61 protein-coding genes (2 of these 61 cut by a window edge) are annotated in these 57,044 nt (G+C 50.6%); 15 read left to right on the forward strand and 46 right to left on the reverse strand.

Features of this window, described 5'->3' with window-relative positions; genetic code table 11:
- The 4 genes from J2Z70_RS03835 to J2Z70_RS03850 all read right to left on the reverse strand — a co-directional run.
- A protein-coding gene (locus tag J2Z70_RS03835) for a hypothetical protein (RefSeq protein ID WP_209869592.1) crosses the window boundary here: on the reverse strand, positions 1-195 show its 5' portion. Its footprint begins 114 nt before the window's first position; the window shows 195 of its 309 coding nt (coding positions 1-195); its start codon is at positions 193-195; its stop codon lies beyond the left edge, outside the window.
- A 148-nt stretch (positions 196-343) separates the two neighbouring features.
- A complete protein-coding gene (locus J2Z70_RS03840) occupies positions 344-667 on the reverse strand; it encodes a hypothetical protein (protein WP_209869595.1) in 324 nt (107 codons plus the stop codon).
- A gap of 85 nt (positions 668-752) precedes the next feature.
- Positions 753-1,241 carry an NUDIX hydrolase gene (locus J2Z70_RS03845; RefSeq protein ID WP_209869598.1) on the reverse strand — a complete coding sequence of 163 codons (489 nt, stop codon included), beginning with the start codon at positions 1,239-1,241 and terminating at the stop codon, positions 753-755.
- Positions 1,242-1,474: 233 nt separating this feature from the next.
- Positions 1,475-1,957 (reverse strand): copper amine oxidase N-terminal domain-containing protein, encoded by a 483-nt coding sequence (locus tag J2Z70_RS03850; protein ID WP_209869601.1) that lies wholly within the window; start codon positions 1,955-1,957, stop codon positions 1,475-1,477.
- A 145-nt stretch (positions 1,958-2,102) separates the two neighbouring features.
- Here J2Z70_RS03850 and J2Z70_RS03855 point away from each other — a divergent pair, with 145 nt between their 5' ends.
- The gene (locus J2Z70_RS03855) at positions 2,103-3,074 is read left to right on the forward strand and encodes a helix-turn-helix transcriptional regulator (protein ID WP_209869604.1); all 972 of its coding nucleotides are present in this window, start codon (positions 2,103-2,105) and stop codon (positions 3,072-3,074) included.
- Positions 3,075-3,095: 21 nt separating this feature from the next.
- Here J2Z70_RS03855 and J2Z70_RS03860 read toward each other — a convergent pair whose 3' ends face one another.
- Both J2Z70_RS03860 and J2Z70_RS03865 read right to left on the reverse strand, forming a co-directional pair.
- Complete coding sequence (locus tag J2Z70_RS03860) at positions 3,096-3,416, reverse strand: hypothetical protein (protein WP_209869607.1); 321 nt, start codon at positions 3,414-3,416, stop codon at positions 3,096-3,098.
- Between the two features lie 250 nt (positions 3,417-3,666).
- The gene (locus J2Z70_RS03865; RefSeq protein WP_209869610.1) at positions 3,667-4,584 is read right to left on the reverse strand and encodes a hypothetical protein; all 918 of its coding nucleotides are present in this window, start codon (positions 4,582-4,584) and stop codon (positions 3,667-3,669) included.
- Positions 4,585-4,723: 139 nt separating this feature from the next.
- Here J2Z70_RS03865 and J2Z70_RS03870 point away from each other — a divergent pair, with 139 nt between their 5' ends.
- Positions 4,724-5,254 (forward strand): GNAT family N-acetyltransferase, encoded by a 531-nt coding sequence (locus tag J2Z70_RS03870; RefSeq protein WP_209869614.1) that lies wholly within the window; start codon positions 4,724-4,726, stop codon positions 5,252-5,254.
- A 4-nt stretch (positions 5,255-5,258) separates the two neighbouring features.
- Here the strand turns inward: J2Z70_RS03870 and J2Z70_RS03875 are convergent, their stop codons facing one another.
- The gene (locus J2Z70_RS03875; protein ID WP_209869617.1) at positions 5,259-6,848 is read right to left on the reverse strand and encodes a PucR family transcriptional regulator; all 1,590 of its coding nucleotides are present in this window, start codon (positions 6,846-6,848) and stop codon (positions 5,259-5,261) included.
- 132 nt (positions 6,849-6,980) lie between these two features.
- On the opposite strand from J2Z70_RS03875, the gene J2Z70_RS03880 reads away from it, so the two are divergent.
- Both J2Z70_RS03880 and J2Z70_RS03885 read left to right on the forward strand, forming a co-directional pair.
- Complete coding sequence (locus J2Z70_RS03880) at positions 6,981-7,766, forward strand: acetoacetate decarboxylase family protein (RefSeq protein ID WP_083685789.1); 786 nt, start codon at positions 6,981-6,983, stop codon at positions 7,764-7,766.
- 13 nt (positions 7,767-7,779) lie between these two features.
- Positions 7,780-8,544, forward strand: coding sequence for an SDR family NAD(P)-dependent oxidoreductase (locus J2Z70_RS03885; protein ID WP_209869619.1), 765 nt, complete (start codon positions 7,780-7,782; stop codon positions 8,542-8,544).
- Between the two features lie 147 nt (positions 8,545-8,691).
- Here the strand turns inward: J2Z70_RS03885 and J2Z70_RS03890 are convergent, their stop codons facing one another.
- A complete protein-coding gene (locus J2Z70_RS03890; protein WP_209869621.1) occupies positions 8,692-9,309 on the reverse strand; it encodes an HAD family hydrolase in 618 nt (205 codons plus the stop codon).
- Positions 9,310-9,832: 523 nt separating this feature from the next.
- Here J2Z70_RS03890 and J2Z70_RS03895 point away from each other — a divergent pair.
- Positions 9,833-10,966 (forward strand): amidase domain-containing protein, encoded by a 1,134-nt coding sequence (locus J2Z70_RS03895; protein ID WP_209869624.1) that lies wholly within the window; start codon positions 9,833-9,835, stop codon positions 10,964-10,966.
- A 52-nt stretch (positions 10,967-11,018) separates the two neighbouring features.
- Here the strand turns inward: J2Z70_RS03895 and J2Z70_RS03900 are convergent, their stop codons facing one another.
- The 5 genes from J2Z70_RS03900 to J2Z70_RS03920 all read right to left on the reverse strand — a co-directional run bounded on the left by J2Z70_RS03900 (position 11,019) and on the right by J2Z70_RS03920 (position 14,006).
- Complete coding sequence (locus J2Z70_RS03900; protein WP_209869627.1) at positions 11,019-11,399, reverse strand: hypothetical protein; 381 nt, start codon at positions 11,397-11,399, stop codon at positions 11,019-11,021.
- A 403-nt stretch (positions 11,400-11,802) separates the two neighbouring features.
- Positions 11,803-12,417: a class I SAM-dependent methyltransferase gene (locus J2Z70_RS03905; protein ID WP_209869629.1), complete on the reverse strand. Its 615-nt coding sequence runs from the start codon at positions 12,415-12,417 to the stop codon at positions 11,803-11,805.
- A gap of 21 nt (positions 12,418-12,438) precedes the next feature.
- Positions 12,439-13,050, reverse strand: coding sequence for a pyridoxamine 5'-phosphate oxidase family protein (locus J2Z70_RS03910; protein ID WP_425355095.1), 612 nt, complete (start codon positions 13,048-13,050; stop codon positions 12,439-12,441).
- Positions 13,051-13,113: 63 nt separating this feature from the next.
- On the reverse strand, positions 13,114-13,506 hold the full coding sequence (locus tag J2Z70_RS03915; RefSeq protein WP_209869630.1) for a VOC family protein: 393 nt from the start codon (positions 13,504-13,506) through the stop codon (positions 13,114-13,116).
- Positions 13,507-13,541: 35 nt separating this feature from the next.
- The gene (locus tag J2Z70_RS03920; RefSeq protein WP_209869633.1) at positions 13,542-14,006 is read right to left on the reverse strand and encodes a hypothetical protein; all 465 of its coding nucleotides are present in this window, start codon (positions 14,004-14,006) and stop codon (positions 13,542-13,544) included.
- 213 nt (positions 14,007-14,219) lie between these two features.
- On the opposite strand from J2Z70_RS03920, the gene J2Z70_RS03925 reads away from it, so the two are divergent.
- Positions 14,220-14,591, forward strand: coding sequence for an iron chaperone (locus J2Z70_RS03925; RefSeq protein ID WP_209869636.1), 372 nt, complete (start codon positions 14,220-14,222; stop codon positions 14,589-14,591).
- 67 nt (positions 14,592-14,658) lie between these two features.
- On the opposite strand, the gene J2Z70_RS03930 is transcribed toward J2Z70_RS03925, so the two are convergent.
- From J2Z70_RS03930 to J2Z70_RS03945, 4 genes are all read right to left on the reverse strand, one after another.
- A complete protein-coding gene (locus J2Z70_RS03930) occupies positions 14,659-15,156 on the reverse strand; it encodes a YcxB family protein (protein ID WP_173132894.1) in 498 nt (165 codons plus the stop codon).
- Between the two features lie 74 nt (positions 15,157-15,230).
- Positions 15,231-16,154, reverse strand: coding sequence for a DUF7638 domain-containing protein (locus J2Z70_RS03935; RefSeq protein WP_209869639.1), 924 nt, complete (start codon positions 16,152-16,154; stop codon positions 15,231-15,233).
- Between the two features lie 16 nt (positions 16,155-16,170).
- The gene (locus tag J2Z70_RS03940; protein ID WP_342592989.1) at positions 16,171-17,349 is read right to left on the reverse strand and encodes a PTS transporter subunit EIIC; all 1,179 of its coding nucleotides are present in this window, start codon (positions 17,347-17,349) and stop codon (positions 16,171-16,173) included.
- 63 nt (positions 17,350-17,412) lie between these two features.
- Positions 17,413-18,969, reverse strand: coding sequence for an ABC-F family ATP-binding cassette domain-containing protein (locus J2Z70_RS03945; protein WP_036733209.1), 1,557 nt, complete (start codon positions 18,967-18,969; stop codon positions 17,413-17,415).
- A 907-nt stretch (positions 18,970-19,876) separates the two neighbouring features.
- Between J2Z70_RS03945 and J2Z70_RS03950 the strand changes: the two genes are divergently transcribed.
- The 5 genes from J2Z70_RS03950 (at position 19,877) to J2Z70_RS03970 (ending at position 23,092) form a co-directional block, all read left to right on the forward strand.
- Positions 19,877-20,515: a hypothetical protein gene (locus J2Z70_RS03950; RefSeq protein ID WP_209869642.1), complete on the forward strand. Its 639-nt coding sequence runs from the start codon at positions 19,877-19,879 to the stop codon at positions 20,513-20,515.
- 187 nt (positions 20,516-20,702) lie between these two features.
- Positions 20,703-21,488 (forward strand): hypothetical protein, encoded by a 786-nt coding sequence (locus tag J2Z70_RS03955; protein WP_209869644.1) that lies wholly within the window; start codon positions 20,703-20,705, stop codon positions 21,486-21,488.
- A gap of 31 nt (positions 21,489-21,519) precedes the next feature.
- Complete coding sequence (locus J2Z70_RS03960) at positions 21,520-21,942, forward strand: hypothetical protein (RefSeq protein WP_209869647.1); 423 nt, start codon at positions 21,520-21,522, stop codon at positions 21,940-21,942.
- 20 nt (positions 21,943-21,962) lie between these two features.
- Positions 21,963-22,481: a hypothetical protein gene (locus J2Z70_RS03965; protein WP_209869650.1), complete on the forward strand. Its 519-nt coding sequence runs from the start codon at positions 21,963-21,965 to the stop codon at positions 22,479-22,481.
- Between the two features lie 86 nt (positions 22,482-22,567).
- Positions 22,568-23,092, forward strand: a complete 525-nt coding sequence (locus J2Z70_RS03970; protein WP_209870200.1) for a GNAT family N-acetyltransferase — start codon at positions 22,568-22,570, stop codon at positions 23,090-23,092.
- A gap of 92 nt (positions 23,093-23,184) precedes the next feature.
- Here the strand turns inward: J2Z70_RS03970 and J2Z70_RS03975 are convergent, their stop codons facing one another.
- The 6 genes from J2Z70_RS03975 to J2Z70_RS04000 all read right to left on the reverse strand — a co-directional run bounded on the left by J2Z70_RS03975 (position 23,185) and on the right by J2Z70_RS04000 (position 28,183).
- Positions 23,185-23,997: an ABC transporter permease gene (locus J2Z70_RS03975; RefSeq protein WP_036733200.1), complete on the reverse strand. Its 813-nt coding sequence runs from the start codon at positions 23,995-23,997 to the stop codon at positions 23,185-23,187.
- Entirely contained in the window at positions 23,994-25,016 is a 1,023-nt protein-coding gene (locus tag J2Z70_RS03980; protein ID WP_209869653.1) for an ATP-binding cassette domain-containing protein, read from the reverse strand. Before J2Z70_RS03980 ends, J2Z70_RS03975 begins: the two co-directional genes overlap by 4 nt.
- A 181-nt stretch (positions 25,017-25,197) precedes the next feature.
- Positions 25,198-25,629 (reverse strand): hypothetical protein, encoded by a 432-nt coding sequence (locus J2Z70_RS03985; protein ID WP_209869655.1) that lies wholly within the window; start codon positions 25,627-25,629, stop codon positions 25,198-25,200.
- A gap of 152 nt (positions 25,630-25,781) precedes the next feature.
- Positions 25,782-26,354 (reverse strand): GNAT family N-acetyltransferase, encoded by a 573-nt coding sequence (locus J2Z70_RS03990; protein WP_209869658.1) that lies wholly within the window; start codon positions 26,352-26,354, stop codon positions 25,782-25,784.
- Positions 26,355-26,573: 219 nt separating this feature from the next.
- Positions 26,574-27,194 carry an immunity protein Imm33 domain-containing protein gene (locus J2Z70_RS03995; RefSeq protein WP_076081697.1) on the reverse strand — a complete coding sequence of 207 codons (621 nt, stop codon included), beginning with the start codon at positions 27,192-27,194 and terminating at the stop codon, positions 26,574-26,576.
- A gap of 107 nt (positions 27,195-27,301) precedes the next feature.
- On the reverse strand, positions 27,302-28,183 hold the full coding sequence (locus tag J2Z70_RS04000) for an AraC family transcriptional regulator (protein ID WP_209869661.1): 882 nt from the start codon (positions 28,181-28,183) through the stop codon (positions 27,302-27,304).
- 191 nt (positions 28,184-28,374) lie between these two features.
- Between J2Z70_RS04000 and J2Z70_RS04005 the strand changes: the two genes are divergently transcribed.
- Positions 28,375-28,908 (forward strand): CDP-alcohol phosphatidyltransferase family protein, encoded by a 534-nt coding sequence (locus J2Z70_RS04005; protein WP_036733195.1) that lies wholly within the window; start codon positions 28,375-28,377, stop codon positions 28,906-28,908.
- Here J2Z70_RS04005 and J2Z70_RS04010 read toward each other — a convergent pair whose 3' ends face one another.
- The 7 genes from J2Z70_RS04010 to J2Z70_RS04040 form a co-directional block, all read right to left on the reverse strand.
- On the reverse strand, positions 28,909-29,460 hold the full coding sequence (locus J2Z70_RS04010) for a DNA topology modulation protein (protein ID WP_245367969.1): 552 nt from the start codon (positions 29,458-29,460) through the stop codon (positions 28,909-28,911). It lies immediately after the preceding gene.
- The gene (locus J2Z70_RS04015; RefSeq protein ID WP_209869664.1) at positions 29,460-30,203 is read right to left on the reverse strand and encodes an N-acetylmuramoyl-L-alanine amidase family protein; all 744 of its coding nucleotides are present in this window, start codon (positions 30,201-30,203) and stop codon (positions 29,460-29,462) included. The genes J2Z70_RS04010 and J2Z70_RS04015 overlap by 1 nt, the downstream gene beginning before the upstream one ends.
- Positions 30,204-30,281: 78 nt before the next feature.
- Positions 30,282-30,638, reverse strand: coding sequence for a DMT family transporter (locus J2Z70_RS04020; RefSeq protein WP_036733189.1), 357 nt, complete (start codon positions 30,636-30,638; stop codon positions 30,282-30,284).
- 2 nt (positions 30,639-30,640) lie between these two features.
- Positions 30,641-30,964, reverse strand: a complete 324-nt coding sequence (locus J2Z70_RS04025) for a DMT family transporter (protein ID WP_036733186.1) — start codon at positions 30,962-30,964, stop codon at positions 30,641-30,643.
- Positions 30,965-30,977: 13 nt separating this feature from the next.
- Positions 30,978-31,511: a TetR/AcrR family transcriptional regulator gene (locus J2Z70_RS04030; protein WP_342592986.1), complete on the reverse strand. Its 534-nt coding sequence runs from the start codon at positions 31,509-31,511 to the stop codon at positions 30,978-30,980.
- 131 nt (positions 31,512-31,642) lie between these two features.
- Positions 31,643-32,779, reverse strand: coding sequence for an SGNH/GDSL hydrolase family protein (locus tag J2Z70_RS04035; protein ID WP_209869669.1), 1,137 nt, complete (start codon positions 32,777-32,779; stop codon positions 31,643-31,645).
- Positions 32,776-33,030 (reverse strand): hypothetical protein, encoded by a 255-nt coding sequence (locus J2Z70_RS04040; RefSeq protein WP_036733179.1) that lies wholly within the window; start codon positions 33,028-33,030, stop codon positions 32,776-32,778. The genes J2Z70_RS04035 and J2Z70_RS04040 overlap by 4 nt, the downstream gene beginning before the upstream one ends.
- A gap of 181 nt (positions 33,031-33,211) precedes the next feature.
- Between J2Z70_RS04040 and J2Z70_RS04045 the strand changes: the two genes are divergently transcribed.
- On the forward strand, positions 33,212-35,092 hold the full coding sequence (locus J2Z70_RS04045) for an LTA synthase family protein (RefSeq protein ID WP_209869674.1): 1,881 nt from the start codon (positions 33,212-33,214) through the stop codon (positions 35,090-35,092).
- 88 nt (positions 35,093-35,180) lie between these two features.
- On the opposite strand, the gene J2Z70_RS04050 is transcribed toward J2Z70_RS04045, so the two are convergent.
- Positions 35,181-36,056 (reverse strand): alpha/beta fold hydrolase, encoded by an 876-nt coding sequence (locus tag J2Z70_RS04050; RefSeq protein WP_209869676.1) that lies wholly within the window; start codon positions 36,054-36,056, stop codon positions 35,181-35,183.
- A gap of 100 nt (positions 36,057-36,156) precedes the next feature.
- Positions 36,157-36,531, reverse strand: a complete 375-nt coding sequence (locus J2Z70_RS04055; RefSeq protein WP_036733172.1) for a MerR family transcriptional regulator — start codon at positions 36,529-36,531, stop codon at positions 36,157-36,159.
- A gap of 137 nt (positions 36,532-36,668) precedes the next feature.
- On the opposite strand from J2Z70_RS04055, the gene J2Z70_RS04060 reads away from it, so the two are divergent.
- Together J2Z70_RS04060 and J2Z70_RS04065 are read left to right on the forward strand one after the other, a co-directional pair.
- Positions 36,669-37,610: an SDR family oxidoreductase gene (locus tag J2Z70_RS04060; protein WP_209869679.1), complete on the forward strand. Its 942-nt coding sequence runs from the start codon at positions 36,669-36,671 to the stop codon at positions 37,608-37,610.
- An 88-nt stretch (positions 37,611-37,698) separates the two neighbouring features.
- Positions 37,699-38,496, forward strand: coding sequence for a lipase family protein (locus J2Z70_RS04065; RefSeq protein WP_209869681.1), 798 nt, complete (start codon positions 37,699-37,701; stop codon positions 38,494-38,496).
- Here J2Z70_RS04065 and J2Z70_RS04070 read toward each other — a convergent pair.
- The 14 genes from J2Z70_RS04070 to J2Z70_RS04135 all read right to left on the reverse strand — a co-directional run.
- Entirely contained in the window at positions 38,493-39,755 is a 1,263-nt protein-coding gene (locus J2Z70_RS04070) for an extracellular solute-binding protein (RefSeq protein WP_209869684.1), read from the reverse strand. The two genes, J2Z70_RS04065 and J2Z70_RS04070, sit on opposite strands and share 4 nt — an antisense overlap.
- 250 nt (positions 39,756-40,005) lie before the next feature.
- Positions 40,006-41,667: a response regulator gene (locus tag J2Z70_RS04075; RefSeq protein ID WP_209869688.1), complete on the reverse strand. Its 1,662-nt coding sequence runs from the start codon at positions 41,665-41,667 to the stop codon at positions 40,006-40,008.
- A 1-nt stretch (position 41,668) separates the two neighbouring features.
- Entirely contained in the window at positions 41,669-43,465 is a 1,797-nt protein-coding gene (locus tag J2Z70_RS04080) for a cache domain-containing sensor histidine kinase (RefSeq protein WP_209869690.1), read from the reverse strand.
- A gap of 104 nt (positions 43,466-43,569) precedes the next feature.
- Positions 43,570-44,382, reverse strand: coding sequence for a carbohydrate ABC transporter permease (locus J2Z70_RS04085; RefSeq protein WP_209869692.1), 813 nt, complete (start codon positions 44,380-44,382; stop codon positions 43,570-43,572).
- A 15-nt stretch (positions 44,383-44,397) separates the two neighbouring features.
- On the reverse strand, positions 44,398-45,321 hold the full coding sequence (locus J2Z70_RS04090) for a carbohydrate ABC transporter permease (RefSeq protein WP_209869696.1): 924 nt from the start codon (positions 45,319-45,321) through the stop codon (positions 44,398-44,400).
- A 93-nt stretch (positions 45,322-45,414) separates the two neighbouring features.
- Positions 45,415-46,719, reverse strand: coding sequence for an ABC transporter substrate-binding protein (locus J2Z70_RS04095; RefSeq protein WP_245367970.1), 1,305 nt, complete (start codon positions 46,717-46,719; stop codon positions 45,415-45,417).
- Positions 46,720-46,990: 271 nt separating this feature from the next.
- Positions 46,991-48,634 carry a 3-keto-alpha-glucoside-1,2-lyase-like domain-containing protein gene (locus tag J2Z70_RS04100; protein ID WP_209869702.1) on the reverse strand — a complete coding sequence of 548 codons (1,644 nt, stop codon included), beginning with the start codon at positions 48,632-48,634 and terminating at the stop codon, positions 46,991-46,993.
- Between the two features lie 139 nt (positions 48,635-48,773).
- Entirely contained in the window at positions 48,774-50,543 is a 1,770-nt protein-coding gene (locus tag J2Z70_RS04105; RefSeq protein WP_209869705.1) for a glycoside hydrolase family 2 protein, read from the reverse strand.
- 168 nt (positions 50,544-50,711) lie between these two features.
- Complete coding sequence (locus J2Z70_RS04110) at positions 50,712-51,650, reverse strand: ArsR/SmtB family transcription factor (RefSeq protein WP_209869708.1); 939 nt, start codon at positions 51,648-51,650, stop codon at positions 50,712-50,714.
- Positions 51,651-51,670: 20 nt separating this feature from the next.
- The gene (locus J2Z70_RS04115; protein WP_076081711.1) at positions 51,671-52,396 is read right to left on the reverse strand and encodes an MOSC domain-containing protein; all 726 of its coding nucleotides are present in this window, start codon (positions 52,394-52,396) and stop codon (positions 51,671-51,673) included.
- A 168-nt stretch (positions 52,397-52,564) separates the two neighbouring features.
- Positions 52,565-54,508: an ABC transporter permease gene (locus J2Z70_RS04120; RefSeq protein ID WP_209869711.1), complete on the reverse strand. Its 1,944-nt coding sequence runs from the start codon at positions 54,506-54,508 to the stop codon at positions 52,565-52,567.
- Entirely contained in the window at positions 54,505-55,260 is a 756-nt protein-coding gene (locus J2Z70_RS04125) for an ABC transporter ATP-binding protein (protein ID WP_036733135.1), read from the reverse strand. The genes J2Z70_RS04120 and J2Z70_RS04125 overlap by 4 nt, the downstream gene beginning before the upstream one ends.
- Before the next feature lie 98 nt (positions 55,261-55,358).
- Positions 55,359-56,363 carry a sensor histidine kinase gene (locus J2Z70_RS04130; protein WP_209869714.1) on the reverse strand — a complete coding sequence of 335 codons (1,005 nt, stop codon included), beginning with the start codon at positions 56,361-56,363 and terminating at the stop codon, positions 55,359-55,361.
- Positions 56,360-57,044 carry the 3' portion of a response regulator transcription factor gene (locus tag J2Z70_RS04135; protein ID WP_036733129.1) on the reverse strand. It continues 5 nt past the right edge of the window, so 685 of the gene's 690 nt are visible here — the last part of the coding sequence; the start codon falls outside the window, past its right edge — the gene reads right to left on this strand; the stop codon is at positions 56,360-56,362. Before J2Z70_RS04135 ends, J2Z70_RS04130 begins: the two co-directional genes overlap by 4 nt.

Consider the following 57,044-nt stretch of genomic DNA (forward strand, 5'->3'; position numbering starts at 1 on the left):
GCAGGTATAAAAAAGAGACCACACTATTTCTTTAGAAACCAATTCTTCTTTATGAATCGATTCCTTGTAGGCATCCAATGTTGTATGAAGATGTAGAATCAAGTCATAATCAATTAAAGCATTCCCATCCCCACCTCCGTTTCCCCTTAACTTCACAGAAAGGTCTATACATATTTTCTTTAGTTCCTTCTCCAAGTTAGAATTCACATAATACCTCCATTCTCAATTTTTTATATCCTCTTCCATTGACTGCAACTATACTACCATTTAGTTAAAAAAGAACAGCTGATCACGTTTACTGACCGGCTGCCCTATCATGTCTGAGCTAAAGTTTTCCGGTAGCTCAACAATCCATCCATGTATTTCTTAACAGCCGAATGAATATTTCAGGTTTACTTGGGTCAAATACCTCTATCCCGTCGTCTTCTATAATCTGACTTTTAATCAAATCGTCAATGAGCCGATTGGTTACATCACGGTAGTCGTCCACTACATGTTCCTCTTCAATAAAACTAATTTGATCGCCTATATTACTCAAAAGATACCAGGTCGTCATGGCTGCTGTTACGGGGTTTCCGGTTAACTCCCTGGCTTTGCTCACTGGGAGGTGTGCAAAGCTTATTATTTCTCCTTTGCTTTTATTCACTAAAACGTATCCTTGTCCCATTCAGTATTTCTCCTCATTCTTTTAGTTCGCTAAACTAACGTTTCCCGTTAATGCAAAGATTTTTAGAACACAAGCCTTCGTATAACTAAACGCGCCTTTGAAGCTTGACATTACATTCTGACGTTGACGCAGTGAAGTACTCCATATAATTCACTGAGCCGTTAAAGTTCAAATAAGCTTCATAGCGCAAGCGGATTGCGGGTAAAGTAATCAAATCCAGAACATTTTCCTTTGGAACCCACCTACACTCGCTCGTTTCATCAGAAGTAGCCAACTCTCCACCCACAGCTTTACAGACGAAATCAAACATGACCTTCGTAGGAACATCAGTCACACCGTCATGCCACTTATGGATCGCTGTATTCGAAACAATACTTACTAAATGGCTAACAGTGGCGTCTATTCCACTTTCCTCTTTGATTTCACGAATCACACCATTAATCAGGTTTTCTCCAACTTCAGTTATCCCACCAGGATACACCCAACCATCGTCATGAGCTTTTACTAATAGGACATTTCCATTTCCATCTTCTACAATTCCGCCTGCCGATACAATATGTGTCGGAAACTCCATTTCACGGCCTCCAAATACGGTAAAGTTGTATCTTTATTCTACTTTTTTCCTGTACTTTCCTTCTTGTGTGAATTTATTTACTTAAAGGTACTTACAAAGCGATTAAACTAACCTGCCCGTTAGCTTAATGAAGTATTGACAGTCTAATACTTTATTTTCTCAGTCTACAACTTTATTATCTTTTTACATTTTTATCCTATTCCTTCGATAGCATAGTTATATTCTTGCGTTCCTCATTCTCCGACAAAATTGGGATAACTGATGAACGCTTCACGTTTATTGGCATTCCAGTCCATTGTGCCGCCAATGGCATCATTAACGAACCGCAAAGGTATGTATAGCTGCATATTCACTTGCTGGAAGGCAGCGGAATAGGTGATCTGCTTCCCGTTCACAGTGGCAATCCGGCTGCCGATCTTCATGCTGCCTGTCGTGAACAGGTTGTTAATGGTGATCATCCTTGTATGTTCATCATAACTAATTGTAGCCCCGCTGACATATAGCTTGTCCAGTGAGAGCATCACGGTACCATTCATCAGTGTGGCTCCCCCTGCGGAGGTATTGATCGGCGAGTTATTCAGATAGATATGAATAGCGGGTAATTGGGCAGATTGGGTGGAACCGGAAGCTGCGGCAGCCGGGGCCGGGGAATGAGCAACACCCGTGACCAGAACGCTAAGACCAATAATCTGCATGATTTTTTTAAAAGTGATCATAATGTGCCCCTCCTCTCTCAGAAAATACCATATTCCACATCATAGCATAAAGCGGATGGAACAGCAGAATATTACATGGTAGACTGAGAAAAAAATGCCCGCATTCATCAGTCGGATGAAAAGCGGACTTGGGAGAGAGCTTCAAATGGCAAAATGGGATAATATGCTGGCTATGCTATGGATGCTGCGGTCCGGCAAAAAACTCACTGCCGCACAGATTGCGGACAGTCTGGAGATCAGCGTCCGTACCGTGTACCGGTATATCGACGCGCTTGGCGCCAGCGGCGTCCCGGTGGTTGCGGAATCCGGGCATGACGGCGGAGTCCATATTCTGGAGAGCTTCAGTGAGACGCCCCTGTTCTTCAACGCGCTAGAGCTGAAGGCACTGGTAGATGCTTATAAATTCGCGGTAGGCGCAGGTTATCCTTATGCGAAGGAGCTGGAGAGCGCCCTCAAGAAGGTGGAGAATGGATTGCAGGAAGAACAGCGCCATGACTTGTCGCTGCTAACCAGCGGCCTCGATGTCATTGCCCCGTCCCGTCCGCCGTCTGTCGTCCCTTTGCTGCGGGAGCTGGAGCTGGCTGTGAAGGACGGGCGGACCGTACACCTCACCTACCATAAGGTGAATTCTGCGCAGGCCGATGAACGTGATGCCGATCCGTATGGACTGGCTTATGACCGCAGCGAATGGTATGTCGTCGCGTTCTGCCACCAGTCGAGGGCAATGCGGACCTTCCGTGTTGACCGCATTGCCGCGCTTAAGCTGACGGATGCCTGCTTCGAGCGGCCGGAGCAGTTCTCGGTGTCTGACTATTTCCGCAGCCAAGCGGAAGAGGAGCGGCAAGAAGACGGACCCCTTGCGGTTATCCGCATCGAAGGGGAGCCTGATACGCTGAACAAGCTGTGCAGCAATTGGCATCTGCGTCACTATTTGACGGAACGGAACGACCGGGAGGCGCGGTTCCTGCTCGATGTTCCGTCCATGAACAAGTACCTGCCCAAGTATCTGTTAAGCTTCGGTACTTCCATTCGTATTCTGGAGCCGGTGGAGCTGAAGCTTCTGGTTCAAGACAGAGCCCGTGAGATCAGCAGACATTACATGGACGATGCCGATTGAACTTCACTGACAAGCGGTTGCTTAGACCTTAAGCAATATAATGATCTCGGTAAGCAGCACCAGCCCGGCAGCCGATACCCCCAGCGAATTAATAATCGTCAGCGCATCCGGGTAGCTCTCTTTGCGGAACTGGGAGCACAGGGAGACCGTCCATAATACGCTGAAAAACAGTCCGGCAGACCCGCAGCCGTGCTCGTTCAGAACCTGTCTTCTCCTCCGGAAGAATCTGCCGAGTCCGGCAAAGGTAAACGCCATATAAATAATAAGCTCAGCCGTTGAAATGGCGATGACCTCGCCTGCCGAAAATAGATGCATCAATGCGTACTGAATGCTAAAACCCATAATCACAAGCATGTTAAAGGAAACCTTGTTCACTCTCAAGACTTCTTCCCCCTTCTGCGTAAACATGTAACACAGGCATGGATAACGCTTACATTATAATTGTAATCGTTTTCCTTTTCTGTGATTAATGACGCTTCGGGCCTATAGGAAGATATGCTTTGCGGGTCTTTGCGCCCGGGTTCTGCACACCAAGAAACCGGGCTGCTTCGGCCACAGCCCGGTCTCTTCTACAAGATGTAAGTGGTCTTGACTACATCGCTTCCAGATAATCAATGACAGCCTGAGTTTTCTTATCGCCATTCTGCTCTACAAGCAGCAGGAAATCATCCAGTTGGGTCAGCAGGCTACTGGCCTCGATCTGCTCAGGCCCTGCTTCGGACAGGGTATTCTCATACGCGATTGCCGCTTTTAGAAGAATGACCTGGGTCTTCTTGTCGAACAGCGGTGTGTTGGGGGCTCCGTTAAACACAATCTGCTTGGAAGCTTCAAAGGCTTCCTTCATGGCGGCAGCACGGTTAGAGGTCTTATACGTCTGCACAAAGGCTTCATACTGCACCGCCCGTTCCACGACCTGGTACCAGTCCACCTGTAAAGTTCTGTTGATCACAGTGGGTTGCTCCGACTCTGCGGCCATCAGGTCAATATATACCTGGAGATCTTTGCTGAGGTACGGTTTGAATACCTTAAAGCTCTTGTATTGAATGACCGGAACAAACCCGCCGCCGCCCCTCTCCAGCTTATAGTTCATGGCCGTCAAATCTTGCAGTACAATGCGTGACTCGGACCGCTTCACCTTGGAGCGTGCCAACGCCATGGTCATGCCGGGGGTGTATATATTTTTGATATCCAATTGAACGAAAGGCGCGTTCATACGTTTGGTTGCCGTAGGCAGGTAAGCCTTCAGTGCATTCTCCAGATGCAGCACAGCCAGATTCGCTTCGAGCTGCGTCATCTGGCCGATCCGGTTAACCAGCGTAGCTTGGGCCAGGCCAAGGGACGAAGGCTTTTGCAACCTCTGTTCGAATAAAGCGAAAGCTGTTGTAGGCTTCACCGCCGCTGCCTCGATCTTCTGCGGGAAAGCGCTAAGAACGGTAATTCCGGTGCTAGTCAATAACAGTGCGGAGGCAAGCGCGGCTGCCAGGTTTTTGGTTAATCTCTTCGGCTTCATAGGCACACCCCTTCAATAAATAGACGTAGTGCTTGTATTTTACCATACATTAACAACCGGGTTCACGGTTATAGACAACCCGATTATATGATCGCATAATAATAGTATGAAATATTGCCCATGAATAGGAGAATCATCAATGAACTTATCCGAACCTTTTACAACGGGCCGTCTGCATTTCCGTCTGCTGAATCAGAACGACACCGATGCCGTCTACAAGCAATTCTCGGACCCGGACATGTGCAGATACTTCAGTGAGCCGCCCTGCGATTATAGTGAAGCCATAGAAATCATTGAACATTACGCCCAGCCTGAAGGCAAAGGCCATCACCGCTATGGGATGTTTGACCGGGAGACCGGTTCCTTCATTGGCACCTGCGGATATCATTATTGGGACGCTGAGCGGAAGCAGGTAGAGATCGGTTATGACATCTGGAAGGACTATTGGGGGCAAGGTTATATGTCGGAGGCCCTGCCCGTACTTCTCGACACGTGCTTCACACAGCTTGATGTGGACTCTATCTATATCCTGACTCATCCGCATAACGCTGCTTCGATGGCAACTGTCCGAAAGTTTGGGTTTGAGGTGTGTGCGCCTTGCAGGGAAGTGGAGGAAGAGCCTCAGGTGTGTATGAAGCTAATGCGGGAGAACGCAGCTGCTGCCAAATAACAAATCAAGAGCAACAAGGGCTCCCTCCCCCATTGAGCTTTTCCAGATAATCTGTCATTTGATAGGACATATATAGCCTCAGGACCTGATCGATCTGGCGCAAATCAAGCTGAATCAGTTCGTCGATCTGGCGTAAGCGGTACCGCAGGGTGTTGCGGTGGACGAATAGTTCGTCGGCGGTTTTTTGCAGCTGCTGGTTGTTCTTCAAATAGCAATAGAGGGTATGATACAAGTCGGCATGATGCTTCTCATCGAATACACGCAGGACCGTAAGCGCCGGATGGGTGACATCCCGGGAATCATGCTGCGCATGCGGGGACAACAGATCATACAGCTGCACATCAGCATACAAGATGCGCGGTTCCGCAGGCCAGACGATCCGCCCGATCTCCAGCGCCTTGAGCGCCTGCAGATAATATTTGCGGCAGTCTGTAAGGTCGGTGAATTCCCGGCTGATCCCCAGACGGATCTGATGGCTGACGAGAAATTCCCGCAAGCTTGGATCATACTCTCTTGACCTGGACGATGCAGTATCACCCTCACTGACCCCCACCATATACTCATGGTAAAAGATCAGCCGCTCCTCCCCGAAATGCAAGTGCAGCTGATCCCTTAAATAACCAGTCTGTTTGCCGGAAGCAGAGGCATCGTACCCCGCAAGCTGCAGCACCAGAATAGACAATCTGCCCTTAGGCAGATGCACTCCGCTCCGCAGGCTCTCCTGAATTAGTTGTGAACCGTTCTCCCCATTCTCCAGCAATTCATAGATCAGCTCTTCATATTCCGCCTGGCTTGAATTCCTGTAAAAGCTGTTCTTAGCCAGCTCCGCCGCCACCAGCCCGGCCGTAAAACCCGCCAGCTCATGATCCCTCCGCTCAATCGGGCGTGTGTCGCCCAGCACAATCACATTCCCGACAGGCTTGCTGCCGATCCTAATCCTGGCGACCAGCTTGGTCACCTGGCTTCCGCTGCATTCCACTTCATAAGCCTCCAGCGACTCTATGCCGGTCTGCACACTCTTCAGTTGGTGGACGGCAGCTATGAAATCATAGGAACAGTAGCCTTTGTGCAGATTATCGCTCCAGATAGGATCGGTAACCCCGCTACAATCCGAAGAAGCCAGAACCTTGTAGCTTACATCGATGATAATTACCGGATTGCCCATCAGCTCCGCCGCCGCACAGACGATTGCATCCAGTCCTTTGCCGGCAACACAGGCCTCAAGCATTCTGCCCTTGGCCTGCTCCCGTTCAGCCTCTTCCAGAAACAGCTCCCGGGTCTGATTATAGAGCTCGAATACATCTTCCCCTGCCCCGAATTCCATACGGTTCTGTCTGCTATACATCTGCGGATGCTGGCCTGAAGCTGGCTCCACAGTATCATTAATCAGCATCAGGCTGGCCTGCTCCAACCCTTCTGCGTGATCCGGTAATCCGGACCGGTAGCCTACATAGATAAATTCAGGGGCAAAATGCGTCAGGCTCTTCGTAATCAGCATCGTATCTGAATATGCTGTCGTTATTGCTTTGTTCCACTGGATATGTAGGGCTTGCTTACTAAATTGTCTGCTAATCTGTTCAAAGGTTACATTCATCGCTCTCCCCCCATGATTATTATAGTGCGCTGTGCACAAGATTCCCATTTATTTTTATATTTTCCATATATATAATCACTGGAATAGTCATGTTACATTATTCGTGACCCTATAACACAGGAGGAGATTCAGATGAGCAGCTTCGTAAAAGATGTGAATGAGATTACCAAAAGAATCAATACACCTACGACCTTCTATAATGCAGAGACACTAACCGTCTATTGGGAGACTTCGCCCGAAGTGATCCGCAGCATTCTGCCCGCCCCGCTTACGCCGGGTCCAAGACCGCTTGTGCACGCTTTTGTTGCTAACTATCCCCGAACCAGCTTCTGCGAGCCTTACCGTGAAGCCGCGGTCTTCGTCCTGGCAGCCTACAACGGGCAACCGGGCACCTACTGCCTGTCCATGCCGATCAGCGATGATATCGCTATGGGCCTGGGGCGTGAGATTTATGGCTTCCCGAAGAAGATGGCCGACATCAGTCTCCAGAAGGAGGATCACCATATAGCAGGCAGCGTATCCCGGCGGGGTACAGAATTCTTCCATGTAGAGGCTGCGCTGAGCGGGAAAATGAATGCTGCAGACGGTGAGAGTATCATCTCCGCACATTACGGTAACGGCCTGCCTGTCTTCAACATGAAGTATTCCAAGTCACCGGATGGCCGCGGATTCGATCTTGGACCGCTGCTGATCCGGCAGACAGCCTCGATGGATATCAGTGTGCGCACGGCGGCAGAAGTAGAGATTCACCTGCATGACTCTCCGCATGACCCCTGGGCCGAGCTGGAAGTCGTCCGTATGCTGGGCGGCATCTACACGGTCAGCAATACCGTCCTTGAACGCGGTGAGGTCCTGACGGCTGTAGATCCTGAACAGTTCCTTCCCTACTCCAACTTGCGCTGGGATTGGTGGAATTAATGGAGGTGCGCCGGTGAGAAATCCATTTGATTTGAGCGGAAAAGTGACGGTGGTGACGGGCGCAGCCGGGGGAATAGGGGGGGAATTGGCTCAAGCTCTGGCCAGGCAAGGGGCGGATGTTGCCATGTTGGATGTAAGAGTGGACGAGCTGGAACCGGCGCGGCAACAGATTGAAGCCCAGGGCTGCCGGGCGCTTCCGCTCCAATGTGACGTAACCCGAGGCACGGAGATTGAAGCGGCGGTAGCAAGCATTCTGGAGCATTTCGGACGGATAGATATCCTGGTGAATAATGCCGGAGTTGCATCCACAGGCTCTGTCGAGGAACTGGCGGAAGCGGAATGGGACCGGGTGATGGATACCAATGTGAAGAGTATTTATCTCATGTCCAAAGCTGTGATCCCGGCCATGAAGGAGCGCAAGGCGGGCCGCATTATCAACCTTGCTTCCATCTGCGGTGTGAAGGGCAGCAAGCTGGCCGCCCTGCATGCCTATAATGCCTCCAAAGGCGCAGTCGTGAATCTGACCCGCGGCATGGGCGCGACCCTCGCTCCTTACGGAATCACGGTGAATGCGATCGGACCCAGCCTGTTCCCCAGCCGGATGACCCGCGCTCTCTACCAGGACCAATTTCTGGAGCAGTATAATACGCTATGCCCCATGGGCCGGCCCGGCAACCCCGATGAATTGAACGGTGCTGTCCTCTACTTCGCCTCGGATGCTTCCAGCTACACGACAGGCCAGACGCTGTATGTGGACGGGGGCTGGACAGCCGTCTGAGCCAACCGTACCCCTGGTACGCTATCCCCTGCGTATCCGCCGCATTATCGCCGGAATTGAATAAGGAGTTGTCTTCAAAGCCATGAAATGGCTGTAAGACAACTCCAGCTTTTGCAGGAAGAGATCCACCTTTATCCAAGGGCCGCTTCAGAACAATTCCAGCAGCCCGTCCAGCCGGTCGATCACATAATCATAACTGCTCACTTCGCCGAATCCATAACTCGCGTACACAAAAGGAATCCCCGCGAACCCTGCCGCCTTCCTATCCCCTTCGATATCGCCCACATAGACAGGACTCATCAGATGATTGCGGTCCATGACCAGCCTGATGTTCTCTCCCTTAGATAGTCCGGTTCTCCCCGGATTCTCGTAGTCTGTGAAATACTTCTGCAATTGATGATATTCATAAAAAGCCTCGATGTACCCCGCCTGGCAGTTGCTTACGATGAACAGCTTGTATTTAGCCGATAATGCCTGAAGCACCTCTTCTACCCGAGCATACAACCTTCCGCCTTGCTGCGACAGAACAAGACACTCCATATCACAACATTCATCCATAATCTTCTGCCGAGTATCCTCATCTGCATCAGGAAACAGCCTTCGGCCAACCTCCGGCACCGGCAGCCCCATAATGCCTTGTAAATTGTCTATCGTTACCTCTTTGGCTGCTCCCTTATAGCTGCTAATCACTTGATTCCATCCACCCACTACGGTCTCCGTCGGGTCCCATAACGTACCGTCCAGATCAAAAATAATACTATCCATTTCGCATTCCCCTCACATTTTACTCAGACTTAATAAAGCTCAGAATACTATCAATTGTACTCCGATCAAGTCCCGATAACCAAGCAATGGTATCATGCTCTTCTCTTGTAATGCCCAGAGCTACTATTTTCACCGATATACTTTAAATCCAACGCACTACACTTCCTTTCGCATAATTTAGACTTCATCAAATTCCCTCATTAATTTGTAAAAAATGTTCTTCTTAGACCAAGTCTATTCATAAATTCTACAGCCGAAAAATCGTTACTCTTCCAGCTCTCATAATTGGTATCCAGGATCTTCTTTGTCCAAAAGTAAGAGTGTTCAAGTTTATTTGCGGCCGCCTCAGGTGCTTCCCTTTTTTCCTTGCTTCAGCGATACCTTCAGCCTGCACCTGCTTAGGACGAATATCTCAAAAAAATATTGTTTAAAAATAATTTAAAATTCTAAGGAACCTTTTCCCTTTTTTGGCGTTTATAACTATGAACGGCATTACAAAATATGACAATGGGAGAGTGGCAAATTGAACTTCAAGAAGACTTGGTTGATTGTCGGAACGTTCGCTCTAGGCTTCAGCTTAATGGGAAGTGCTGTTTCCGCAGAGACTAATTCAGAGGAGAATGCTGATATTCAAATTAAAGCTAGTGATATCCAGTTTTATAATGTGCTTCCTGGAAAGTCAGCAGAGGTGAAGGAAAAAGCTCTTATTGAACACAAAGATGCTATCAACTTGGTTGAAAACCAGTTGAATAAAGATGGTATCGCTATCAAAACAGACTTAGACAATGTGGAATATCAAAAATATGTACTCTCGTTAGGAACTTCTTTTGAATTATTCTCTGCAGAGGACATGAAAAAGATAGTTGAATATGTAAAATTTATTGATTGGTATGAAAACTATGAACTTAATGTACAATTGAAAACATATCAAAATAAGCTTAAAAACAACATAACACTCTCCAATGCAGAACTTACTAAATTAAATGGTCTTTTACCGATTCCTTCAGATGCTCCTTCTACTGCTCCATCTACAGCCAATAACGAAACAACAACTAGTAGCGAAACAAACTTTAATTCTTTCGCAACAGACGAGGTTAGTCCACTAGCCGTTTCCGCAAACGGATATGACAACATAGCAGCCCGTGACTATGCTTATAGTTGGTGGAACAAAAGAAATCCCACGTATTCAACATATTATGCTGAAAAAGCAGGCTGTAATGTAGCGAATTCATCTTGTTGGTCGCAATGGAATGATTGCACTAACTTTGTATCCCAAGCGATTTATGCAGGAGGGATGAAATTTAGAACAGGTTCCCACGTAACTGCTGATGATGCTTGGAGGTTCGGACCTCTTATGCCTACTCACACGTGGGGAGGAGCGCAAAACTTCTATAAACATTGGAGTCAAAGAGCTGGCGTTGCATCAAGTGTGACCGCTCTACAAACAGGTGATGCCGTAAATGCGGACTTTGGAGCTGATGGACATGTCGATCACACTGCTATAATCACAAAAAATACAGGCAACAACAATAATAATAAATTTTTAACCCAACACACAACTGACAAAAAGGAAACTAGCACACTCCAAGATTGGTTTAGCGCTGGCTATACAGTATATGGATACGAAATGGACAAAGCTAGTAACACTGGTAACTAAGCACAACTTAAAACAACGCCCCCTTTAAAAAATAGGGGCGTTGTTTTCTTGTCTAGTCCTCAAGGTTCGCAATTCCAGCATTTAAACTATATATAATATAAAAATGATTCCATTGCTGCATAGTGACTATTTCTTCCCTACCGTCTTTCTTAAAAAAATAACCCGATCCCTCCTGTTGAGTATATCCCCACCCTTCTCGTTCCATGCGTGACTTTAACAGTTCCTGTGGATCACCCTCTTCTTTCGTGAGGTAGCGCTCTCGGCCAGGCATATCGCTATCTATCCGAATAACAGATTTACCGGTTGATTCTAAACGATACATGTATTTCACATTATTATATCCAACGTTATTGACGTATAATGCTCCTAACACGACTAAAAGGACAATAGCCCCAATAAAGCTAAATAAAATGATCTTCCATTTCTTCTTCATCCGTTCCCCTTCCCCCTTAAAAAATTGTTTTCATCTTATTTATAAACGGAAGCGGGCATCACTTAGTTACCAAAAAATTCGATTTGTGCAGAAAGAACGTTCCAGTCTACATTGGGGTCAAAAAGAAACCCTGAACGCTCCAAAGCCAGTTTAAAAGCGTCTGAGTTGAAATTTAGCGGCTCATCAGTGTATTTCTGTTTGACCTCCAGCAACGTCCATTTTCCCGGGAAATCAATAATTCCGTTGATAGCTTGAACAGCAATAGACGTATCATAAGTAACGCGAACTTCATGATATTGTTCTGTATGTTCTATGGAGCTGCGCCCGGCCCGAACCTCAAATATCTTACGAATGCCTACGGTCTTGCCCTCTTATCCAGGTATATGATCTCTTACCCTTCAGATCATAGTTGTTGTTCCTCAGGCCCCGCCCAGATCAAATGCACCATATTCAGCGAATAGCTCTCCACTCTAGTGATCTGCATCCCCGACTCCCGGACCAGTCCGAGAATATCCCGGGTCTGATGGCATCCATAGATGCGGTACAGGAGCGGATTCAGCGCCCGTTGCAGTGTAGTGACCAAGAGGTTAGAACCAATTCCATGCTCCAGGAGGAGGATGGTGCCGTCCGGCTTACACCAGCGGTTCAGCTTCACCAGCAGGTTCAGCGGGTTCTTATAGCTGCATAAGGACAGCGTGGAGACAATCGTATCGAACGAATGCGCGGCAAAGCTCATGTCTTCGATATCTGCACATATACAATCGGCTTCCAGGCGGTACTGTCCGGCGGCCCGTCTGGCCTTCTCAACCATGGCTCCGCTGAAGTCCACAGCCGTGATCTTGACGCCTTTAGGATAGAACGGGAAGTTCGCCCCGGCTCCGACGGCAAGCTCCAGCACCTCACCCTTCGCAGAACCGATTAGCTTCTGGCGCCATCGCCGCTGCTTCGGATCATCTCTTTTACGGTCATAATCCGTGGCCTGCCTGTCAAAAATCCGTATCAGCCTCTCTGTATCCATCCCCGTTATTCACTCCCCTACTTAATACAGCCGCTTCTCGTAGCTCTCCTCAATACCTCGCCGCACCACTTCCTCCGTGAACTCCGCTGCATTCACATGAGCGGCGATGATGGCCGGAGCAGACGGGAGCAAGGCTTCAGCAGGCCAGGTGCCGGAGTCCCAGACCTGCGATCTTTTGAAGGCCTTGGCACAATGCATATAACATTCCTCCACCTTCACCCCGATTCCCAGCGCAGGCCGCTTGCCTCGGGCTCGCATCCGATCCAGGATAGGCTCATCCTTAATGATATAGGCTTGCCCGTTAACCCGCAGGGTCTCTTCAAGCCCCGGGATAATAAAAATCAGACCGATATGCGGATTAGCCAGGATATTCAGCAAAGAGTCCAATCTGCGGTTCCCCGGACGTTCAGGAATGACCAGATGCCCTTCATCCAGCACCAGCACCGAACCGGGCGCATCCCCGCGCGGAGAGACATCGCATGAGCCGTGTTCATCTGCCGTAGACAGGAATAATAAAGGGGACATCGCTATATAATCACGGCAGTGATGATCCAGCTGGTGGATCGATTTGCGCTTCACCACTTCACTTGGATAGCCCAGAAGCTCTCTGAGCTCATTTTCCGACGTTAGCATTTCATGAAAAGGTTTATTCATCCCGCATCCCCGCTTCTGATTATTATATGGACCCCACTCCGCCTAACGCCAGACCTGCATCCGTTCATCCAGAGTGGAGGTATGCAGCTCCAGCTGAATTCTATCCGGGTCCAGGAAATTCACCGACCAGCCGGTTCCCCGCTGAACAGGTCCTCTGACGATCTCAACGTGATGCTTCTGCAAGATGCCGACAGCTTCATTGAAATCATCCTCTGCGATATAAAAAGCTACATGATCCATCCCGGCGTATTCGCCTAAAGGCTCCTTGGTAACCGTTCGTTCAAGCAGACAGATCCAAGCGCTGCCCCACTCCAAATAGGCATCTATTCGGCCACGATGTCTAACGTTCATCCCCAGAATACCCTGATAGAATTCCAATGAAGCCTGAAGATCGCGTACCTGGAGTGTGATGTGACTGAATCCGGAGACTTTCATTGATTAGTTCCTCCTATTCTCCATCCCTTAGTTAACTACAGCCATCTCACAAACTTCTTATGTACCACTTCGATCTGGTGCCGCTCCGCCCATTCCGTTAGCAACTTTATCCCTTGATCTTCCTGCTCGGGGAATCGAAAACAGTATTTATAAGTAACCAGCAGATTGGCTCTGGGCTTTACTGCGATCACGGGCAGCAAGTAGCCTTTGATGAAAATACACTTAATAGTAGAGGCTTCAATCTCCACATTCTTGATCTGCAGGGCTTCCGGCTTAATCTCTATGTTAAACGCCCTGCTAAAGGTAAACAAACGATATACCATAATCCCTGCAACGGCTATTGCAATTCCGATGACGAGATAGGTCACAATCTGCTCCAACAGAGTCGTCTTATCGACCCGAAGGAAAAAGCTTATCCAGAATAACATCAGGGCAATCACGCTTATAGTCGCTGGCAATTCAGCAGGACGTATGCCCTTGAACACGATCCTCTTCTCCATCCCTATCCCCCTTCTCATTGATTCTGAAGAACAACAAGCTCCTTCTATCATACAGGGAAATGCTGGAATGAGGAAGGGAGCCCTACTCCTTCACCATTCAACACCTCCCATTGTGATGGTTAATCCAATTTATTCATTAAAATTTTTGACTATCCTGCGGCTACAAGATATTATGGAGGGCATTAGGGCTGACATAGATCAGGAGGACGAACCATGGATGTGTTTGCAGAGTATCTGGCGAAGATCGATAATCCGGTCCATCAGGCAACGGTGGAGGAAGTACTCGCCTGGGTGTTGCAGGAGTTCCCGCAGCTCGAACCGAGAATTGGCTGGAACCAGCCGATGTTCACCGATCACGGAACATACATTATCGGCTTCAGTGTAGCCAAAGGGCATATGGCTGTTGCCCCGGAAAAAGCAGGCATGGATCATTTCGAGGAAGTCCTGAAGCAAGGCGGAATAGATCACACCAAGCTGCTGATCCGCATGAAATGGACGAATCCGGTGGATTACGGCCTGCTGAGACAGTTAATCGAGTACAATATTGCCGACAAGGCAGATTGCACAAGCTTTTGGCGGGTGTAGCTGCGGCTAATCATCCGCTCCCGGATACAGAAAAGGACATGCGCGGGTAGCATGTCCTTCTTTTTTGTCACCAAATCACGCCACTGACAATCTTGCGGTGATCTGACACATACGCTCTGAATTTATGCTCCTGTGCGGCATCCTCGAACGATTGCTTCGCAACGAACCAATACTCCTGTGGCCCATGGAACAGCAGATAGTAGCTCTGGTTCTCCCATACCCGGGTGAAAGAGCCCCAGGTCATGACGGACGCGTCCTTCTCCGGACTGAAATTGATCCCCTCTGCATCGAAAAGATATTCAAATTCCTTATTGTACCTTGTATCTGCCGACAATATCTTCGGTAAAAGCAAGGTGCGCATCACGATTGACATTCCCATGGTCAGAACCAGCGTAATCGATATGCCGAGCAAAATGACCGACTGGTTCTGAGTATACAGAATCATGCACACCGCTATAAATACCGCTTGAACGCCAATCGATAGTATAGATTTCCACGAGTGGAAATATAATGCCCGCGCCACCTTGGAAATATGCCGTCCATAATGAAAGCTGATTGTCTCCATCCTGCCACCCTCTATCTCTTCACTTCATCACTTATAGTAGTATAGCATCCAACGCGTAGAAAATCCTGCCCCGTTCACACTTCGCGTGTCTCTTCGGGATGATACAGGATTCGCTGGTAATCCCAATCCTTCGTATCCATATCGCCCAGATACATCCGTTCATGCTCCGGCACAAGCTCATATTTGATTCGGAGCTGCTCCCGGTAGTATTCACCCGGATTCTCCAGATAAGCATAATAGGCAGCCCGGCACGCTTCATGCGCCGTTTGCTCGCCGTTCAGCTGCTTGTGGAGGTTATGCAGCTCTTTGAGCTTCTCCTGTGCATCGGCAGAGTATAGGGCTTCGCCTAATGTAACCTCGCCCAATTGCAGAATATGTACCTTTACAGGAGTATCCATTGTCGTGAAGAAGGTCTTATCTGCAACAAGCGCGTCCAGCTCCTCCAGCGTATATTCTGCGTCAGCAGGCAGGTTATAGACCGCTACCTTTCCGTCCTTGTATATCACAACATCGACCAGGTATACTGCGCCGCTATTCTTCATGAACAGATGGACACTTTTGCCCTCCGTCGTCTGGTAGAACATTTCGCTGTTGACATAGAATTCCGTAGAGGAAGGTGAATGCGCAATCCGGCGCGCTTCACTCTCCTCCTGCTCCCGGTCCGAAATCTCATAGATATTCGTATGGTCCGGGTTCAGCAGGCTCACTGTTTCCTGAATATGCTGGTAATAGCTTGCAGCGTTGTAAGTCCACTTTGCCGACTCTACCGTATACGCACCCAGTCCATGAATGGACAGCTGCTTCCCGGAGGGGACGGCCGGCGTTAACCAGCCTGAATTTATTTTGCCGGATAAGCCCTTAAGATCGGTAAGCTCCCAGCAGTTGACCATGCCGTCTTCGTACACATCTACATTAATATAGAAGTAACTTCCTCCGTTATGGATGATTCCGGGAATGGAAGTCCCTTCCACCGTCTTGGTTCTTCTAATCGCTCTCAAGTGTAATCCCCCTTAGCTAGGATTTGGCAATTGGTTCGACGACTGGCTCCGGTCCAAGCTTCACGCACAGCGTTGCAATCAGGGCAATCAGGAACCCGGTGGTACATGCGATCAGGAAGCCGCCGAACCCGTCCCCCAGATAAGCAGGCAGCGTAGCCAGTCCCGGAAAAGCGAATGAAATCGCAGATGAGCCGAACATCCCGACCATCCCGCCGCCAATCGAGCCTGCACAGCAGACAATAATCATCGGCTTACGCAGCGGCAGATTGACCCCGAACATTGCAGGCTCCGTCACACCAAACAAGGCCGATATCGATGCCGACAGGCTTAAGGTGCGGAACTGCTTGTCTTTGGCTTTGATGAATACTGCCAGCGCTGCTCCCGCTTGGGCAAAGGCAGCAGGACCCATCAGCGCGAGGATCGTGTCTGATCCACCCGTGCTGATGTTGTTGATCGCCAGCGGCACCAGACTCCAGTGCAGGCCGAAGATGACCATCGGCTGAATGATCGCCCCCAGCACCATTCCGGCGCCGACTGAACTGAGATTATACACTGTACGGTACCCGTCTGCCAGGGCGTCACCGGCCAGCGCCCCCATCGGTCCGAATACCAGCAGCGTCACCGACGATACCACGATCACGGAGATCAGCGGAGTGAAGAAGCCGCGGATGACCTCAGGTAGTATTTTGACACAGAATCGCTCGACATAGACCAGCAGACCTACCGCCAGGATGATAGGAATAGCGCTTGCAGGATAATTCACCGGCTTGATGCTCATGCCCATAAACTCAATGACTTCGTTGTTCGCAAATAGTGTAGTCAGACTGGGATATAGCATAACCCCGCCTATAACGACCGCCGTAAAAGGATTGGCCCCAAATTTACGGGCTGCCGTAAACGCCAGCAGCAGCGGAAGGTAATGGAACAGGCTGTCCGCCATGGCATTCAGCACCGTATAGGTGCCTTCGGTCTTGCTGATGAGCTCCAGCGCAACCGCACCTGCGAGCAGACCCTTCATGATTCCTGCCGCGCTCAATATATTAACTATGGGAAGAAAAATACCAGAAATGCCGTCAATAATGATATTGACCAGACTGCGTTTGGATGGCTTCACGACTGTCTCCTCATTCACAACGTTCATATGATCCCCCTGCATTCTTACTCCACTGTAATACGAATGACCCGTAAGAGTCACTTTTTGCAAAGTGCCCCTCCTACGGGTCAAGCTCAATACCGGCGATATTGCCGGTTCGGTTCTCTAGAAGACTTTGGTCGTCCATGATTCGCAATTCCAGGTATCGGTCACGATATCACGGTAGAATTCAGGCTCATGGGAGATCAGCAGAATGCTGCCTTTATAGGCTTTGAGCGCACGCTGCAGCTCTTCCTTTGCATCGACATCGAGATGGTTGGTAGGCTCATCCAGTACCAGCAGATTGCTCTCCCGGTTAATCAGCTTGCACAAGCGTACTTTGGCCTTCTCGCCGCCGCTCAGGACAGCAATTTTACTCTCAATATGCTTGGTGGTCAGGCCGCACTTCGCCAGTGCAGCACGAATCTCGAATTGTGAGTAGGACGGGAATTCGTTCCAGATCTCCTCGATACAGGTGTTGTAATTCGATTCCTTCATTTCCTGCTCGAAATACCCGATCTCCAGCAGATCGCCAAGCCGGGCTGTGCCCGAGATAGGCTGGATCTGGCCGAGAATGCTGCGCAGCAGCGTGGTTTTACCGATCCCGTTCGCACCGACGAGGGCAATCTTCTGACCCCGCTCCATGCTCAGGTCCAGCGGACGCGACAATGGGGAATCATACCCGATCACCAGATCCTTGGTCTCAAAAACCATTTTGCCGGAGGTTCGCCCCTGCTTGAAGTTGAACTGCGGCTTCGGCTTCTCCTTGGCAATCTCAATGACCTCCATCTTATCCAGCTTCTTCTGCCGGGACATCGCCATGTTGCGGGTAGCTACGCTAGCCTTGTTGCGGGCTACGAAGTCCTTCAGATCGGCAATCTCCTGCTGCTGGCGCTTGAACGCGGATTCCAGCTGCGACTTCTTCGCTTCATACACCTGCTGGAAATACTCATAATCGCCGACGTAACGCGACAGCGACTGGTTCTCCATATGGTAGATCAGGTTGATCACGCTATTCAGGAACGGAATGTCATGGGAGATCAGAATGAAGGCATTCTCATAATCCAGCAGATAACGCTTCAGCCAGTTGATATGCTGTTCATCCAGATAGTTCGTAGGCTCATCGAGCAGCAGAATGTCGGGCTTCTCCAGCAGCAGCTTTGCCAGCAGCACCTTGGTCCGCTGACCGCCGCTGAGATCGTTAACATCCTTGTCCAGACCGATGTCGGTCAGACCGAGTCCACGCGCGGTTTCATCGATTTTGGCATCAATCATATAGAAGTCCTGGCTGGTCAGCATGTCCTGAATCGTTCCGACATCCTCCAGCAGCTGCTCCAGCTCCTCAGGGGTCACATCCCCCATCTTGCCGTACATGTCGTTCATCTCTTGTTCCATATCGAACAGATATTGGAAGGCCCCGCGCAGCACATCCCGGATGGATTGCCCCTGCTGAAGCACCGCATGCTGATCCAGATAACCGGCGCGCATCCGCTTCGCCCATTCCACCTTGCCTTCGTCCGGCTGCAGCTTACCGGTAATGATGTTCATGAAGGTCGATTTCCCCTCACCATTGGCGCCGATCAGGCCGATATGCTCGCCCTTCAGCAGACGGAAGGAGACATCCGTGAAGATGGCCCGGTCGCCGAAGCCGTGACTAAGCTTTTCTACATTTAATATGCTCATGAAGTTACACCTTTTCCTTTATTCTATATTCTCGTCATATTATAAAGGCTAACGCGCCACAACTCCAGAAGGTTTCTGAAAAAAGCGGAAAAATACTTACGTAGAGTCCTGTCCGTCAGAGATATTTCATAGTCAATAAAATCGTACACCATCGTGATCTATCCAGACATTTTTTTGCACTGCGTTTTTACGGAAGCCGTGTTTCTTATAGACATGCCATGCTCTGACATTTTTTAGATTGGTGTCAAGTACGATCTTGTGAAGTCCCTTTATTAATAAATAGCGAAGCGGCATCCCAAAAACTGTACTCCTTTATTCAGTTGAATTAACCCGCAAATCTTGATACCAATCTCCGCCACATCTTCTGAAACTGGAACTGCATTAGCACCATCGATTTGCAGAATTAGCCCCCTAATACGGTCAGGAAATTTATGCTCAGAAGATTTGAGTCAATTACAATATTGACTAAAACGATAGCATTCCCTTCATATGGTCAGATACATACAAAAGTTAATTTATCATGAACCGATACGAAACTCAGGATAATTGTGCTAGGTAATTTGGAAGATTATTTTCAACTTATTAGATAATAACTCATAATTCTACCACTCCTACTTAATAGTAATTACATAGCTATAATCAGTCCAATTATTTATACATTAGATGTAATCATATTTAAATGGTAACGAAAAACAAAAATACTTTTATAGTTATACTTTTATTATTGATTGACATCTATAGTATAATAATGGTATTTTTATTGATGTAAGGTGTTTATATTTTCTATATTATTATTTATATTACCATTTATTCCGAAAGTAGGTGGTTTGTTGCCTTAATTGGTTTTAAATTAAACGTTAGTCCTGTCCACAAAAAATTGATACAAAAAGAAAGGGTGCACTTGATAATGAAAAATTCAATAAAAAGAGGAAAAGCTCCAGTTACTAAAAAAGTCTTATCGGTATTCATGGCATGTTCTTTATGTTTCGGATTAAGTTCTACAGCCCTTGCTTCATCAGAATTTAAAGAGACTATTACAATTAACGAAGATGGCGCAGTAGAAACATTTATCGGTAATTATGCAACCAAAAGTATTAATACATCTGATATAGAAAACACTCTTACAAATGACTTCAGTGTAGACAAGATTTCTCCTCAAGCTACATATTCTATCTCTAATATTAGTCAGCCAAGCAGATGGAATTTATTTTCACCTGTCTCAAGTTATGTAGCTTATCCTCTCTCCGTTTCAGCAGCACAAGGAATTACAACAACTGTTAACGCCTCTGTTACGGGCGGTGGAGGAGTAGATATAAAATTTTTGAAGGCTAACATTGCAGCAACCATCGGTGCAAGTGTGGCATTTACAACAACTCAAACCATTAGTTATCCCAATTCTACTCCAGGTACCAAAGGAAGAATCGTCTTAAGATATTCGCAAAATCAATATACGTATACTATCACTAAGTTAGGTGTAAAATATCCAGGTAGCGCTTTCACTCAAGCATACGATGAGTACTATGCTTTACAAACCGTATCACTTTAATTAAATTTGTTACAATTAGTAGAATTAAGTAAGGAATTAAAAATGAGAGTGAATACTTAATATTCACTCTCATTTTGTATTACTACTAGAAGGGTTGCGAAAGTATATGAGGAAGTCTGCAATTATTTTACTTATATTCTTTATCACATTGATATCAGGATGTGAGAATAACAACACAGATATACTAATGAAAAAGTTAGATTTTAACCAAGCTATCGGAGTATATACTATTGATCTAGAGCATTCAAAGGACATTAATCCTTCAATTTTATTGGTTGGGGAAACAAATAAATTGAAAAAAGATGAGCTTAACGAATTAAATGATCAAAATACTTCAATAACCTTATTAAACGGAAAAAAAGAATCTATAAAATTCAATGCAGAAAATATAAAATGGCAAATTTATGATCCCAAATTGTTAGAAGAAGGGTTTTCTGTAAGACTAATCTTTAGCAATATATTAGATTTAAAAGAATCGTTACTTGATAATCTTGCTATTGAACACGAAGATAATAAAAAAATAAAAAAGAATATCAGTCCCATTTACTTACAATTTTATTCTGGTAAGCAAAACGGTCTCTCTATAATGGAATCGCCATTTGCACCCAAAAACAAAATAGAAATAGGAAAGAAATACTCTTACGCATATAAAATTCTAGATTCTAATAAAATTATAACTAATGATATTCGGTCAGAAATTATTTATCCTGATGAAGCAAGAGAATTTATTGAGATTATTAGTGTTAATATTAGTCGTGATGAATACTCAGAGGATCAAATTAAAGAAGAATTTAAAGATAGTGTAGATGAAAAAAAATTAGAAAATATTGCAGTCTACGAAGTTCTATGTACATATATTATTAAGAAACGAGAACATATTGTTTTCCAACCAGAAATCAAGCTCTTTTTTGATCAAAAAGAACAGAGTTTAGCCCCTTTTGAACCAATTGTTTTTTCTAATTTTAAGGAGTAATCAAAATAAAATAAAATTGGAGGAGATAAATATGTCATTTATTAAAAAATTTTCTATAGTTTTAGTATCTTTAACATTGTTTTCAGGGTGCGATGGTAAAAACTCTGATTCACCGAATAATAAAACTTTAAATGATGAAGAGTATAATTTGACAATTACTAATAACAGTCCATTATTTTTGAAAAGTGTAGTTGTGACTGTAGATGAAAAAGACGACACACACATCAATTCTCAAATTGATAGTAATATCAAGTTTGGTGAAGTCGCAAAGTTCAGGATCAAAAACGGAAATCACAGTTTCAAAATTACACTCAATCCCAAAAAGAACTACTCTGTAAGTAAAGAGGTTAGTGAAAAATTCGAACAAGGCAAAGTAATTAACTATCAAGTAGAAATCGATAGAAATGAAGTCACTATTAATAAACAAACGGACAAGGGGACATCTGGAGAGTAACCCTAGTTAGCGGGGGTAAGATGAGAGGAATTAAGGGAATAGGAATTAGTGCCGTTAAATACGCACTCCTAAATTTCATGCTGGTCATAACCAACTTATTATTATATGCTTCAGGACCGGATGGGGGCGGAACCGGGGACCGTGAGGAAGGGCTGATGTTCTATCAGATGTACTTCATCTGCCTGCTTGCGGGATTTGTCATCTATGGAGTATGGTCCGTTACAGCAGGCAGATTTGAGAAAAAGACAAGAGGTCTAACTGCTATTCCTGTGTTATTATCCTCCGTTTGTATCACCAGTGTATTAATTTATGCTAACCGCAGGTACAAGAACCTGTATGATGGCGAGTTTGTGAATGACGGAGGGTCCAAGGTCCTGGCACTCTACGCAGATACTTCCCTGTACCTCGTATACTTCCTTCTGCTCTTCGCTGTTTGCGTCAGCGTGCTTGGAATTGTTAAGCGGAACAAATTATCTATACTGGGGCTTTTGCTGAATCTATCGCTGCTAGTACTCTTAAGCCTAATACAATTTGTATAAAACAATACTCTCCATTCTCGCGGAAATCATGGCATGCTACGATGAAGCTACGCTCATTTGGAATCATGGAGGTGTAGAGATTGTATATGCAACAAGGTAACTTGGTCATCCGGGATGCAGCTGTGGCTGACGCTCCACTGTTATGCAACTGGTGGAACGATGGAGAAGTCATGGCACATGCCGGATTTCCTAAGGGCTTAGGAATTACTGAACAAGAGGTGTTAACCCAATTGCAGACCGGGAGAGACTCTGAACGGAAAGGCCGTCTGATTCTTGAAATCGATGGTGCTCCCGCAGGTGAAATGAGCTACAGTGCGGTTTCTGGACATGTGGCGGAGATGGGGATTAAAATCTGTAATTTCAATCAACAAAACAAAGGGGCAGGCACAGAATGTTTAGGTATGCTGGTCCGTTATTTGTTTGAAACACAGGGGTTTCACAAGATCATACTGGATACGAATCTTAAAAACACCAGAGCGCAGCATGTGTATGAGAAACTCGGCTTCCGAAAAATAGCGGTGCGAAAGAATGCCTGGGCAGATCAGCATGGGGAATTACAGACTTTTGTTGACTATGAGCTATCCCTAACGGAATGGACTCAAAATTCCTGAACGTGACTGGTCACATTGTGTTCAGTTTTTCGCATACAAAAAAACGCCAACCGATGCATCCCTGCATTCGTTGACGTCTTACTGAACCAGACTTACGTCCGGCGCATATACGCACGCACGGTAATCGGAGCGAAGACCGCTACAATCACAGCGGCTCCGATCAGGGAGTAGACCAGATCACTGCCTACCGTTCCATGGTTCACCAGTTCACGGACAGCAGTGACCAGATGAGAGATCGGATTGTTATTCACGAACCACTGAAGCCATTTCGGCATCGTATCAACCGGCACGAAGGCATTCGAGAGGAAGGTTAGCGGGAATAACACGATCATTGAGATCCCCTGAACACTGGATGCTGTGCGGGCGATCACACCGAAAAAGGCAAAGATCCAGCTGATGGCCCAGGAGCATCCGATGACCAGAACCGCCGCCAGGGCAACCCCGCCGATGCCGCCTTCCGGCCGCAAGCCCATAATGTAGCCCATTACGAAGGTGAGTACCGTAGCAATCGTGTAGCGTATAGTATCTGCTAACAGTGCCCCTGCGAGAGGGGCAATCCGGGCAATCGGCAGCGATTTGAAGCGGTCGAACACCCCTTTTTCCATATCCTCCCGTAGCTGGACACCGGTAACGACGGAGGTCGTGATTACGGTCTGTACCAAGATTCCTGGAATAATTACCGGCAGATAACTTGCCACATCCCCGGCAATCGCCCCGCCGAAAATATATGTGAACATCAAAGTGAAAATAATCGGCTGAAACGTGACGTCAAACAATTGCTCCGGTGTACGCCGGATCTTGAGCAGTCCTCTGTAAGCCATCGTAAAGGAATTACGTACCACTTGGCCGAAGCTGGTATGGTTTTTCAAATTACGGTCTACACCCGGCTTAATTAAAGTACTCATGCTAATACTCCCTCCTTCTTCTGTGTACTATCCGGGACAAGCCCCGCATCTTCCTTGACGCCATGACCGGTTAGGGTCAGGAATACTTCATCCAGCGTTGGCTTCTGCACACTCATCTCAAGCAGCGGTATACTTGCTTCACGAAGTGCGATCAGCAGATCGGTTACCCGGTCCACGTTCCCCATCGGTGCGATAATTTTGGCTGCTTCTGCCGACAGGTTAGAGCGTACCTGAAGCACCTGCTCCACAATCTGCCGCGCCTTCAGCAACTGCTGCGGATGGACCACCTTCAGGTGAAGCGAGGAGCTGCCAACCGAGCTCTTGAGTTCATCAACGGTTCCCTCTGCGACCACCTTACCGGTATCAATCACGGCAATTCGGTCCGCCAGCTGATCCGCTTCTTCAAGATATTGGGTCGTCAGCAGGACCGTTGATCCCGTATTCACCAGCTTGCGGATCGTCTCCCACATCTGATTGCGCGTCCGGGGATCAAGCCCCGTTGTCGGCTCATCCAGGAAAATGAGCGGAGGCTGCGCAATCAGACTGGCCGCCAGATCCAGACGCCGGCGCATCCCGCCGGAGAAATTCTTCAAGGGGCGCTTGGCGGCTTCCGTCAAGCCGAATTCCTCCAGCAGGTCAGAGGCCTTGCTGCGAGACTCCGCACGCCCCAGGCCATGCAGCCTGGAGAAGATGATCAGATTCTCAGTCGCGCTAAGCGACTCATCCACTGACGCATATTGACCCGTCACTCCGATTAACTGACGCACGATCTGCGGTTCTTTTGCCACATCATGTCCGAAGATACGCGCCGAACCTGCGTCAGGCCGAAGTAGGGTCGCCAGCATGCGAATTACGGTTGTCTTCCCGGCACCATTGGGACCCAGCACCCCATAGATCATTCCTGTGCCTACTTTGAGATCTACACCATCCACGGCACGGTTGCTCCCGTAGATTTTGACCAATCCTTGCGCCTCAATGGCATAGCTGCCGCCCTGCCCTGCTGATTGTGTCTGCTTCATGCTTTATTCCTCCTTGAATGCTGAATCTATAAGGATAGTAACCGACATATTTAAACTGAATTTAAACCTCCTTCTACTCTGTCCGGTTGCTGTTTCCCTATCCCATTAAACCAAAAATCCGATCCTTTGGGATCGGACTTGCGGAGTACGCTTGCAGTCGTACCTTTATATGCAGTTCTCCTTAGTCATAGCCGCCTTCCGCTTCGGGCAATGCCTGGTACTCTTCTTTACCCGCTACGATGTCCGCGATGAAGTTCCGCAGCTCCAGCAGCTTTTCTGCATCTTCCGTAAGCTCACAATTCTCGCCGGACCAGGACCAATTCCGTGTGAACCCGTTTACGGTGATCCTCCAGCTGTCTTCCTGGTAAGGGACCACCGCGCAGCCCTGCTTGAGGGACACAAGCTCCAGCTTCCCCATGATTCGGATGCCTCTCATCCGCTCATAGATGCTGCGCATTTCATCTTCGGTCAAATTAATATCCGCTGTGGCTGTTCCGTTCATGATCAGATCTTTTACCACGGTATCCTGATACGTATTGATCTCATTCTTGGTGACCTCTCCATACCCGTACCGGACGAGAAAATCGAAATCAGCAGGCATGTCTTCAGGCATCTCTCCCAATACCTCCGGCCGCTCAGGGGTAAGTTGTGTCTCCTTATTCGTGTTACAGCCAGCTATGAGCAGTACGACCAGCAGTAAGTAATATATGTGCTTCAGGTCGGTCCCCTCCACAAGTGAATTTTACAAAAGTACAGCATCCAATCTTAGGTATTATAGTTGTAGGCGGCTAAATATTTCGCAATGACTTCCTTACTCTCATGCCACCACAGAATAGGAACTTCGCCAACCTTCACCAGACCTAACTTAACGGCCAGATGATTGGAGCCAGTATTGCCGGTATCACAATCCCAATATATTGTTAGCTGCCGCTGACGGCTAAGCGCTATGAATTCTTGACACAGTCTGAACGCCAACCCTTGATTACGGTATTCCTTGTGCGTGATGATATCCGGTTCAATATAGCCGCCACCCACATAAAAAGTATTACAAGCGCTTACAAATCCGCTCTCATTCAAATAACAATAACCAAATGCCCTGTCCAGATAGGTCTCAGCCGAAGTCCACAGTAATCGGTAACTATCGTCCATCTCCTGAATGTAGCGTCCAAACAACTGCTCATCGATGCTAGTTAAAACAAATTCTCCAGAATCCTCCTGAATGTCAGCAGGAGCTTTAGCGTTACTGTTCATCTTATAATGTGTTCTACTGAGCTCCACTGTGTTGTCTTTCAAAGGTTCTTTCAGCACCGCAAGCCATTGACTGGAGGAGAAGTACAAATCATAGAAATTCGCGTGATTGGCCGGATTGGCATGAATTCTCCTTCACTATGCGCTAAAAGATGCTTGATTCTACTATACTCACTAGGCTGTAATTCAATCATTCTATTCCTTCCTCTCAGTTAATTACCTGTTATGTATATCTGCCCTTCTGCCCTTCTCCTAGTAAAAAAGGCCGGGGCCACAGTCACCTGTGTCCGCCAGCCTAGTATATCATGCTTACCGCCAATTCTTCACTTCTACCCACGCGGCACCCGGTCCGCTCCGTTCAAACGCTGTACCCACAGCTCCTTTAAAAGGCTCCAGCAAGCTCGGGTCCCGGTCGATCAGATCATACACATTCATGATGGCCGTATTCTTCGGGTCGCTCAGATAAGCGTTATCTTCTTCTCCGGTGAACAGCCGCCAGCCGCTGTCCTCCTCACGGGTAGGGGCCTCCCGGTACATCCAGCGCACACCGTTGCCTGGCGTCAGGCATTGCCTGGTGACCATACCCGCCTTCTCCCCGGCTTCGACCCATGCCGGATCTCCTTCTCTAAGAATCGTCTGGGCGATATGTCTGGGCTCGAACTCCACCGGATCTCCGAGCTGGAGCGACTGGATAACCCCCGGTGTATTGGTCAACAGCCCCGTGTACCGCCCGGTAACCGGATCTCTCCCGGTGATCTCCACCCACATCCGTTCAGCCCGTGGCTGCCCTTCAGCCGGTTGGGTCAACATGAAGTGCAGCCGCACCATTCTCCCCGTACCCTGTGTCTCCCGTTCCTGTCTTGCAGGAATAAAGAACGACTCAGGATGTAGCCTGCTCGTCTCTTCCACATCTTCCAAAGTCCACTCCATGAAGTATGCCTCCTAGTTAGTTATACTAGACTACCATTACCCAATTGTAGGAGGCACTATTCATTCTGACTGGAAGCCCTGTCCGCTCTGGCTGAATACCTGCACCGTTAACGGCGCACTGCTTCCCGCACCGGAATCCATATTTCACTTTTAAAAGTTGGTGAGTGGGTATCCTTGCTTTCGTTCCACAGAAGCTCCGGCCCTTCGACCTGCTCGTAATTGGAAGAGGGGAACCATTCGGAGTAGATCCGGCCCCAGACATTCTGGAGCGTGTCCGGAAAGGGACCCACCACTTCGAACACGGCCCATGCAGACGCTGGAACCTCCAGCTTGGCGTAGGACGGCGGGCATTCCTGCGTGGTAGCCACTCCGATATAATGATCCAGCTCCCCCCGTTCCTCCATCCGGCCTTCGGAGAAATTCAACGACGAGCTGATTAGCCCTGACGGAACCATATCCGACAGCCCCTTCAGCTCCCCTATCATCTCCATGCTCAGACTCTGCCACATGGCGGCGATCTCCGGGTTCACCCCGCTGAACTGGATAGCTACCCTTTTCTTGAGTCCAACGATCCGAAAAGCCTCTTTCTCCTCAATGCGGTAATTCATTTCACTGCCTCCTCTAATGGTTAACTGAAAAGTCATTCGAGGAAAGGCCTTCAGGGGTGTCCCTGCCGATCTTGCTTCTGAAGGCGTTACGCCATGAAGCTGCTGAAAGGCTTTTGTGAATGCATCCGGCGAAGTGTACCCGTACTCCAGGGCAACATCAATAATCCGGTGCTGGCTTCCCTGCAGCTTGAAGGCAGCCAGCGTAAGACGTCTGCGGCGGATATATTCCGAGAGCGGGATACCGGCCAGGAAGGAGAACATCCGTGTAAAATGATACTCCGAGCATAACGCGAAGCCCGCAGCCACTTTTATATCGATCTCGTCGTCCAAGTGCTCTTCAATGTAGAAGAGTGCAGCATTCATATCTTCCAGCAGGTTCATCGTGTCCCTCCCTTTCCTCCCCATCAGAGTAACAGCTACGCAGGGAATGCATCCGACAGTTCCTGCACCATATTAACGGGTACTTTCTTATTCAAGACAATCGGCAAATTTAGAGGCATAATGAAGCATAGAATATATACGAATAAGCTAGACAGGAAATCCCCATTACACGGTTAAAAAGGGAGGTTGCCATGAAGCTTGTCCCCAACTGCATCACGCTCAGCCGAATCGGGCTGGCTCTTCTGCTGCTGTACCTGGCGCCGCTGGGCACGGGCTTCACTTTAGTCTACCTCCTGTGCGGAATTACCGATATGCTGGATGGCCCTATTGCCCGAATGACTGGTACGGTTAGCAGCTTCGGTGCCAAGCTCGATTCCGTGGCCGATATGACGCTGGCAGGCACTGCACTCTATACCTTATATCCGTTCCTTGGTCTGACCCTCGGCCTCATCCTGTGGATCGCGCTGATTGCCGTCATCCGGGGAGCCTCCATCCTGACCGCTCTGCGCAAATTCAGCACCTACGGCAGCATTCATACCTACGGCAACAAGCTGGCCGGACTGCTGCTATTCCTTACACCTTTGCTGCTTCCCTATGTGAATCAGGCAATCTGGACAATAGTTGTATGCTTAGTAGCCACTCTATCAGCAATCGAGGAACTGATCCTGCTTCTGATCTCAAGTGAGCTGCAGTTGGACCTTAAGGGACTGTATGTGCGGCGCTGATTAGCATTCTGCAAAGCGATGAAGCAACTCCTTGACCTGCCGCCTTGTATTTACGATCAGCACTTGCTGGTGAGCTCCGGTCTGCTTGAGTCTCTCCAGGGTGACAGCACGGCTTCGTGCCTTATAGTTCCAGACCCATTTCACAAATGCCCAATCGAGCTTCTCCGGGCAGCCTTCGTTCATATCCGGTCTAGTCTGGTTATGGTACATAAGACGACGCTTCACAATCCGGTACATACACAATATCCGGGGTAAATCCAGAAAAATAATGACATCCGCACGCTTAATCCTTAGCTCCATGGTCCTTGAATAATTACCATCTATAATCCATTGCTCCTGGTCGGTGTATTGCCGCACCAGTTCGTCCCACTCTTCTTTTGGCTTAGGAACCCAGTCCGGGTTCCAGAAATGGGCATCCAGATGTACGACCGGCAGATGAAGAAGGCCGCCAAGCTGACGGGCCAGGGTAGACTTGCCTGATCCTCCTGATCCGAGAATTAAGATCCGGTTCATAAGCTTCTCCTTGTGCATTTTGACATCGTGGTGATCCATCACTCCAGCCCTAAATACTCTCTTATCCCATCTACAACAGCGGAGGCCACGCTCTCCTGGAATCCGGAGGTCCACATCTTCGCCTCGTCACCGGGATTCGTTAAATAGCCCAGTTCCAGCAGCACCGACGGCATTACCGTATCGCGCAGAACGAAGTAATTCCCTTTCTTCACGCCGCGGTCTTTGAGACCGGTAGCTTGAATGACATGCTTATGTATAGTCTCGGCCCAAGCCAAGGATTCTTCATGATAATAAAAGGTTTCCGTACCCGATGCTGATGCCTCCTCATAGGTATTGCCATGAATGGAGATGAACAGGTCTGCGGCCAGGTTGTTGGCGAACTGGGGCCGGAACAGCTCTTGTGAGGAGATAAAAGCATCCCCGGTCCGGGTAAGCAGAATCTCAAGCTGCGGGTCCTGCTCCACCCGGGCTGCGATTTGCTCTGACAGGCTAAGATTGAAATCCTTCTCCAGGCGTCCACTGACGGAGACTGCCCCGGGATCTTCACCGCCGTGACCCGGATCTACCACAACCTTATAGACCTTGCCCAGGTAGGGCTGGCTGCTGCTCTGCGGTTGATCCGATCTGGCAGCATGCACATGGAGCGCTGCATCCTCAGCCGGACCTGCACTTAGGCTGGTATCGGCAATCCTCCCGCCAGAACCGCTGCCGGTGCCATTGCTACATGCCGCCAGCAGTAATAGGCTGAGCCATATGGCGGCTATCAGGTACATTTTCCTCATTCCGGTTGCTCCTTCTCGCTCACTTCCTGCACGTTGCCTACTTCCATTTCAGCATACCGGAGGCTTGATAAGCAAGACCTAATTCTCCGTAGCTTCAGGGGCGTTTTCCCCGCCAGCCTTATCCGGTGAATTCAGCAGCACCAGACCCCCGATAATAATCAGCAGACTAATGCCGGTGAGCAGATTGAACGGATCATTCCAGATCAGAATGCCGATCAGTGCTGTCAGCGCTGTCCCCACGCCAGACCAGATGGCATAAGCCAGGCTCAGAGGTATGGTGCGAAGACTGATTGATAAGCAGTAAAAAGCCAGGCCCATTCCAAGCACTACTCCGATCGACGGCAGCACACTGCTGAATCCATCGGAGAGCTTAAGCATAGTCGTACCGAAGATTTCTGAAATAATAGCGATGCTTAGCGCTAAGTAACCTCTCATCTCTACACCCCCGTTGACAGCTTCAGCAGAACCACACCGCCAATGATGAGGATTAAGCCTGCTATTTTTCGCACATTCAGACGTTCCTTATAGACCAGCACGCCAACCAATGCGGTTAACGCCGTTCCCACGCCAGACCAGATGGCATAAGCTGTCCCGAGAGGGATTTCTTTCAGCGCCAGTGACAGATTGAAGAACGCCAGGCCCATGCCAGCGACCACCGCAATGGAGGGAAGGAGCTTTTTGAACCCGTTGGATGCCTTAAGCATAGAGCTGCCGAAGACCTCACTCACAATGGCTAAGGATAGTAAAACATAAGCATTCAATGGGACTACCTCCTTAATGGATCATTTCATTTAATTTCCGGATGACCTTATCACGCATATCATCACTGATCTCGCCGATCCCGAATACCTCCGATAACCACAGGCCGTCTACAGCCAGCCGGACAATGGAGCCAATTACCGGGTCCAGCCCGTCATTCTCGATGTTCTCTTGCCAGACGGTATAATGCTTCCTTAATTCATCCAGCAATTCACCGTTTGTAAAAAGCGCTGCGTTAAGCGCAACATTCATGTCCTGCCCATCCTTATCAGCTTCAACGGTAGACTGCAAATAAGCACGGCTCCACTTCCCTTGCTCCCGTGTATCCTGGGCCGCCCTCTTCTGGACATCCGCAACAAAATCATTAGTGATGCCTGAGACCATACTGTAGATTAATGCGTCTTTATTCGGAAAATGGTGCAGCAGACCGCCCTTGCTCACTCCTGCTTCAGCAGCCACCGCTTCAAGTGTAAGCTTCTCAATTCCGCTATTCTTAACAATCGTTGAAGCTGCAGCCAGAATCAGACTGCGTTTGGAATTACTGTTCACCATCATCACCTCGTCATTTACTATACCGTCCAGACGGTTTGTTTGTCAAATAGATGAATTGCAGCTCAAAGCGCTCATCAGCTGATGAGCGCTCCTGCAACTTATACTGTTCAATGGATATGCCGTTACAGTTAAGACCCTAACAAAAGTCCCCGGATATAGCCGCTTAACTCCCTTGCAGTCTGCTCGTGCGCCGGCAGGCCCGGATGGGTCCGCGCTCCCATCGTTTCATTCGTCACATTCGGCAGCTGGAACACCGACACGTTCTTATCGCCCGTAGACCTCATGTATCCATCCACCGAACGGTAGATCGCCGGCATCAGGGAGAGGCCCAGCATTCCATACACCCAGAGAAGATGCGCCTCGGGGTTATAGCCTCTCAGCTTCGCCAGGAACCTCGTGACCGCAGCCTCGAAGGCGGCCAGATCCTCCTGATGATAGCTTCCGTCTTCATTCAGCCGCTGCTTATAGATTCGTCCGGTACTCTCATCAAGCCATTCGGGGGAGTTGAACGCGCCGTCATCATTGGTGCCCAGGTTGACTACCACCACATCCGGCTGCCAGGCCGTAAAATCATTCATCTTATGCGCACCAAGCGCTTCATTACGGGGACCGGTCAGCAGACCGCAGACCTGCTCATAGATGTCAGGAATATTGCCCCCCGGGTTATTATCCCAACTGGAGAGCACGCCCCATCCGCTCTGTGAGATCACCCGGAATTCAGCCTGCACGGATTCGGCAGTGATCGCTGTATAGTTATGAACGCCGCTGAACCAGGCGGGAATCCAGTCCTCTTCACTCTTGGCACCAATGACGCCCTCACCTGAGGTGATACTGTCACCGATGAACTCCAGCCGGTACGGCTTCGCTTCAACAGGCAGGAAGCTGCCGTCTGTGCGGACCGCATGGAACTGAAGATAGGCGCCGGGGTCGCCGCTCATCGCCTGGACCTCTTTTACAATCCGGATATTCTTCACAGTCTCAGGGTTCATCCCTCTGAATACGCAGATCCAGTGCCTTCCGGCATTCACCATCTGTCTGCTGACAGGAACGGAGTTGATCAGCACACTGATCCAGGATTCGTGATGATCGTAACCGGACTCTACTTCAAGCCACAGCTCGGAGGCCCGGAGGTTCACTTCTATCGCACTGCCCGTCCAGAATAACGTCAGGGGGTTAAGCGCTCCGGTCGTTCTGCCATGAATCTTCAGATGCTTGATGTCTGTCAAAGGCTGTACCTGTAACTGCAAATGGGAATTGCTGCTCATTCTGAACCCTCCTGTTTGCTGGCAATTGAGAAGCTGCGGACCTTCATCCACTTCCCGCCTACCCATTCGTCAACGGTGCCTTTCCGCGTTCTGACACAGAACTTATGCGAGGTACCGCGGTCAAAGCCCGTTGCTTCATATAACAGGTCCTCGCCCTGCTGTCCCTTGAAATACACCTGCTTCAGGCCGAGTCTGTTCAATAGTTCCTGCTTCACACTGTCTGTATATTGGCGCGAGAATTCTTTGGTCATTATTGTTCCTCCTGCTTCGTTTATCAACGGTTCAACTTCCCGGATGCTTCTTAGAGAATAACGTATATGCGGCGAACTTTCACCTTTATTTTTCACCAAACTGCCCTTAAATACCGGTTGATTTTGAACTCGGCCCTGTAATAGAATTAATGGATTATATAGAAAAGGATGCGCATACGCAATGCCTTACAAGGAATCACGTTCGCTTCGAAAAAGGTCGATTCTGTTCTTCTCGCTGATCATGCTGGTGAAGAGTTATTTCGCCTGGTATTACTTATTCGAGGACGGTCCAACCTGGACCACCTGGCTGAAGGAAATCCCGTTCGTGCTGCTGCTGTTCTGCCTCATCGAATGGTTCGCCACCAAGCACAAGGTCGCCATCTATCTGATCGTCAATCTGCTCATTACTGTACTGTTCTTCTCTCTCATCGTCTATCATAATCATTTTGGTATGATTGCTACGTCTCAGGTCTTCGGACAGGTCAAACAGGTAGGCGCCGTCAAAAAAAGTATATTCGCCGTCGTGCATCCGCAATATATGCTTATCTTCGTAGACATCATTATTATCAGCCTGATCATGCTCAGACGCAAAAAAGCGCTCGCCTGGAAGCATTCCATGTCCCGGCCCAGCAACCGCAAGGCAGTGGCTATCCTGTTCTGCATCTCGCTTACGCTGTGCATGATGAATATCTTCCCCAATAAAGCCAGTATGAATGAGAATGTCAAGGCAGAGCAAATGGGCATTCTCAATTATGAAGCCTACGCCCTGCTGCGTGAACCCGCAGAGGAGCCTATGGACCCTGCGCAAATCTCCCAGGCTGGCATCGACATGACAAAGGGCATTCAGCAGAAGGCTAATCCGGTCTTGTTCGGGGCTGCCAAGGGTAAGAATCTGATCATCCTGCAGATGGAGTCGCTCCAGAACTTCCTGATCAATCTGTCCGTGGACGGAACCGAAATTACACCGAACCTGAATAAGCTGGCCGGCGGGAGCTACTATTTCCCCCGGTTCTTTCAGCAGGTAGGCCAGGGCAATACCTCGGATGCCGAATTCATCGTCAACACTTCCTTTTATGTGCCGCCGGACGGTCCGGCCACAGATAAGTATGCTCCGAAGGAGCTGCCGAGTCTGCCGAAGCTGCTGGAGGCACAGGGGTACGATACCGCGACTTTTCATACTAATAATGTAGAGTTCTGGAACCGCGGGGAGCTGTATAAAGCGCTGGGCTTCAATCAATATTACGACAAAACCTACTTCGGTGAAGAGGATGCCGTCTTCTACGGCTCCTCGGATGAAGTTCTCTACCGAAAGACCTCTGCGGAGCTTGCGCGGATGGATCAGCGTGAACAGCCCTTCTATGCCCATGTCATCTCGATGTCGTCGCATAATCCGTTCTCGATCCCGGAGAGCAAATACAAGATGACCTTGCCGGAACGGTACGAAGGGACGCTGGTCGGTGACTATATCCGGGCTGAGAACTATGCGGATTATGCGCTGGGCCAATTTCTTGATGAGCTTAAGAGCAGCGGTGTGTGGGATAACAGCATAGTGGTCCTTTACGGCGATCACCGGGGTCTTCCTATATTCTCGCTAAAAGAGGCCGACAAGGTCCTGCTGGAGGAGATTCTGGACCATGAATATAATGAGCGCGATCTGATTAATATACCGCTGATCATCTCAGCCACAGGCATTACCACACCGGCACTGAAGGAGCAGTTAGGCGGCCAGGTGGATATTTTGCCGACCGTTGCCAATCTGCTCGGGGTTCCGCTGGACTATCATATCCACTTCGGACAGGATCTGCTTAACCAGACCGCGTATAACCTGCTGCCGCAGCGCTATTATCTGCCTACGGGTTCATTCGTTAATAATGAAGAGCTGTTCCTGTCAGGCAGCGGGTTCGAGGACGGCCAGCATTACACCCTGTCCGGTGACGGCACGGATCTGCTTCAATCGACAGAAGATGAGTTCACCCGGGCGCTGGAGCTGCTCCGCATGTCCGACAGCTATGTGACTCAGCTGCCTGACCGGGTAGTTGAAGATCCGCCGGAGGGCGAATAAGAACTGAAAATAGGCACCATCCTGCACACAGCAAAGCCCGGTTCGGAGTCCTGTCTCTGAACCGGGCTTCTTTATATGCTTGGTAGGGTTAGAACTGCTTGTCCAGAAAATCCCGCACAGCCTGACCCGCCTGAAGCGGAAGCTGCATCCAGACATACGCATGAAGCGAATCCGGGATCCGCGCAATTTCATAGCTGTCCAGCAGCTCTGCGAAGGCATTCAGACTGCTGCGGACCCGTTCATCGTTCCATTCCGCTTCGCTGGGCAGGAATAGGACCGGGCATTGTATTGTCTGATAATAGTGTTCAAAAGACAGCTCCCAATACTTCACTATGTATTCGATTCTGACACGGTTCGGATAACAATAGATATACTTGCCGTCTGGATGCTGCTCCAGGCTATGCGTATAGAACGCACAGAAATATTCATTCCACAGGCCCTCCGCAGTCAGCTCAGCCCGCTGCTGGGCTACATACGATTCAACGCTGTCAAAGTACGGTTCCTTCCATTCCTCCAGTTCTGCCCGAAGCTGCACTTTCCTCTGCTCCACCGCTTCCGCCGTGCCGTCAAATATACCATATTCGCCAAATTCGTTATTCAGCGCACCTTCACACACTAGGGACGCTACAAGCTCAGGATGAGCTGCTGCCAGACTGACCGCTACCTGCGCCCCCATGGAGCTTCCTACTACGTGGCACTTGTCCACCTGCAAATGCCTCAGTAACTGATACATATCCTCTGCCATCTCGTCAATATGATAGCCAGTCTCCGGCTTGTCCGACCGGCCATGCCCCCGGAGATCCGGTGCAAGGATGCTGTAGTCCTGCACCAGTTGCGGGAGAACTCCATCCCACATATGCAGGTTTCCGCCGCTGAAATGAAGCAACAGGATGACAGGCTTGTCTTCTAAAGAATACTTAGCGTTAATGCTTATCTCCCCAAGCAGGATACGTTCCTCGACCATTTCGATTGCTCCTTTGATTCCAACACACACTTTCGTTGCGTCATATTCTGAATTACATACATTGGTTAATCGGTTAGAGATAACTCTAACTGTCCAGCCCCTAAATCTCCCGCAGCAAGTCCATATTATGGGTCTCGTACATAGCCACCTTCAGATCAATAATATTCAGACTTTTCTTCAGTTCCTCCATCTGCCGCAGCACTTCCTTCCGGTGTGCAATCATCATCCCGCGCCGCGTTTCCCTGGTGCTGTCGCCTTCTATTACCAGATCAATATACCTTTTGATCTCTTTAATGGGCATACCGGTGTTTTTCAGGCAGCAGATGACTTTAACCATAAGCAGATCCCCCTCCGAGAAGGTCCGGTTCCCCGCCTCATTGCGTCCGACAAAGGGCATCAGCCCTTCCTTATCATAAAAGCGGAGCGTATGTGCTGTTACCTCACAAATCGCCGCTACCTCATTAATACTGTACATCAGCTTTTCACCTCACCATGGGTTTTTGAAAGTGGCTTGACTTCGATAAATCTCTAAGTATTAGCATGGAGTATAACAAACGGCGGGTCAACTATGTATTAATGCACCTGGCGGACAAACAAAGGAGAGAACATAAAATGGACAAATTCCCCACATGGACAGCTGCCCAGATTCCTTCCCAGCAGGGGCGTTCGGCCGTTGTTACTGGTACAGGCGGACTCGGCTACGAAACCGCGCTTGAACTGGCACGGCACGGGGCAGAGGTTATCCTGGCGGGCCGGAATGCAGCGAAGGGAGCTGAAGCGGTTAAAAGGATCTCCGCAAGCGTTCCTTCAGCCAACATACGTTTTGAGGTGCTGGATCTTGCCAGTCTGGCTTCTGTGCAGGCATTCGGCACAAGAATGAATACTCAGTGGCGCAGTCTTGATCTCCTGATTAACAATGCTGGCGTCATGACTCCACCTGTACGCCAAGTCACCGCAGACGGGTTCGAGCTGCAATTCGGTACGAATTATCTTGGACACTTCGCGCTCACTGCGTACCTGATGCCCTTGCTGCGCCAAGCAAAGGAGCCCCGGGTGGTCAGTCTAAGCAGTATTGCCCACCGGAGTGGCTCCATTCATTTTGACGACCTGCAATTTGAACGCCGTTATCATGCCGGGCAGTCTTACGCCCAATCCAAAATAGCGATGATTATGTTCGCTCTTGAGTTGCAGCGCCGCAGTGACCTGGGCGGATGGAACCTGCTGAGCATACCGGTTCACCCGGGGATATCACGTACGGACCTGCTGCTGAATGGGGCAGGACCAAACAGCGCTCCCGGCATTCTCCGCAGACTGCTTGGGCCAATCTTGTTCCAGCCGGCGGCCCAAGGCGCACTTCCTGCACTGTTTGCCGCCACATCACCGGAGGCCAAGGCGGGAGTCTATTACGGTCCCGGCAGACTCTCAGAAACCAGAGGCTTGCCTAAGCCCGGCAAGATGGCTCCGCAAGCACTGGACCGGGCTGCCGCATCCAGGCTGTGGGAGGTCTCACGGCAGCTGACACAGGTAGATTTCGAGGCCATTGTGAGTGGCTGACGTTTCTCTTAAGCCGGGTCTCGTTGCCCGCTAGGCACCAATCCCGCCTTCCCATCATACACAGATATAAAGAAAGGCGGGATGCAGAATGAGTACCATGACAGGTGAGGCGGAATGGGCGATTTTTCTGGCGGCTGTCTGCGGACAGACCTATACCCAGTTTGCCAATGCGGAGGGTGCGTTCGTGGTACCGGCGGACTTCTCGGCCGTGCATAGCTTCCAGGCGAAATCAATGGGGAATGTGTGGGAGCTGTTCGGCTTCATTCTGGAATCACCGCAGGAGATCATTATTGCCTGGCGCGGAAGCATCTCCACCAATGACTGGCTCTCGAACATGAATGCCGCGCAAAAGAAATTTAAATACATCCAGGAGCCCTGCATGACCCATCGGGGGTTCACCGATATCTATGCATCCGCTCGGAATGCCATTCTCTCCGTGCTTGGCACTCTGTCTCCGGAGAAGACGCTATATGTAACAGGCCATAGCCTTGGCGGGGCACTGGCTACTCTATGTGCGCTGGATGTTGCTGCCAACTCCGCTTTCACCACCCCCCGGCTGTATACTTACGGGTCTCCGCGTGTAGGCGACCCGGATTTTGCCAACGCCTTCAGCCGGTATGTGCGCAGCAGCTACCGCTATGCCAATCTTTTTGACGTCACTACGTATGTTCCGCCAACCGTCTACAAGCTGCCTAAGCAGAAGACCAAATACTATTACACCCATGTCCAGACCCTTAAGTCCCTATCCTTCCAGAATGGCAGTCCTGAGCTGAATCATGTCATCCGTAGTTATTTCGCTGTGCTGAGGAAGACACGGCCCGACTTCACCACAGCTCTGTGCACCGCGAACCCTGGTTTTTGTCCGGTCCCGGAGCTGATCACCTAGTTCGCCAGAATCTGATTCAGACTCTCCTCCAGCCGCTTAAGTCCCGCTTCGGGCTGTATCCGGTTGCGCACGATATGCTGCAGTTCCTCGGACATTGCAGTGAACAGAGCCGCATATTTATCCGTCTGCGGGGCGAATTTGACCTGATCTTTTGCTTGAATAAACCGCTCCCGGTAAGGCAGCTCCCGGTACATCCGGCTCTGCTCAACAGTAGAGTTCGCCGGAACATGCCCCGCCTCGCCCCAGATCATTCCTCCCACCTCCGAGAAGTATTTCATGAAGTCCAGGGCACCTGCCTGCCTCTCCACGGTGGTATAGGCCGGAATCACCAGGGTGTGGGAGCTTCCCCAATGGTCTGCGCTGCCGAAGATCGGCGGGAGAGGTATAATCCCGATATCCAGCGCCTTATTGTCCAGATGGTGGCCTGCTTCCCATACTCCGCCGAACCATAGGCCTGCCTGCCCTTTGTCAAAAGAATCCCAAGGTGTATTATCGCTCAAATCGCTTAATCCCTCGTCAAACAGCCGCTGATAGAAGCTCAGCACCTCTACGGACTTTTCATTATAGATGGCTGCCCGCTTGCCGTCCCGGCTGAGCAGCTCTCCACCCGCCTGATAATACAGATCGAGGAAGGATTCCTGGAAATAAGGGGTGTTCACCGCCATAGGCTGTACACCCGGTACCCTGGCTGCAATCTGCCGCAGCAGGCGGATGAATCCCTCCGGTGTAGTCTCTTCCAGCAGCGGTGTTCCGTCAGCAGATAATATACCGGCCTTGGCCAGGATTGCTTTGTTATAGTAGAGCATATGGAAATGGGTATCCAGAGGCACTGCATAGTATTGCCCGGCATAGCTGACGCTCTGAAGGTTCTGCTCCCCGATCTGATTGAACTGGAATCCGCCCTGCTGTGCCAGAGCATTGAGCGGTATAATTTGCTGCGCTTTGATGAAGGGTGACAGCCGGTCAGCATGGATGACCGCCACATCCGGCCCCTTGCCGAAGGACAGAGCGGTGCGGAGTCTCGCATAATATTCGTTCGATTCCAGTCTGAGCTGCTTGACGAACACTTCACTCTGGGAAGCATTATAGTCATGGATGATCCGCTCTACGAATTCGCCCTCTCCCCCTCCGAACGGATTCCAGAAGGAGATCGTCACAGGCGTGCTGCGCTCCGGCGGCTCCGTATGCCTGGAAGAGAAATCCGCGCAGCCCGTGAACAGCAGCAGACACAGCAGCAGAACAGGCAGGATCAGCTTCATCTTTCTCCTCCTCCTTGAAACATAAATCAATCTAACGGACGAATAATGCAAGAGTTATGCTCCTTAATTGTTCGTTTGGGCATCATTCTGCGACTTCATGTGTACTTGAGCTCTTCACCAACATTACTTAGCACCACCAGAGGGACAAATCCCTTTCACTTCACTTAACTGGCTCACCCTGACTCTACTTTCCTGTACATGCTACCTAAATATTGTAAGCGTTTGCAATAAGTTCCGCCGCAAGGCTTCCTTACCGCTCCTTGCGGACCAGCGCGCGATACTCGGAGGGAGATACGCCTGTGATTTTCTTGAATACCTTGGAGAAATACTTCGGGTCCTGGATGCCGACCAGACTGCCTATGTCGCCAGCCTTCAATTCGCCGGTCAGCAAGGTCTTCGCCTTCTCAATGCGGATGCGGGTCAGATACTCCAGGAAGCTCTCCCCTACTTCTTTGCGGAACAGATTGGCGAAGTAGTTCTTGCTCAGATGGACCAGCCCGCTGATCGACTGCAGGGTAATCTCCTGATGATAATACTGCCGGATATACTGAGTCGCCTTAATAATACTGTTACGGTCGCTATTATACATCTCTTTCATATGTGCAACAAGCGCCTGGAAGGCCTGCAGGAACCACTCGCGGCTCTCTTCCAGCGTCTCCAGCTTGGACAGCTCGTCAAAGTACTGCTTCTTCAGCTCAAGCACCTGCTCTACATCCTTCGACACATCCGGCCACAGAGTGGTTAGAATCATCAACAGCTCCAGTGAAATAATCTGCACCAGCTCCGCATCCCTGCGCACAGCCAGCTGACCAAACAGCTGCTCCAGATATTCTTCCAGCTCCCGCGACTGAAAAGCATAGACCATCGACTGAATCTGATGGCTGCTAATCTGGAGCGATGGCGCTAGTGTAGTCCCTGACTGTGTCATTTGATGCTGCGCTGTGTCAGGCTGTGCAGCGTGAGACTGCGGCCCTTGTGCCTGCAGTTCACCGCTACCGTGAACCAGCACACGCCCCGTTCCCATGAACAGCTTCATCCTTGCAGCGCCTGAGGCCTGGACATACGCATTTTTCAAATCCGCCCACTCCCTGACTTCTCCGCTAATGCCAATCGTTACAGTCCAGCCGTATTGTCTGGATAGCCGGAGAATCAACTGTTCACTGGAGCTGAGTAAGCGGTCCATAATCGCAGCCTTACCGGTCTGTACCATTACCTCTGAGGTTACAATTACATGCAGTACACCTTGTCTGTCACGAATCAGCTCATAGCCGAGAACAGGATCGTTAAGACCTATCTCTTCTAGCAGGCTGCGGATTACCGCTGCTCCCTGCCCATACTCCGGCTCTGCTCTGCCCCCCGGCAGAATTTGCAGCACATAAAGCGGCCGCTTCTCCGCAAGCCCTGCCCGCGTAAGTGTATCGTGTTCGATTCTGCCTTGAACCGCCCCGAGCTCCAGCAGCTCGATCAGGAAGTTCTCCTTATGCACCGGCGCAATTTTAGCTGGCGCAGACTTTTGCTCCCAAGGCTTCTGCGCCCCTTCGAGGCTGTCCTTCAGCTTAAGCAGTACCTGCTCGAAGTCGCGCGGCATCATATCCGACTTGATGATATAGTCGGAGACATTTTGCTTAATCGCTTCCTTGGCATACTGGAAGTCCTCAAGATTGCTGAGGATAACAATCTTTAGGTCCGGAGACAGCTTGCGCACCTCGGCAATCAGCTCAATGCCGTCCATGACGGGCATTTTGATATCCGTAATCAGGATGTCGGGCAGTCCGGCGGCCATCAGCTCCAGCGCCTCCCGGCCGTTCCCGGCCTCCCCGGTGACCTCCATCCCGATGGCTTCCCATTCAATCATCGACCGGATGCCATATCTCACGATAAATTCATCTTCTACGATAATGACCCGGTACATATCAGTGGTTCCCCCTTGTGTCGTCTGTGATAAGCGGCAGCTTGATCCGGATAGACGTCCCTTTTCCCGGTTCACTGCGCAGGTCCAGCCCGTACATTTTGCCGCAAATGAGCTTGATCCGCTCGTCCACATTCGCCAGCCCGATGCCTCCCGGCTTCTCCTCCCGCGCCTGCCCGTCCAGCAGACTACAGGCCTGTACAGGGTCCATGCCCTTGCCGTTGTCAGTGACCTCGAACCACAGCAGGTTGCCCGGTGCCTTGGTGCAGGAGATACGGAGCATACCGCCGGACTCCATCTCCCCAAAAGCATGGATGATCGCATTCTCGACAATGGGCTGGAGAATCAACTTCGGCGTACGCAGGCGGCGGACGTCTTCATCCATCTCAATGATAGTGTCAATCTTGAAGTTGAACCGGAACTTCTGTATGCCCAGATAACACTGTACATGCTCGATCTCTTCCTCCACCGTAACCGTCTCTTCCCCCCGGCCCAGGCTGATCCGCAAGAGACGCGATAATAAGCTGACCATCTCCGCCGCGTTATTGGCCTTCTGAATGAGCGCCGTCCATTTAATAATATCCAGCGTGTTGTATAGAAAATGCGGGTTAATCTGCGCCTGCAGCGCCTTGAGTTCAGCCATCCGTTTCCGGTCCTGCTCCAGATATACCGCTTTCAGGAGTCCGTCGATCTGCACGACCATTGCGTTGAAGTTGTCGCCGAGAATATCGATTTCATCATGCCGGCTTTTGGCCTTGTAGCGGACGCTGAGCTCGCCGGACATCACCTGCCGCATCAGCCGGATCATTTTCAGAATCGGGTTCGTAATCGAGTTCGCCAGCACCAGCGCGGCAATGACCGAGAAGATGATGCAGAGCAGCCCGACGAAGATGAAAATCTGCAGCAGGCGGTTGGAATCCTGATACAGCGCCGCCTTGGAGATCACATTGACGACCACCCAGTCATTCGTATGCAGCTTCTTGGCATTCACGATCAGGCTGTCTCCCTTGTAGCCAAGCGGGAACCTCGTTTCCTCCTGTCCGGTACGCATGAGCTGCTCATACCCTGCCTGTCCCAGGACCTCGCTCACGCTCCGGCCGATCAGCCCGCTGTCCGGGTACGAGACGAGCCTGCCTCCGCCGTCTATCACGAAGCTTTGCAGGTCACGGTTATTGCTGACCGCCTTCGAGACCAGCTCCTTAATCACATCCTCTCGGATATCCAGCACGGCAACAATCTTCAGGGGACTGTCATCGGATATTTTGTAGAGCTGCTTGGCGACTGAGAAAACATGGGTGCTCTGGGAATTGAGGCTGTCCACATAAGTGCCGTAGCGGGTCGGATACCAGCGGAAATTGCTGCCGCCCTTAAGAGTCGCAAGGAACGGCTCCACCTCGGCGGGCGTGCGCGTGCTCCAGCGGTAGATACCTTTGATATAGTGCTTATCCGAGACGAAGGAGATGGACTGTACATCCTGATTAATTGCCACAATCGTGGACAGCTTCGTCGTCAGAGACAGACTATCCACATCATAGCTGGCCGGAGTGGTCCCATCAAGAGCCCGCAGCATTCCCACAATCTCATGATTGTTCAGCACCTGCATCAGCATATCCTTGTAGATGCCCAGGCGCGTATCGAGATTATCAGCGGTCTGATTGAGCAGATGCTCCGAATACTCGGTAGCCTTGTCGTTAAGGGTTGATTTCGAGATGGAAAAAGAAATAATCCCCATGACCACCAGCGGTGTCAAGGAGAAGAGAACAAGCAGCAGCATCCACTTATAGCGCATGCTGCTCTTCATTTGGATGATCCAGGATAGCAAGCGGAGCCGCAAGGACCTGGCAGAACTCTCAGGAGATGTACGCATGCCCTATATCCCTTTCCCGGTATATAATATGGTTCAGGCTACCCCTTGACCCCCGACATGGCTACGCCCTGGACAATCTGACGCTGGAGCAGGATGAAGACAACAATCGTCGGAATCGCCGCCAGGGCGCTGGCTGTCATAATGAGATTGAGCGACATATTATTATTCGACAAAAAGGTGGGCAGCCCTGCCGACAGGATCATATTCTCCTCCGAGGTAATCGCCAGATAAGGCCAGAGGAAATTGTTCCACGAGAGGATGAAAAAGAAGATCCCGACAGACACCATCGCCGAGCGCGTCAGCGGCAGGCAGATACTCCACCAGAGCCGGAAGCTGCGGCTGCCGTCGATTTGCGCGGCTTCAATATAATCCTTAGGCACGCCGTCCATGAACTGCTTCAGCAGCAGAATACCGATCGGGTTGGTCAGTCCCGGGAGGATAATGGCCCAGATATTATCGATCAGCTCAAGATGCAGCGCAGTCTCATAGAGCGGAATCAGAATAGCTTCTGTCGGAATCAGCAGGCCTGAGACAATGAGCACATAGAAGATGCCCCTTGTGCGGAACGGCAGCTTGGAGAACGAGAAGGCTGCCAGCGAGCTAAGCAGAATGGAGATCAGGGTAGTGAGTACGCCGATCAACAGACTGTTCCAGGTCCAGAGCAGAATCTGTGAATCTCTAATGACCTTGACATAGTTACCGGTATTCAGATCCGACCAATCCACCCAATCGGCCAGCGTATAGACATTCACTCCATCGGGCTTCAGGGAGGTGAGAAACATCCAGATCAGCGGAAAAACAAACAGCAGGGCAAGCACAATAGCCACAGTATTTAAAGCAAGCTTCTTCATGAATCTTCTCCTCTCCTATCCGTCCTTGCGGTCTGTAATTTTGAATTGAATCACGGCGATCAGCAGCATGATGAAGCAGAACACCATGGACTGCGCCGCAGCCATGCCGAACATATCCTTTTTGAACCCCGTGACATAGATATAGCGGATCATCGTATTCGTGGAATCGCCCGGCCCGCCGCCGGTCATAATCTGTACCTGCCCGAACAGCTTGAGACAGTTGATAATCTGATAAAAGATCTGGATCTTCATCACACTGGACAGTCCCGGCAGAGTAATGCTCCAGAACCGCTGCCACGCATTCGCACCGTCAATCTTCGCCGCTTCATAATGGTCGGCCGGAATCTCCTGTAGACCTGCCAGGAACAGCACCATGACGAACCCGACGCTCCACCAGTCCGTTGCCAGGGTAATCGCCCACCACACAAACCGGTGATCCGTAAGCCAGTTAATGTCTGCGTTGATGCCAAGCATATGTAAGGCTGCATTCACCGGGCCGTTCTTCGCATCCAGCAGCCGCAGCCAGATGAAGCTGACCACGGAGACGGACAGGACATACGGCAGGAAGAACACCGAGCGGATTACGGTCCGCAGCCAGATTCGCTGATTAATAATAAGGGCCAGCAGCAGGCCCAGGATGATGACCGTGGGCGCGCACAGCAGCACGAAATAGAATGAGTTCCACAGGTAAGCATAGAAATCTGAATTCTGCAGTATTTTTGCATAGTTCGCCAATGCCACATACTTCTGCATCCCTTGAATGCCCCACACATGCAGACTCATCCAGGCTCCGCGGATCACCGGCCACAGATAGAACACCGTGAACGGGATCAGGAACGGGATCAGGTACAGAATAGCCTTCAGTTCAGTCAGCAGGTGTACAGGCTCTGCTCTGCGAAGAGCCGCAGTCGGCCTTTTCTCACTCAAGCTCCGCTCCATCATTATCTCTCTCCTTCAGTTGAAATGAATCATGAGCCGGATTGGGACTGACCTGCCTCTGGCAGTAGTTCATCCCAATCCAGTCAGATAAGGCTAGTTCTCCAGCACTTCGTTAATCTGTTTCTCCAGCTTAGCCAGGCCATCCTCCGGCGTCTCGCTGCCAAAAATAATGTTCTGCAGTCCTTCGGAAACGGTGGTGATAATCGTCGTATATTTATCGGTCGGAGGCGCGAACTTCACTGTCTTCTGCGCCTCGATGAATTCGCTGCGGTAAGGCAGGCTCTTGTAGGCTTCGCTCTCTGTGATCTTGCTGTTCGCCGGCACATGGCCCGCCTGACCCCAGATCTCCCCGCCCACTTCGGAGAAGTACTTCATGAACTTGGCTGCGGCTTCCTGCTTCTCCGGCGTCACGTAGGACGGGATGACCAGCGTATGGGAGCTGCCCCAGTGCGTCTGGCTGCCGAAGATCGGGGGCAGCGGCATAGCGCCGATATGCAGCGATTCATCCCCCAGCAGCAGCCCTGCTTCCCATACCCCGCCGAACCAGAAGGCGGCTTTGCCGTTATGGAAGGTATCCCATGGTGTCTTGTCATTGAGATCGGCATATTTTTTATTGAAGACATCCATATAGAAATTCAGCACATCCAGTGCCTGCGGGTTGTTAATGCTCGCCTTGGTCATCTCCGGGTTCAGCAGCTCGCCGCCTGCTTCATAATACAGATTAAGGAACGGCTCCTGGAAATACGGGGTATTCACCGCCATCGCCTGGACATCCGGCACCTTGGCCTGAATCTCAGAGAGCGTCTTCTCGAAGCCTGCCGGGGTCATATCATCCAGCTTAGGCGTACCGTCCTCGTTCAATAGATTGGCCTTCTCCAGAATGTCCTTGTTGTAGTAGAACATGTGGAAATGGGTATCCAGCGGAACCGCGTAAGGCTTACCGTCATAGGATACACTCTTGATATTGGAATCCGAAATCTGCTTCAGATCAAAGCCTGCCTTGGAGGCCAGCTCATCCACCGGCACAATCTGCTGGGCCTTCACGAACGGCGAGATCCGCTCCACGTGGGCTACCGCAACATCCGGGCCCTTGGAGGACGACAACGCTGTGCCTAGCTTCGCGTAATACTCGTTGGATTCGAGACGGAGCTGTTTGACCTTAACCTCCTGCTGCGAGTCATTGTAGCCCTTGATGATCTGGTCCACGAATTCCCCTTCCCCGCCGCCGAACATATTCCAGAAGGAGATCTCCACCGGACTGCCGCCTGCGCTCTCTGTTGCTGCGGGCCCGTTCGATGCCTTGGCCGCTCCGTTCTCTGTATTTCCGGAAGAGCATCCCTGCAGGACCAGCGCCAGTGTCAGCCCGGCCGATACCACACTTGCCAATCTTTTTTTCATCCTCATCTGTACAACCCTCTTCTCCGTAAAGTTTGTGCGAGGAAAGCCGTCACACTTTGATGTAAGGGCTTTCTTATCTATAACTCTACAGCGAACACCACCGTGCTTGAACCGACAAACCGCCGTTCCTTGGTGAACAAACGACAGATGTAACCCGGCCGGAAGCCCTGGCAGGTAGACGATCTTACGCAGGGTGGAGAATCGACAGATCATGAACAGTCGTCTGCGCACGCAAAAAGGGACCTCTTGAGAGGCCCCCGTGAAATTCCAGTCAATTCACTGTAAAATTGTCAAAGCTGACACTGTTGCCGAAGCCGCCGCGAACACCTACTGTGCCCGAAGTAAAGACGGCATCATTCTTGTCAATCTTGGGCACCGTCATATCTCCCACATAAACCTTGATGTTTCCGTTATTGACCACAACCTTCATGTGGTACCAGGTGTTCACGGCAATAGGAGTATTTACGGTCTGGAGAGAGGTCCAGTTATTATTGAACCGTCCAAGCCACACCTCACCGGCAGAGTCAATCCCTGCTGCGTAACCCTTTTGCAGATCAGCCCCGGTCCCCGGACTGGTCACATTGAAGAGAAGACTGGCCTGGCCTGCATTATTCAGCCGGATGTCTCCCTCCAGCGTATAATTCATTTTGGAAGGATAAGGGGTTAACAGCGATTTGTCGGCATTCACTGAATTCAGGTTGTAGGTTCCGCCGCTTACCGCCCAAGTCCCAGCATAGCGGGCCCACCCGTTGTCATTCGCCGAGAAATCATTGCTGTACGTGCCGCTGAGCGTCCCGAACCGCACCTGGACATTATGCCCGCCGACACTCCGGTCCACCGAATTCACGAAGGCAATCTCATTCGCTCCCGTCTGGTACATCGCCGTCCACCATGAATTTCCGAATGCCGGAATATCATTATCCACCCAGGTGTTCCCGTAATCGTTGCTCAGGGACAGCACGTTGGAATTGGAGCTGAGCAGGAGACGCCCGTCCGCCAAGGACAGGATGTATGGTCCGCCTTGCTGGTTCGTGGAGACCTGGGTGCCGATGCCGCTGGACCAGGTTTTGCCGTCAGCACTTTTTTTGGTGAAAATTCTGCAGCTCTGCGTCCCGCACACCTCAAAGGCTACAATATACTGCCCGTTCGCCATCTTGGTCCAGACCGGCATCCCCGGACGCGCGCCTGAATTGGAGGGGTCCCAGGCGACATAGATTTCATTCCCCCAGCTGGCTCCCCCGTTGGTAGAGATCTTCTGGGAGATGATCTGGCTGTACGACGGATTCTCCGTCACATGCTTCTCGCTTGCATACATCACGGCGACCGAGCCGTCATTCAGGAGCTGCATATGCGGCTCGTACACGCCTTTGTCGGGATTCCCGAGCGCGCCGGGAGCGCCGTTGTTCTCGTCGATGGTGCTGAGGAAGCTCCAGTTCGCGCCTCCATTCACGCTTTTATACACTCTGAGCTTGTACGATTCCTGCCAGCGGACAGACCGCATCGCCAGCAGAATCTCGCCATTCGCCAGCTGGATAAGCTGCCCGTTGTCCAGGTCACGCCCATCCTCCCATAGGGTGGACATCAGCGACCAGGTACGGCAGTTGTCGGTGCTGCGGAAGACCTGCAGCCGGGTCCCGCCCCAGGAGACCTTGGTGTAGCCGTTGTTGTCGTAGATGGCAGCGACGGCCAGCCAGTCTCCGTTCGCCAGCTTGATCATCCGCGCATATTCCGCGCCGAAGGTTCCGGGTCTTAAGCCCCGGGCATCGGGACCGGCATCGGTGAACGTGTTGATATTGGTAATGGTGGAGGAACTCCCCCACACCACCGGTCCATTCGCGGCAAACACCGGGATGGCGGCAAAAATCAGCAGCAGACACAGGGAAGCGGACAGCGAGGTAAACACTTTTTTTAACACATAAGCCCCTCCTCTTAATCTTGAATAGGTGTAGCCTGTTGAACGCACTTATATGTAAGTGCTTTCACCAAAGATTCTAAAGGGCTTCCCATGGTCGTAGAACCGATAATTCACCGCTATTTAGGTCACAATGTTACGATTATTCCCTCGCCTGCCGGTTGATCTTACGAATCTCGTCCAGCGGAATCTTCGGTGTCCGGTCTGCCGTAAGTAGCCCATTCACTTCCTGCTGCACATCCGTAACCTGAGTATAGCAATAACCGCAGATGTAAGGTGTATCCTTGATCGCCTGCGTGATGCTGCGGAACCGTTCAATGAAGGCTTCCGTGCTGCTGACCTGCTCCCCATAGCCCCATCCCTCGCCGGTGTTGAAGGCAATGCCCCCGAATTCACTGACTATGACAGGCTGACCCCGGTATTCGTAGCCCTTGGCCATCGCGTATTTCCAGTTATTGAACGAGGAGCTCCCGCCAAGTACACTGCCGGAGTCTGCATAACGCGCAAGCAGCGCAGCACCGCTCTCCTCATAGTCATGCAGGGTAATAATATCGCTGATCGTATGCTCCCAGCCGTCATTGACGATTACCGGACGATCCGGGTCCATCGCTTTGGTCAGATGATAGATGCCCTCAGTGAATTGCTGCTGGTGCTTGTTCGTGTAGACCTGCGGAATCCCCCAGGATTCGTTAAAAGGTACCCAGGTGATCACCGAGGGATGATTATACTGCTGCCGGACAATCTCTGTCCACTCCTTCGTGAACTGCTCCACCGCCTCATCATTGAACTCATAGGTGGCCGCCATCTCCGACCAGACCAGCAGTCCCTTCACATCACACCAGTACAGGAAACGCGCATCCTCAATCTTCATATGCTTGCGTACCCCGTTGTAGCCCATCGCGAGAATCGCATCAATGTCAGCAATCAGCGCCTCCTCCGAAGGCGGGGTCAAATGGCTGTCCGGCCAATAGCCCTGGTCCAGAATCAGCTTCTGGTACACTGGCGTATTGTTGAGCAGGACTTTGCCGTGTTCGATGGAGATTTTGCGGAGTCCGAAGTAGGAGTAGACCTGGTCGATCATGTTGTCCCCTTCGTACAGAACGAACTCCACCTCATACAGCACCGGCGAAGCGGGCGACCAGGACTGGAGCTTCCACGGGCCATTCGCTTCATGGGTCAGCTCTACATCCAGCTGCTGCCAAGACCGGTCGATATGCAGCGAGACCTGCTTGAAGGTCTTCTCCTGCGTGCTGATCCGGGTCTCCAGCCGGAGATTCGGGGCTGCCACCTGAGCCTCGTATTCAAAGCGGACCGAGCGGTTATCGAGATCCGGAGTGATTTTGACAGACTTAAGATACGAAGGGGATACATACTCCAGCCACACACTCTGCCAGATTCCCGTGGTCTGCACATAGAAGCACTCGAAATTCTCATCCACCCAGCGCTGCTTGCCGCGTGGTTGTGTACAGCTCTGGCTATCCTCTGCCTTGACGGTCAGACGGTTCGGCGCTCCGGCACCTGTGTTCAGATAATCTGTGATATCCAGTGTAAAAGCCGCGTACCCGCCTTGGTGCCCCCCGGCATAGCTGCCGTTCACCCACACCTTCGCGATATGATCCACCGCCTGGAAATTCAGCAGCACCCGCTTGTTGCCCAAGGTGTCAGGTAGTTGTACCTCCCGCTCATACCATACATACGGATGGAACGTGGTCTCGCCGATTCCACTGGCCACCGTCTCATACGTGAACGGAACCTGAATCTTCAGATCGCCGTGCAGCTCCTCATGCCATCTCTCCCGCTCCCCCATGTTGTCATCGTCATACCGGAAATCCCATTCCCCGTTCAGGCTCTGCCAGGCGTCACGGACGAACTGCGGCCGCGGATAATCCTTGATATAGTGCCGGGTTGTCATTATAATGCGCACACTCCTTAATAACAATATTTTTGTTTTAATACAATAAATATGTATTAATTATTGCAGAATCCGCTGAAATGTCAATGGTGACGCCAAAAAGAACCTTCGCCGTAAGCAGCAGGTTCTTTTCCGCAAATAAAATCTTACATTCACCTTACTTCTAGACTAAGGCTCCACGCTATAAAAAATCTTCATCACCAGATCCTGCTCATAATCGCCGAATTTTTTGCCGAACAGGTTCATGCCGCCCTTGAAGACCGCATTCTCCTTCACGCCCAGCCGCAGATCCACGTGGTTCTGGCCGGTGAGGTTCAGCTGCTCCAGATTAACAGCAGATAGCTCCTGATGGTCGATAGTGCTGCGGGTATTATCTACGCTCCAGGTCTTGAGTGCGCCGAACTGGGTTCCCGTATCAATCCACCACGAGGGATTCAGCTTCCCGCGTCTGCCGCCGAAGTCGCCGGGCGAGGTCCAGGTCCCCACCTCCACTTGGTTAATCCACAGTGTGATATCCGAAGGCCAGTCATTCTCGTAATTCGGTGCCTCTGAGCAGATCTCCATGGAGAACTGAATCCGGTGAAGCACCGCTCCTTGTGGAATTTCCAGCGGATAGCGGTATTCGAGATACCCTTTGCGCAGCCAGAGCAGTTGGGCTTGTACCCTGTCCGGATGGAAAAATCCCGCCGGTGAATCCTCCGTTATAATCGGACCGTTCTCACTGACCATCCCGCAGGTAGGCGCCACTTCACAGGCTGTAAAATTGCCGATCGGCATGGAGATCTCATAGCAATATTCGCCTTGACCGGCTTGCAGGCGGCGCTGCGGGGCATTGATCGTGATCTTGATATCATCATAGATCCGGCTGCATACCTTCATCGCCCCGCGTGAAGCAGGCAGCAGCTCGGTCTCAATCAGCCCTGCCTGCTCCAGTACCTTCACGTTGGAGGCTGCCGTAGATACCGGAATTTCCAGCGCTTCAGCCAGCTCCGCTACATTCATTCTCCGGGTGTTAAGCAGCGCCAGCATTCTGAGCCTTAGCTCTGTAGAGAGCGCATGTGTCACCTTCACCAGCTCATCCGCATGCTCCATGGACAACTCCAGCATATCGTTCACCCCTGTCCAGCTTAGTTATCCAGCATATGAACCTGATCGCCCAGCCGAACTTCTCCCGTGCGGATTACAGAGGCATAGACGCCGAACTGCTGCTTAAGCTCTTTATATACTTGCTTCAGCAGCGAACTGTCCCGTTCCAGGGTATCCGGGTCTGTCGTAATCATTACGCAGCGCTCGCAATAGCTATCCACTTGCAGCACTGTACTGCCTATCGACAGACGGCGGCCGAGCCACTCTTCCTCCCCGAGCGAGTCCTCACTCACTTCCACGAGAAAGTTGCCGCGGAAGCGGCGCTGGTCAATTGGCTTGCCCCACATCGCCTCCAGCTTCTTCAAGCTCTTATCGGTCACCAGCAGAATACTTGCCCCATCTACCGATAATAGCTCCGGGTACTGCTCCTCCGGGTGTGGTGCCTTGAACGCAGACATCGTAATTTCGGTAGAGGTCAAACTCTGTATTTCGTCCAGCAGCTCCTGGTCCCAGCCGAACACCCGGCCATCCGCAGCCGTTACACGGATATCTTCCCCCGTATACTCCGCCTTATAGGACATCATCTTCGGAATCTTCCGGGCAGTGATATACTGGGACCAGTCTTTTTTGGTCATATCATAAAAGGAACAATACCGGTCCCCCTCCACTCCGTAAGATACAACCTTACAGGCCTCCAGTGCCTCCCCCGCAAAGGATTTTACCGGATAACGGTTAATCGATTTAATCTCCCCAACTGTAACTGACACGCCCCCACCTCTTCTGTCTATAGTCTGAAATTTCCTCCTTATTATACCATTATCGCTGCCTGTTTTGCGTAAGACAAGAGCTGAGCACTTTTGGATGAAATCAGCAGTAGTATAATCCTCTAAAAAGAAAAAGGACAGCCCCAAGGCTATCCTCATCATTACATATCTTTACAGTGACTCCCGGATTACCCGCTTGTAATACAGGACGGACAGGATGCCGAAGATCGAATACAGTACGGTATAGACCCCCATAACGACGAACATCGGAGTCAGCATTTCGGTCCCGAAGAAGAACCAGCCGGATTTCACCGCAAAGTAACTGTGGCACAGCCCGACAATCAGCGGAATACCGAAATTGAACAGCTGCTTGAACTGGATGCCGCGCAGGAGATCCCCTTGGGTGAAGCCCAGCTTGCGCAGGATCGTATATCCCTCCCGCTCCTCCTCGCTCTCATCCATCTGCTTGAAATAGAGAATACAGCCAGAGGTGATCAGGAACGTCAGGCCCAGGAAGCCGACAATGAACATAATGAGGCCCATATTGGTCCGCTGGTTGAACTCAAATTCATATTGCGAGAAGCTTTGCAGCTCCGGCTTCTGCTGCTTATAAATCTCATAAGCTTGCTTGGCCTGCGAGGACCCGGTAAGATTGATACCGTAATAGATTCCTTCGCCGCTCACTCTTTTTTGCTCATCCGGATCTTTATGCTGAAGCAATTCCCGGAAGACTGAATCATCCACCACGAACACCCCCAGAACACCTCCGCCAAAATAATACGGCAGAACAGTCTCTTCTGACAATCCTGCGAGCTGCTGCTTCATAACACCATCCTTGGTGGAGAAGGCGAGTTCCCCCTTGTTCTTGAGCTGATGCATGGTTTGCTTCGTAGTTGTATACCCCATAATCCGTACCTCACCCGGCTGCAAATCCATGTTTTTCAGACTGCTCTCACTAATCACGGTAGCCAATAGACTGGTGTCATTGTTGGAGAATTTGTTAGTATCCAGGACCTCCTTAAGATCCACCTCTACCTGCACCGTTGGAATCTCCAGAGTGGTATAACCTATGCCGGCCTTGTCGAGCGCCTCCCGGAATCCGGCCTCATCCGCCTTCTGAAGGAAGCCGTAATCATGCGGCGAGCTCTCGCGCGCGGAGGACTCCACCGAATAATATGAGATATAGCTCAGAGAGAGCAGGCCGATCGCCAGCGCGGATACCGTGGTGATGACCGTCAGCAGCAGGGCATTCGATTTCATCCGGAACATAATGGAAGAGAGTGATAATACCTCCCGAATGGACAGGTAGCCCTTCTTCCTGCGGCGGATGAGATTGAAGAGGAAGCTGACCGAGCCTTTGTAGAACAGATAAGTCCCGATAATCACCAGTGCGAGGATAGCAATCATCGCATACATCAATCCGCCCATACCCGTGAATTTGCCGCTGAACAACTCCCCGGAGATATAGTATCCTCCGCAGATACTGATCATCCCGAGCAGGCCAATCACAACCTCCCACAGCGACATTCTCTGAATGCGCGTCTGGGAAGTGGCCGTAGCCTTGAATAGCGACAGAATGCTCTGGGCCCGGATGAAGGTGTAATTCATAATCATAATCAGCACGTACACGGCGGCAAAAACCAGCACCGTCCGCTGCAAAGCCTCGGGGGAAAAGCGCAAGGCCGCCAGCTGTTCGACCTCCAGGATTTTGAACAGAATCATCAGGATCAGCCGCGACATCACGAACCCTGCACCAATCCCCGCGAACATCGATCCGAAATATAGAATCAGATTCTCGGCGCTCAGCAGCACGAAGATTCTGCTCTTGGTCAGCCCAATCAGCTGAAACAGCCCGATCTCCTTACTGCGGCGCTTGATGAAGATGGTGTTCGCATACAGCAGGAAGATGGCCACAATCGCAACCAGCAGCACCGAGGACGCGCCAATGGCTGCCTCGCCTTTGATTGAACCGCTGACCTCGTGCATGGCCGGGTCGAACTGCAGCGTCACGAAGGAGAAATACAGGGCCACACTGAAAATAAGAGCAAAAACGTAGAGATAATAGTTCTTAATGTTCTTTTTGAGGTTCCGCAGGATAATATAATTCAGACTCATTGCGTGACACCACCAAGTACGCCCTGGGTGCTGATAATATCACCCAAGAAGGATTGCCGCGATTCCTCCCCCTTGTTCAGCTGGGTGTAGATTTGCCCATCCCGGATGAACACCACGCGGCTGCAGTAGCTGGCGGCCACGGCATCATGCGTAACCATGACAATGGTAGCTTCACGCTTGCTATTCATGGCAGCCAGCTTGTTCAGCAGATCGGACGCAGATTTGGAATCCAAGGCTCCTGTCGGCTCATCGGCAAAAATAATACTCGGATCATGCACGAACGCCCGTGCCGCAGACGTACGCTGCTTCTGCCCGCCTGAGATTTCCGCCGGATATTTATCCTTCAGCTCATAGATTCCCAGCTCGCCCGCTACCTGGTCGAATTTCTGGTGCGCCTCCTTCTTGGACATGCCTGTAATCGATAGCGGCAGCATGATGTTCTCCTTGACCGTCAAGGTGTCGAGCAGGTTATAATCCTGGAAAATGAACCCGAGATGATGCTTGCGGAACTCGGCGAGCTGCTTCTCCTTCATCCCGGTGAATTCCTTGCCCTCAATTTCGATCGTGCCCTTGCTTACCCGGTCAATGGAGGACAATACGTTCAGAAGCGTCGTTTTGCCGGACCCGGACGGACCCATGATTCCGACGAACTCGCCCTTGTCCACCTGAAGATCAATACCGCTCAGGACTTCCTGTTTATTGAATTTGTTGCCATAGGTTTTATAGATTTTGTTAGCTTGCATGATAAGCATCTGTTCCCCACTCCTTTTCTATAGCTCTATCATAAGCGGGTGGATGATCATTTTCCTGCGCTTCGCCGAACAAATGGAACAGGCATGTGACACTATTGTCACATGCCTGTTAGCCGCTGAAAGTCATTCTCCCTTGGAAAAGTTAGCGTAAACACACTCCCCTGCCCAAGCACGGAAGCAGCGTGAAGTCTGATCTGCAGCGGCTCCGCAACCTGCCGGGTCAGATATAGCCCCATGCCGGTGGCTGCCCCCTCCTGGCGGAAGCGCGATGAGGTGAAGCCCCTATCATAGATGCGCGGCAGATCCCTGGGATCTATCCCTTGTCCGCTGTCTTCAATGACAAGCACGACATGGCCGCCCTCTTCTCGGCTCCGGATCAGGATATCGGAGGCTTCGCTGTATTTCACTGCATTGGTCAGGAGCTGTCTGAGCATGAAGGCCAGCCATTTGCCGTCTGTCAGCACGGTCTCAGCATCAAGCTCTACGTCGAACCCGATGCGTTTGGAAATGCACCAGGATTTCAGTGCCCGGATCTCCTTATTAAGGATAGGGGCAAGACTGACCTTTTCAATGAACAGATCATTACGGATGAAGGGAATCCGCTTCTGATGCAGCTGCTGGTCGAGCAGATGGTGAATCCGCAGCCATTCGTACATCATCTGTCTTTGCAGGGTCTCGTCCGGCAGGCGCTCTATCATGAGCTGCATGGCAGTCAGCGGGGTCTTGACCTCATGGATCCAGGCCAGCAGCTCGTCCTTCTCCGATTCCAGCAGCTGGACATTCATGAAGGATTCGCGCTTGTAGCGGTCTGTCTGGGCGCTTACCGCCTCATGGACCAGCCGCTCCATCGGACTACCGGGATCGAGGACCGCCTGAAGCTCATAGATCTGATCCCAGGAGGCAAGGCTCTTGTAGAACCGGGTCTCCCGGGAATAGCGCAGGAAGACGAAGGCCAGACAGAGCAGCGTATTCAGCAGTACAATGTATAGGACTGGCAGCAGCGGTATGGCAGAGTCAATAAAGGCCACGAAGATAATAATCACCTGGAGGGCGGCCAGCAGGAGCAGCCAGCTCCGCTTCTCGGTGATATATTTCCTTATCATTCTGCCGCCTCTTCAGTCGCCATATACCCTTGCCCCACCTTAGTCTCTATGTAGGCATCCAGACCGAGCGGCTCCAGCTTCTTGCGCAGCCGGTTCACGTTCACAGTCAGCGTATTATCGCTGACAAAATGCTCGTTGTCCCACAGGCTGGTGATGATCTCCTCACGTTCCACAATACTGTTCTTGCGCTCCAGCAGGATTTTGAGAATCATCATCTCATTCTTGGTCAGCAGGGCTGCTCCCCCGCTGCCCGTGACCGTATTCTTCACGAACTCAATCGCCGCTCCGCGCCAGGTCTTCAGCTCCGTGCCTTCCTTGGCGTAATTATAGACCCGGCGTAGGGTAGCCTGAATCTTGGCAATCAGCACCTCGAAATGGAACGGCTTCTGAATGAAATCATCGGCCCCAAGCTGCATCGACATCACCATATCGCTAGGATGGTCCCTGGAGGAGAGGAAAATAATCGGCACCTTGGAGTGGCTGCGCAGAATCCGGCACCAGTGGAAGCCGTCGAACTGCGGCAGCTGGATATCAATCACTACCAGGTCGGGCTTTACCTCCGAGAACTCCTGCAGTACCTTACCGAAATTTGTAATCCCGTATACCTCATAGGACCATTGGGCAAGCCTCTCCCTGATCTCCCCGAACAGGGTGATATCATCTTCGATTAGCATTATTTTG

Source organism: Paenibacillus silagei (assembly GCF_017874735.1).
Taxonomy (GTDB): Bacteria; Bacillota; Bacilli; order Paenibacillales; family Paenibacillaceae; genus Paenibacillus_AQ; species Paenibacillus_AQ silagei.

Bases quoted from the DNA above. Each gene is read 5' to 3' on its own strand.
- J2Z70_RS04085 (WP_209869692.1), bottom strand. From the start codon at position 44,382: ATGAAGAAGCTTGCTTTAAATACTGTGGCTATTGTGCTTGCCCTGCTG.
- J2Z70_RS03870 (WP_209869614.1), top strand. From the start codon at position 4,724: ATGAACTTATCCGAACCTTTTACAACGGGCCGTCTGCATTTCCGTCTG.
- J2Z70_RS03910 (WP_425355095.1), bottom strand. From the start codon at position 13,050: ATGCTAACGTCGGAAAATGAGCTCAGAGAGCTTCTGGGCTATCCAAGT.
- J2Z70_RS04080 (WP_209869690.1), bottom strand. From the start codon at position 43,465: ATGAAGAGCAGCATGCGCTATAAGTGGATGCTGCTGCTTGTTCTCTTC.
- J2Z70_RS03900 (WP_209869627.1), bottom strand. From the start codon at position 11,399: ATGAAGAAGAAATGGAAGATCATTTTATTTAGCTTTATTGGGGCTATT.
- J2Z70_RS03925 (WP_209869636.1), top strand. From the start codon at position 14,220: ATGGATGTGTTTGCAGAGTATCTGGCGAAGATCGATAATCCGGTCCAT.
- J2Z70_RS03950 (WP_209869642.1), top strand. From the start codon at position 19,877: ATGAAAAATTCAATAAAAAGAGGAAAAGCTCCAGTTACTAAAAAAGTC.
- J2Z70_RS03920 (WP_209869633.1), bottom strand. From the start codon at position 14,006: ATGGAGAAGAGGATCGTGTTCAAGGGCATACGTCCTGCTGAATTGCCA.
- J2Z70_RS04040 (WP_036733179.1), bottom strand. From the start codon at position 33,030: ATGACCAAAGAATTCTCGCGCCAATATACAGACAGTGTGAAGCAGGAA.
- J2Z70_RS04055 (WP_036733172.1), bottom strand. From the start codon at position 36,531: ATGTACAGTATTAATGAGGTAGCGGCGATTTGTGAGGTAACAGCACAT.
- J2Z70_RS03880 (WP_083685789.1), top strand. From the start codon at position 6,981: ATGAGCAGCTTCGTAAAAGATGTGAATGAGATTACCAAAAGAATCAAT.
- J2Z70_RS03970 (WP_209870200.1), top strand. From the start codon at position 22,568: ATGCAACAAGGTAACTTGGTCATCCGGGATGCAGCTGTGGCTGACGCT.
- J2Z70_RS03840 (WP_209869595.1), bottom strand. From the start codon at position 667: ATGGGACAAGGATACGTTTTAGTGAATAAAAGCAAAGGAGAAATAATA.
- J2Z70_RS03945 (WP_036733209.1), bottom strand. From the start codon at position 18,969: ATGAGCATATTAAATGTAGAAAAGCTTAGTCACGGCTTCGGCGACCGG.
- J2Z70_RS04060 (WP_209869679.1), top strand. From the start codon at position 36,669: ATGGACAAATTCCCCACATGGACAGCTGCCCAGATTCCTTCCCAGCAG.
- J2Z70_RS04105 (WP_209869705.1), bottom strand. From the start codon at position 50,543: ATGACAACCCGGCACTATATCAAGGATTATCCGCGGCCGCAGTTCGTC.
- J2Z70_RS04010 (WP_245367969.1), bottom strand. From the start codon at position 29,460: ATGGATCACCACGATGTCAAAATGCACAAGGAGAAGCTTATGAACCGG.
- J2Z70_RS03865 (WP_209869610.1), bottom strand. From the start codon at position 4,584: ATGAAGCCGAAGAGATTAACCAAAAACCTGGCAGCCGCGCTTGCCTCC.
- J2Z70_RS03955 (WP_209869644.1), top strand. From the start codon at position 20,703: ATGAAAAAGTTAGATTTTAACCAAGCTATCGGAGTATATACTATTGAT.
- J2Z70_RS03980 (WP_209869653.1), bottom strand. From the start codon at position 25,016: ATGAAGCAGACACAATCAGCAGGGCAGGGCGGCAGCTATGCCATTGAG.
- J2Z70_RS04130 (WP_209869714.1), bottom strand. From the start codon at position 56,363: ATGATAAGGAAATATATCACCGAGAAGCGGAGCTGGCTGCTCCTGCTG.
- J2Z70_RS04110 (WP_209869708.1), bottom strand. From the start codon at position 51,650: ATGCTGGAGTTGTCCATGGAGCATGCGGATGAGCTGGTGAAGGTGACA.
- J2Z70_RS03995 (WP_076081697.1), bottom strand. From the start codon at position 27,194: ATGGAGTGGACTTTGGAAGATGTGGAAGAGACGAGCAGGCTACATCCT.
- J2Z70_RS03875 (WP_209869617.1), bottom strand. From the start codon at position 6,848: ATGAATGTAACCTTTGAACAGATTAGCAGACAATTTAGTAAGCAAGCC.
- J2Z70_RS03850 (WP_209869601.1), bottom strand. From the start codon at position 1,957: ATGATCACTTTTAAAAAAATCATGCAGATTATTGGTCTTAGCGTTCTG.
- J2Z70_RS04095 (WP_245367970.1), bottom strand. From the start codon at position 46,719: ATGAAAAAAAGATTGGCAAGTGTGGTATCGGCCGGGCTGACACTGGCG.
- J2Z70_RS04090 (WP_209869696.1), bottom strand. From the start codon at position 45,321: ATGGAGCGGAGCTTGAGTGAGAAAAGGCCGACTGCGGCTCTTCGCAGA.
- J2Z70_RS03855 (WP_209869604.1), top strand. From the start codon at position 2,103: ATGGCAAAATGGGATAATATGCTGGCTATGCTATGGATGCTGCGGTCC.
- J2Z70_RS04035 (WP_209869669.1), bottom strand. From the start codon at position 32,779: ATGAGCAGCAATTCCCATTTGCAGTTACAGGTACAGCCTTTGACAGAC.
- J2Z70_RS03905 (WP_209869629.1), bottom strand. From the start codon at position 12,417: ATGGATACAGAGAGGCTGATACGGATTTTTGACAGGCAGGCCACGGAT.
- J2Z70_RS03845 (WP_209869598.1), bottom strand. From the start codon at position 1,241: ATGGAGTTTCCGACACATATTGTATCGGCAGGCGGAATTGTAGAAGAT.
- J2Z70_RS03965 (WP_209869650.1), top strand. From the start codon at position 21,963: ATGAGAGGAATTAAGGGAATAGGAATTAGTGCCGTTAAATACGCACTC.
- J2Z70_RS03930 (WP_173132894.1), bottom strand. From the start codon at position 15,156: ATGGAGACAATCAGCTTTCATTATGGACGGCATATTTCCAAGGTGGCG.
- J2Z70_RS03890 (WP_209869621.1), bottom strand. From the start codon at position 9,309: ATGGATAGTATTATTTTTGATCTGGACGGTACGTTATGGGACCCGACG.
- J2Z70_RS03975 (WP_036733200.1), bottom strand. From the start codon at position 23,997: ATGAGTACTTTAATTAAGCCGGGTGTAGACCGTAATTTGAAAAACCAT.
- J2Z70_RS04045 (WP_209869674.1), top strand. From the start codon at position 33,212: ATGCCTTACAAGGAATCACGTTCGCTTCGAAAAAGGTCGATTCTGTTC.
- J2Z70_RS04075 (WP_209869688.1), bottom strand. From the start codon at position 41,667: ATGTACCGGGTCATTATCGTAGAAGATGAATTTATCGTGAGATATGGC.
- J2Z70_RS04005 (WP_036733195.1), top strand. From the start codon at position 28,375: ATGAAGCTTGTCCCCAACTGCATCACGCTCAGCCGAATCGGGCTGGCT.
- J2Z70_RS04020 (WP_036733189.1), bottom strand. From the start codon at position 30,638: ATGAGAGGTTACTTAGCGCTAAGCATCGCTATTATTTCAGAAATCTTC.
- J2Z70_RS04050 (WP_209869676.1), bottom strand. From the start codon at position 36,056: ATGGTCGAGGAACGTATCCTGCTTGGGGAGATAAGCATTAACGCTAAG.
- J2Z70_RS04120 (WP_209869711.1), bottom strand. From the start codon at position 54,508: ATGAGTCTGAATTATATTATCCTGCGGAACCTCAAAAAGAACATTAAG.
- J2Z70_RS04065 (WP_209869681.1), top strand. From the start codon at position 37,699: ATGAGTACCATGACAGGTGAGGCGGAATGGGCGATTTTTCTGGCGGCT.
- J2Z70_RS03985 (WP_209869655.1), bottom strand. From the start codon at position 25,629: ATGCCTGAAGACATGCCTGCTGATTTCGATTTTCTCGTCCGGTACGGG.
- J2Z70_RS04000 (WP_209869661.1), bottom strand. From the start codon at position 28,183: ATGAACCTGCTGGAAGATATGAATGCTGCACTCTTCTACATTGAAGAG.
- J2Z70_RS03860 (WP_209869607.1), bottom strand. From the start codon at position 3,416: ATGGGTTTTAGCATTCAGTACGCATTGATGCATCTATTTTCGGCAGGC.
- J2Z70_RS04015 (WP_209869664.1), bottom strand. From the start codon at position 30,203: ATGAGGAAAATGTACCTGATAGCCGCCATATGGCTCAGCCTATTACTG.
- J2Z70_RS04125 (WP_036733135.1), bottom strand. From the start codon at position 55,260: ATGCTTATCATGCAAGCTAACAAAATCTATAAAACCTATGGCAACAAA.
- J2Z70_RS04070 (WP_209869684.1), bottom strand. From the start codon at position 39,755: ATGAAGCTGATCCTGCCTGTTCTGCTGCTGTGTCTGCTGCTGTTCACG.
- J2Z70_RS03915 (WP_209869630.1), bottom strand. From the start codon at position 13,506: ATGAAAGTCTCCGGATTCAGTCACATCACACTCCAGGTACGCGATCTT.
- J2Z70_RS03960 (WP_209869647.1), top strand. From the start codon at position 21,520: ATGTCATTTATTAAAAAATTTTCTATAGTTTTAGTATCTTTAACATTG.